Raw genomic sequence first — 56504 nt, 5'->3', positions numbered from 1 at the left:
GGGAACGCCCTGTGTGAGTACAGATGTAACTGGAATTCCTGAATTAGTGCGCGATCGCCAGACTGGATTAATTGTCCCACAACATGATGCCGAGAAATTAGCGATCGCACTTCAAAAACTCCTTACCAATCCCGCCTTGCGAGTCAAGTTGTCAACCCAAGCCAGACAATTAATTGAATCTGAGTTTGACATTCATCGCAATAGCGCAGCATTACGAGCAATATTCCATGCGGCTGAACCGAATGCTGCCATGACTTTAAAAGTAGTTCAGGAGGTTTAGAGGGTGCGAATTGCTTATATTTGTGCCGATCCAGGAATTCCTGTATTTGGGCAAAAAGGATGCTCTATTCATGTCCAAGAAGTAATTCGAGCATTGCAACGGCAAAATATCCAAGTTGAATTGTTTGCCACTCGCATTGGTGGAAAGCCACCCGCAGATTTAACTAATGTTTTAGTTCATCAACTTCCAGCCATCCCAAAACTAGAACGCGCTGTGCGGGAGCAAGCCGCCTTATCGATTAATCCCGATTTGCGTTTAGATTTGGAGAGGTTTGGCCCATTTGACCTAATTTATGAGCGTTACTCCCTTTGGAGTTATAGCGCAATGGAATTTGCCCAAGCAATGGGAATTCCCGGATTATTAGAGGTCAATTCACCTCTGATTGCAGAACAGGCAAAACATCGCGGCTTGATTGATTACCACAGCGCTGAACAGGTTGCCAATCGGGTTTTCCAAGCGGCTACAGCACTAATTGCTGTTTCATCTGAAGTGAAAATTTACTTAATGAAGTATGTCAAAAATAGCAAAATTCATGTTATACCAAATGGTGTAAATCCCGATCGCTTCTCTACTTTTAATCGTGTATTTTCAACACAACCAGAAACTTTTACAGTGGGATTTGTCGGCACATTGAAACCGTGGCATGGATTGCCAATTCTCACAGCAGCTTTTGCTCAACTGCATCAAAAAGTTCTTAATGCCAAACTTTTGATTGTTGGCGATGGCCCCGAACGGGAAAATCTCGAAGCCGAATTATTGGCACGAGGATTACACGCTCATGCTCAATTCACCGGAGCGGTGAATCCTGATGAAATTCCGAAATTATTATCAGTAATGGATGTTGCTGTTGCACCATATCCGGCTGAATCCGATTTTTACTTTTCACCGTTGAAAGTTTATGAATATATGGCGGCTGGTTTGCCAGTAGTTGTTAGTGGTATTGGGCAATTGCTTGAGCTAATTGACACAGGGGTGAATGGGATTCTTTGCCCACCAGGTGATGCGATCGCCTTAGCAGAGGCATTAGAAATATTGTGGCGATCGCCTACTTTGCGCCATTCTTTAGGACAAGCGGCGCGGAAAACAGTCATAAAACATCACACTTGGGAAGCGATCGCGCAACAGATTTTGCATATAGCTGGATTAGCTACCCCGCCTCAATTCCAAGTGGAGGTGAGACGATAAATGGGACGTTCAAAGCCACAGAAAAAAGCTATTCCCGGTTTATGGGGAGTATTACGCTATTTCTGGCCTTACATTCACAAACAGTATGGACTACTTTTAATTTCTGCGATCGCTCTGGTTGCGGATGTCGGACTACGGGTGCTGGAACCGTGGCCCCTAAAGTTTGTCTTTGATTACGTTCTAATTCGAGGCGATCGGCCTACCAATATCCCATTAATTGATCGCCTGGAGCCAGTTACATTACTGACAGTTTCAGCAGTTACAGTCCTTGTCATTACCGGATTACGCGCACTTGCGGCCTATTGGAGTACCGTTGGATTAGCAACAGTAGGTAGCCGAGTCATGACTGAGGTGCGTAATCATCTCTATTGTCATCTTCAAGATTTGTCCTTGAGTTACCACACCAAAGCTCGTAGCGGCGATTTAATTATTCGTGTAAGTAGCGATGCTAGCCGTCTGCAAGAAATTATGATCACGGCAGCATTACCACTGGTAGGGAGCATTCTTACACTGTTTGGCATGATTAGCGTGATGCTTTGGATAAATCGCAGCCTCACCCTACTGGCACTGCTCACCTTACCGTTGTTTGCATTAGTCACAAATCGGCTGAGTCAGCGAATTCGAGAGTCTTCATTAAAGCAACGCAAACAAGAAGGGGCTGTGGCGGCGACGGCGGCTGAGTCAATTGCTGCCATAAAATTGGTCAAAGCCCTTTCACTACAAGATGCCTTTGCGCGAGTTTTTTCTCAACAAAATCACCGTAGCCTTAAGGAGAGCGTCAAAACCCAACGCCTTGCAGCTCATCTCGAACGAACCGTTGATGTTGTAATTGCACTTGGAACAGCAATTGTTTTATGGTATGGCTCTTGGCTGGCATTGCGAAATGCACTGACACCGGGTGATGTGCTGGTATTTCTCACCTATCTCAAAAATGCCTTTAAGCCAGTTCAGAACTTTGCTAAGTACACCGGAAGACTCGCTAAAGCTGCTGCCTCTGGTGAGCGAATTTTAGATGTATTATCACAGCAACCTGATGTCCGAGATTTGCCGGATGCAATACCGGCTCCAATTTTCCGAGGTGAGGTTTGTTTTGATCGCGTTCACTTTGCCTATGAACCAGGACAAGTTCTGCTGGAAGATATTAATTTGACGATTCAACCAGGGCAGCAAGTAGCGATCGTTGGTACATCAGGTGGTGGTAAATCTACTTTAGTAAGTCTATTATTACGACTTTATGACCCAACGATGGGTCAAATCAGGATTGATGGACGGGATATCCGCGAGTACACATTAGAATCATTGCGCCCACAAATTAGTGTAGTTTTGCAAGATAGTCTCTTATTTGCCGCTACCATTCGAGAAAATATTGCCTACGGCATTGCCGGCGTGTCAGATGCGGAAATTGAAGCAGCCACTCGTCTAGCTAATGCTGATGATTTCATCCAAGCTTTACCCCAAGGATACAACACACTTGTGGGAGAACGAGGTGCAACCCTTTCAGGTGGACAACGCCAACGAATTGCGATCGCCCGTGCTGCTATTCGTCAAGCTCCAATTTTGATTTTAGATGAACCCACGACTGGGCTAGATCAAGGCAACGAGAAAGCGATCGTTGATGCTCTACAACGCCTCTCACAAAACCGCACCACCTTCTTAATTACTCACGATCTGTATCTTGCAACTCGCGCAGATATAATTCTTTACATAGAAAATGGGCAGGTGCTAGAACAAGGCACTCATCAGGAATTAATGCAACAGAATGGTCGCTATGCGGCATTGTATCAAATGCAGACTGCAATCCGAACTGAGGAAAAGCCAAATCCTTTGGTGACATAATCCTACGATGCTGCATATTTACAAGTTGATTTTCTCACGCAGAAGCGTAGAGACGATAAGAGTTTTTAGATTTACACCCAATAAATATGACTGTTTTCGTCAGCGATCGCTTTAACAGTGTAACCGATCCTAAAATGCCATTTTTGTCAGCAGCGCTTGATCCATTGGAAGTACAACAACGGTTCACTCAGTACTTGCCAATCGTTCAAAATGCTCAACTGCAAAAAATTCAAGTCATCCGTCACAAACCAGGGCGGCGTTGTTTGATTGAATATGAATTGCTCAATAATCACGGGCAAACCATTACCCTAATTAGCAAAATCCGAGCTAAAGGAACAGACTTTAATAGTTATGAATTACAAAAATCCTTGTGGCAAAAAGGATTTGCAGATGATAGTGCTGATGGAATTTCAGTACCGCAACCTGTAGGAATAATCCCCGAATGGCAGATGTGGTTGCAGCGAAAAGTTCAAGGAGCGATCGCTACTCAATTCTTAACTCAAACCAACACCCTTTTCCTTGCAAAACGAATTGCTGAAGTTGCTCATAAACTTCACCAAACTAACATTCCTCCTCGCCGTTCTCATACCATGTCAGACGAACTGCGAATCTTGAATGAAAGGATTCCATTGGTGATGCAACAATATCCAGAATGGAAAAAACGCTTAGAACAAATATTAGAAGCATGTAATCATTTAGGAGAAAATACTCCAGAACTCAAACGCTGTGGCATCCATCGAGATTTTTATCCCGATCAAGTGATTATTAATAGCTCTCGTTTGTATCTCATCGACCTTGATTTATATTGTGAAGGTAATCCGGCGATTGATATCGGTAACTTCATTGGTCATATTAAAGAACACAGCCTTCGCATCCTTGGCAGATCAGAAGCATTAAGCGATTGGGAAACTGCCCTAACTGAAAGATTTATTCAGCTTACAAACGAGGAATTCAAAACTTCAATTGAATCCTACATTACCTTAACATTAGTACGACATATTCATATCAGCACACAATTTTTAGAACGTCGTCCTTTTACAAAAACATTATTAAATCTATGCGAACAGCGCTTACGTATTAGAAGCGTATCATAATTTAGATCCTTATTTATTCTCTACAATAAAAAATACATTTTCTAAATTAGCAATATCAATTGTTTTAATTGATAACTTTCAGGAGAGAGCATTGTTTGGTTCAATGTATTTACGACGATTTCGCTTAATTAGCTTAATTCTCTCATGCAGTTTAATTAGCATAACTCCAGCTAATGCAACACCCATCCCCGACAATTTTAATAATTTAAATGAATATAATGCTGAGAATCATGCATTAAGTAAAATCACATCAGTTTCTGAATTATCGACAGAATTAAAAACCCTTGAAAAACGAGTTACTTTATTAGAAACCAACGTTGCTGCATTAGAAACGCAACAGTTTGCCCCCCATGTTGAACTTGAGGCGGAAGTCATCTTTGCTGTGACTGGATTCGCTGGTGAAAAGAGAGCCAATAGCAGTAAACCAATAAATGAAAATTTAGTATTGAGCGATCGCGTCCGTCTGAGCTTCGTAAGCAGTTTTACTGGAAAAGATAAATTGGAAGTACGCTTACAAGCAAGGAACACACCAGCATTAGAAGATGTGACTGGAACTCAAATGACAAATTTGGGATTTGATGGTGACGATGACAATGAGGTGGAAGTAGATGAGCTAGAGTACAGATTTCCACTAGGCAAACAAACCCGCATGACTTTCTACGGTTTGGGAGGAGGATTAGGCGACTTTGTTCCTAGTGTCAATCCTCTTTTTAGCGGTAGTGGAGACGGATCGATTTCTACATTTGGACGAGAAAATCCCATTCGCCGCCAAGGTAGTGGCGCAGGTATCGGTATTTCTCATAATTTGAATAAAGCTTTGAATTTGTCATTAGGATATATCAGTAGCAATGCAGCTAATTCAGAGAAGGGGATTTTTGCTAGCCCTTACGGAGCGATCGCTCAACTAACCCTCGAACCCACTAAAACAACAGAACTCAGCCTTACCTATATTCACTCTCATAACAATTTGAAGACGGGAACTGGAAGCGAATTAACCAGCGATCCATTTAATGATGAGGCAGATGCGATCGTTGCTAATTCACTTGGTGCAGAAGCTGCTTGGCAACTTAGCCCAGTTATCACTCTCGGTGGTAGAGTTGGTTTTATTCATGCAAAAGCAGAAGATTTACCAACAGATCCCAATGCGTCCATCTTCACATGGGCAGTGCTACTAGCTCTCAGAGATATCGGACGAAAAGGCAGCTTTGCAGGATTTACTGTGGGTCAACCTCCCAAAGTGACTCATAATAGTTTCGGCGATGGCTTCAAAGATAAGGATAGCTCTTTACATCTGGAAGCCTTTTACCACTATCAAGTCACAGATAATCTGGCAATAACTCCAGGACTATTTGTGATTACAAGTCCAGAACATAATGATAGTAATCACAATACTTATGTTGGTACGGTTCGAACAACATTTAGCTTCTAAGTACAGCCCACCATAAAGAGGGTACGAAAATTATGCCCAACAGGAACAGAATCGTAGGGGTTTTGGATTTAGCACTTTGTGCAATCTAACCCCATTGCTGTAGATTAAACTTCTTGTTTTGTAACTCTGGTGGACTGAATTGTTCCACGCTCTGCCATTAATGAGTAACACAATGACTCATACTGATTTAAAGCTTGTTCAAAAGCATAGTTTTCAACGGCATATTTGCGACTTTTATAACCCAGAGTTTTGACTTTTTCGGGGTTTTGGTACAAATCTAAAATTTCCATCGCTAAAGCTTGGGAATCTTCTGGAGGAACGATAACTCCGCCGCCACTTTGCCTGATGGCTCTTGCTGCTGTACCATTCTCTGGTACAGAGGCAACTAAGGCCACTCCACTGGCAAGTAGCACTTGAATTTTTGATGGCATATTGAAGGATACAACATTTTTCTTTTGCACTACTAAACCAACATCGGCAGCTGCCAACATTTGTGGCAAATCTTTGCGGGGTTGAAATGGCAGTAGCAAAACGTTATCTGCGCCGCAGTTTAGACATTCCTGTTGCAATCGCTGTAAACCTTTTGCCTCTCCAACGATCACAAAAACAATATCTGGGATATGGCGCAACACAGAAGCGGCTTTGACAACGCTTTCTAAGCCTTGGGTTAGAGCAATGTTGCCAGAATAAAGTACTACAAATTTGTCATTCAGGTTATGTGCTGCACGGAAAGGGTTATTTTCTTTAGGCAAAGGGCGGATAAAATTTACATCAACCCAGTTGGGAATTTGCACAATTTTGTCAGCTTCTACGCCCTTAGATCGCAAATTGTCCACAAAACCATCGGCAATGACGCTAATTTTACTGGCAGTGTGGTAAGCAAATTTTTCCAATACTGTAAATAACTTTATAAGCCATTTATTTTTCAGTAGACCAACATGAACGGCTGCTTCTGGTAATATATCTTGTAAATTTAAGATCACAGGACAAGCACGTAACCATCCTAAAAGAGCAACTGGCACACAGCTTGGCAAAGATGGCGATGTTGAGAGAATCACGTCTGGCCGCCAACCAAAGAGGGCAGGTACAAAACTAGTGACAACGAAACTAGCATCTAGTAACACCCGATCTAATAAATTGGGTTGTGGACGAATCCAAACGTAACTACGTTGAATTTGAACGCCATTTTTATATTCGTTGAGATACCACTTGCCCCGATATTCCTGATAAATTTGACGCTCAGGGTAGTTGGGCATAGCGGTGATTACACGTACTTGATGCCCACGCTTCACTAGTCCCTCTGCTAATTCAGTCATCAGTGGGGCAATACCAATTGGCTCTGGATAGTAGTTGTAAGAGTAAATTAAAATTCGCATAAAAGTTAATCTGAAGTACCCCGGTTTTTTGTTGAATGACAAATATTTGTCTTCAACATTGTTTAGAGCTTAGAAACTCTTATATTTAATTGTGACTTCAGACTCTTTTTCTGTCAGGGATTTTCCTTAAAGATTAAGTAAACTTAGATATTAAATACTTAGAGGAAGTATGAATTTTTTTACTATTTAAGCAGCCTTCAAATTTTTAACTTTTGATTGGTACGTAAGTATAAACCCTAAGTATTCTGATATTAATTAAGACTGGTTTACAATATTTAGTTATTAAATGAGCGATCGCCCTTGTATTTTCTCCTTTTTTGCTGGTTCGGGATTCCTAGATTTAGGTTTTGAAACTAGCGGTTTTAATATTGTTTACGTCAATGAAATGTTTTCACCATTCATGGCAGCATACCGCTATTCACGCCAGATTCTCAATCTGCCATTGCCAGAATATGGGTATCATCACGGAGAAAGAGGAGATGTAGTCCAACTTCACGAAGGTTTACAAGCACAACACCTTTGCGAGTTAGTAGAAGACTGCCGCAAATCTAATAATATTGTGGGCTTCATTGGTGGCCCTCCCTGTCCTGATTTTTCTATTGGCGGGAAAAATAGAGGAAGATTAGGAGATAATGGCAAGCTTTCCGCTTCTTATGTTGAATTAATTTGCCGCAATCTTCCAGATTTCTTTTTATTTGAGAACGTAAAGGGGTTGTGGAGAACAACAAAGCACCGTTTATTTTTTGAATCGCTCAAGCAAAAACTACTAGAAGCAGGCTATATCTTAACAGAGCGGTTAATTAATGCTATTGAATATGGTGTACCCCAGGATAGAGAAAGAATTATTCTCGTTGGTTTCCGAAATAATTTTATCAAAGAGATAGGAATAAATGTCGGTAGTGAAAAGTTACTTACTGAAAAGTCTTTTCCTTGGAAAAATCATATTTTATATCCTCAAGAAGAGGTTTTTGCTTACCCTTGGCAGAAGTGCGATCCATTCCAAGAAAATTCCATCATGCTTTGTCCTGACGACATCCCTCAAGAATTAACAGTTGAATATTGGTTTAGAAAAAATAATGTTTTGAAGCATCCTAATACTGAAAACTGTTTTAAACCAAGGGCAGGTATCACAAGATTTGCTGCTATTGATGAAGGAGATGATTCTAAAAAGTCTTTCAAGCGTCTTCACAGATGGCGTTACTCTCCGACAGCTTGCTATGGAAATAATGAAGTGCATTTGCATCCCTATAAAATCCGGCGAATATCTGTAGCAGAAGCTTTAGCTATCCAATCTTTACCTGCAAGTTTTGTACTTCCAGAGAATATGTCACTCACTAATATGTTTAAGACTATTGGTAATGGCGTACCCTATTTAGCATCCAATGCGTTAGCTAAAACTATTACTAACTTCTTAGGAATTGGTGTAAAAAATGCTGTTAATATTTCTAACCTTACTAAGCCTAATGTCAACTTAAACACTTACAATAATTCCGCAACATCTACAGAACCAACATCCAAAATAAGTTAGTAGCTTGTTTTCAGGATAAACTCGTAATAAATATGGTTTAATATATATATAAGAAATGTTTTAATTTTTTATAAAGTTTAATAATCAATTACTGGCAGAAGATCACGATGGCAGCAGACTATCCAAATATTGATATTGCGCCATTTATCGACCACGCCCTGTTAACGCCAACGGCTACTCCAGAGCAGGTTCAGCAGTGGTGTGAAGAAGCATATAGATTCAATTTTGCGGCAGTTTGCTTGTACCCCACCTATGTCAAACAAGCTGTCGAACTCCTCCACGGCAAGAATCCCAAGGTGTGTACTGTGATTGGCTTTCCCTCTGGTGCGACAACTTCAGCAGTGAAACTCTATGAGGCTCAAGAAGCGGCGGATAATGGAGCCACTGAGTTGGATGTGGTCATGAACTTGGGCTGGTTGAAAGCTGGTAGAACTGAAGAAGTCCACCGGGAAATTGCCGAAATTTGTGAAGAGACTGGGCAAACTGTCAAGGTAATTTTGGAAACTAACCTGTTGACAGATGCGGAGAAAAAAATAGCTGCTGAAATAGCTATGGAGGCAGGGGCGGCTTTCTTAAAAACTAGTACAGGTTGGAATGGCGGTGCAACAGTAGCAGATGTGCGATTTTTGCAGGAATTGGCAAAAGAAAAAGTGGGAATTAAAGCTGCGGGTGGTATCCGCACTATCAATCAAGCTCTAGACTTAATCGTAGCGGGTGCTACTAGATTAGGCACATCTCGCGGTATCGATTTGATCCGCCAGCGCGATAATCTGGGGAAGGGTGAATAGTCATTTGTTTATCTTCCTAACCTGCGAAAAACTACGGGCACATCTATGCCCTTTGTCCTAACCCAATGACCAATTTTAGATTTTGGATTGAAGGATTGAAGGATTCAAAATTTAAACCTGGTTTCAGAGTAGCTAGTTTCAACTATGGAAAAATCTAAAATCCTTGCATTCCTTTTGTAAGTCCCTACTTTTAGGTATGGCGTTAATCTAAAATCCAAAATCCAAAATTGATTGGCTAATGACTAATGACTAATGAGTAGAACCTACAAAGCAACCGGAATTAATCTTAAAACTCAGGTGCTGGGAGAATCAGATAAAATAGTGACCATTTTGACACCAGAATTCGGTCTGATTCGAGCAGTTGCTCCAGGGGCACGTAAGCACAACTCCAGTTTGGGCGGCAGGAGTGGTATGTTTGTTGTGAATGAATTATTGATCGCCAAAGGGCGATCGCTTGATAAAATTACTCAAGCACAGACGTTAAAAACTTATCCTGGTTTAGCTAAAGATTTAGGAAAATTGGCTGCTAGCCAATATTTAGCAGAAATAGTCCTCTCTCAAGCTTTGAGCGAACAACCCCAAGAAGAACTTTATGAGTTGTTCAATGAACATCTCCATCGTTTAGAAGCATTGTCTAGTACAAATTCTTCTGGTGTTTTGGCTCATCTGGCTCATGGGGTGTTTCACCTTTTAGCCTTAGCAGGAGTAACGCCGCAAGTGCAAGTATGCTGCTTATCTGGGCGCTCCCTCAAGCCAGACTTTACAGACCCCAACTGGCAGATAGGATTTAGCGTCCCTACGGGTGGAACAATTTGCTTGGAAGCTTGGAAACGTTTACGAACAGAGGGAAAGGGGGAGATTAATAACCAATACCCCATTCCCCATATCCCATTGCCCATGCCCCATGCCCAAACAGCCCAAACAGTTGTTGTGCATCGGCAAGAAATACCTTTGATTTCTAGTCGTCTGGGTGCTATGGAACTGGCTTTGCTTCAACATCTGTCACAACCAGAGATAATGCAAATTGATGGTGCTAGAGACCATAACTGGTTATCTGTTGAGCAGATTTTGCGCCAGTATGCTCAGTACCAATTAGGTCGCCCTATTCGCTCTGCTACCTTGATCGATTCTTATTTTGCTGCCAACCATGATGCAACCATCTGATTTGGATAAAAAAATCCTGCCTTTGTCACCAAGCCTCGTTAAAAAACAGAATAGGATATCAGATCCTAACGTTAAGAATCACTTGAGTGCCGTTTCAAAGTGTACACTTAGTCAAATAAATGGACAAGAAATGTCCCCAAAAGACGTTTCTAAAAACAATCAAAATTGCACAGACCAGATCCCAAAAACTGATATTCTAAGTCAATTAGAAAAACAATCTGAGGACAAATTAACTATTGCCCAAGAAAATAAGAACGGGCATTTGCCAGTAGCTGATATCCCAGAAAAAGAACCACCAACATTAAATGGATCTGGTTCTGGTGGAGAAGCTGTTTCAGGAAATATCAAACAGCAGGGATTTTTGCCTGTATTAAAAAACCCTAATTTCCTAGCTCTTTGGGGCGGTCAAGTTTTCTCACAACTAGCAGATAAAGTTTATTTGGTGCTGATGATTGCTTTGATTAATACTCAGTTTCAGGCTAGTAATCAGAGTATTAGTGGTTGGGTGTCAGTATTGATGATGGCTTTTACGATTCCAGCCGTATTATTTGGTTCCGTTGCTGGCGTGTTTGTCGATCGCTGGTCAAAAAAGGCTGTGCTGGTGGCAACGAATATTTGGCGCGGCATCCTGGTTTTGTCAATTCCCTTTCTGCTGTGGTTGACTCATGGCTGGAAACCCATAGGAGTTATGCCCGTAGGTTTTTTGATCATCCTGGGTGTGACTTTTCTAGTTTCCACACTGACACAGTTTTTTGCACCGGCAGAACAGGCAGCAATTCCCTTAGTGGTAGAAGAACAGCATTTACTCTCAGCTAATTCGCTTTATACGACAACGATGATGGCATCGGTGATTGTTGGGTTTGCTGTCGGGGAACCATTATTAGCGATCGCAGATGGAATTTGGTCGCAAATTGGTGGTAGCGGTAGTTTGGGCAAAGAACTTTTAGTTGGTGGTAGTTATGCGATCGCTGGACTAATTTTATTCCTCTTAGCAACTAAGGAAAAACACCACCACCCTGATACAGAATTCCCTCACGTATTCTCTGATTTGCGAGATGGTTTTGCCTATCTCAAAGCAAATCATCGCGTCCGCAATGCTTTGCTTCAGCTAATTATCTTATTTTCTGTCTTTGCAGCATTAACTGTTCTAGCTGTTCGGATGGCAGAAATAATTCCTAATATGAAAGCTTCCCAGTTTGGCTTTTTACTAGCAGCCGGTGGTGTTGGCATTGCTGCGGGAGCAACCATCCTCGGTCAATTTGGTCAACGCTTTTCCTATACCCAACTAAGTCTTTGTGGTTGTATGGGTATGGCAGCATCCCTGATTGGTCTATCAATCTTTACAACCCAACTGTGGCTAGTCCTGTTACTGGTGGCGTTATTAGGTATCTTTGGGGCCCTAGTGGGAATTCCTATGCAAACCGCAATCCAAACAGAAACACCACCAGAAATGCGTGGTAAAGTATTTGGTTTGCAAAACAATGTAATTAATATTGCCCTTTCCTTACCTTTAGCATTAGCTGGTGTCGCAGAAACCTTTTTGGGATTACAGGTAGTTTTTTTGGGATTAGCTGCGATCGTCTTTTTAGGAGGCATCTTAACCTGGTATAACTCACACAAGTAGTTATCAGCTAACAGGAGCTATTATTAATTACTTGTTAAGTAATTAATATTTACTTCAAGATTTTCTGTTCATGGTAAACTATGGTCAGTGAAAATTTATCACATACTTGCGGGATATCAATCTGACATTTAGTCAAAATAAGTTGTTTAAATATCAGAAATTAACAACTTATAAGTAGAATAAATAAAGCCATAAATCCACTGGTTTAATCAGCTTTAAATAAGCTTTTTAAACTAGATCCTTTTGGAAATCTGTAATAACTAAAAAACCAGCAAGTATAGCTAGATAAAATAAAAATCACGAAGGAAACACAAGTAATAGATCAAACCCGCTTTTCTTACAGCTAAATAAAGAATGCGTATAGCCTGGATTGGAAAAAAATCACCCTTTTGCGGCAATGTCACCTACAGTCGAGAAATTACAAATGCCTTGTTAGATAGGGGACATCAAGTTAGCTTTCTTCACTTCGCCCAAGAAGACTCTGAACCTGACAATTGGCCAAACCTTCGAGAGGTTTCCCTCCCTTTTATTTATAAGTCCCAGGTTTATACAATCCCCACTTTTAAAGCGACCAAACTTTTAACGGAGTCGCTGCGAGAAATCAAGCCAGATGTAGTACATGCTTCCTTGACGTTATCTCCTCTAGACTTTTTTCTACCGGAAATCTGTGAGGAACTGAGGTTGCCCCTAGTTGCCACTTTTCACACACCCTTTGCTGGCAAGGGGGCAAAGCTGGTATCGGGAACACAACTTTTGGCTTATCAGCTTTACGCACCTTTTTTAGTTAACTATGATCGCGTGATTGTATTTTCTCAAATTCAGCGAGAATTATTGGCAGGGATGGGTGTAAGGGAAGAAAATATTGCTGTAATTCCCAATGGTGTTGATACCGTTAAGTATTCTCCAGGATTTTCTCAAATCAAAGCAGAATTTAAAGCCGAACGCTTGTTTGTTTACCAAGGTCGAATAGCGCCAGAGAAAAATGTCGAAGCCCTTCTTCGGGCTTGGAAGCAGTCGGCAATGGGGTCTGGTACGAAGTTGCTAATTGTTGGCGATGGCCCTTTAAAGTCTTCCTTAGAGCCGTTTTATGGTTCAGAATACGGCATTATCTGGTTGGGATTTATTGCTGATGAAGACCGACGCATCGAAATTTTGCGGGGCGCAGATGTATTTGTTCTACCTTCATTGGTAGAGGGTTTGTCTCTATCTCTGTTAGAGGGAATGTCATGTGGGTTGGCTTGTTTAGCAACAGATGTGGGTGCAGATGGAGAAGTATTGGAAAAGGGTGCAGGTATAGTTATTAGTACTAAAACCGCGCGATCGCAGTTAAAAACCCTCTTGCCAGTATTGCAAGACCATCCAGAGTTAACAACTTTACTTGGGCAAAAAGCCAGACAGCGTGTATTAGACCGCTATACCCTCAGTAAAAATATTACTCTGCTGGAAGAACTTTATAAAGAAGTTTTAGCGCAGCGACCTCTACCGCTAAGTCGTAGAGCTTAGGGAAAGGGAAGAAGTGCGATCGCACTGTAAATTCTAAGATGCTAATGAGTGCGATCGGGCAACAATGTTAGGCAGTATTGGCTAGTATTCTAGTCATGCAATTATTTGTGATTTATGAATACAGACATCTGACTAAAGAAAGTTAACGAAATGAAGTATGATGCAAGTCAGATAAAGTTGATAAATATCCCTGACTTAGAGCAGCTAGAACATGGAAAGTGCTGCCGAACATACGTCTATTGCTTCACAAATCCATTGCCTGAACCAAACGTTATTGACCAAATTGCAAATAGTTTAGAGAAGAAATTCACCTTTTCAAAGGAAGTATATGAGATTCCTGAAGATGTTGAAATTTGTGCATCTATTTTCATCGAGCGTTTACAAGATAACGAAGCCAGAGTCCGTGTTTTGACAGATCAACCAGAAGAAGATTGCGTTTACATCTTTGGGATATACACTCTGCCACGCAAAATTGAGGAAAGGTTTGGAATTGTACAGTCAATTCAGGGAGAACAGCGAGAGGCTTGGATTACTGACAGACGGTAGGGTATATTACCTATCGATCAATTAATCTTTGAATTATCCACTAAAGACCATCCTAAACTGGTTGGCTGTTCATAAACCCGTTTTAGAGTATTTACATCTCTGGGAGAAATAGGCGGCGGGTTACGAACTTGAGAAAAGTATAGAGCATCAGTTTGTAGCGGACTATGACCCCAAATTCCCAGTGCATGACCGAATTCGTGGCGCGTAGCTGCAATGAGATACTCACCTGTTTGAGTAGGATTTAGCAAGATGGTGAAGCGGTGAGATAAAATTTTGTTGTTGGTGTATAACTCGTAAGTAGTTTGTGCCGATCGCGCACGAGGTTTATTACTACCAGGGGAAATTTGTAGAGGTGGCGCTTTTTGCACAATGGTAATATCAGCACTTTCTGCCTGTTCTACTATTGCCAAAGGCAAATAATTACTCCATTCTTTTACACCCTGCAAGACACCATTAATCCATACTTGAGCTTGTTTTTCGTTAACGTATTCTGGTGGTTCTACGTAAACTCGAATGGGAAATTGTGACCAGATTAAATAACCAACTTGGGTTGTTGTGACTTGTGAAAAGTAGTCACCACTGTTAGTGCTATCTTGCCACTGTGCGAGTGTGGGCGGTAAGGGATGGGGTTTTGGGATGGGTGAGGTGGAGAGAGAGATTACTGAGCCTGAATATACATATTTTGGTATTATTGTAAACCCATAACTCGAATGAAGATTAATACAAACGAGCAACAGCCCTGTGCCAATAAATAAGGCAAGAGCTGTAATTAACCGTTGTGAGATTAAATTTATTAGGATGTGAAGTATTTGGTGTTGGGTTTTTTTCCCCATTGACCTATCCTTATTTAGGCAGCCAACCAGCACTTAAAACCACTGTTAAACCGAGAAAAATTACTGTCAATGCCCAAGTAATTCGATTTAAGGTGTTTTCTGCACTTTTGGTACTGCTAAATAGCTGGGCTTGTCCACCAATGGCTCCAATACCATCACCTTTGGGGCTATGTAGTAAAACTAAGATAATCAAACCAGTGGCGGAAAACGCCCAAATGCCTTGCACGATATTAGTAACTGTCATGGTAGGAATCTCATTTATAACAATTTTTCAAAAAACAGAATTCAGAATTCAGAATTCTGAATTCAAAAGTTAGGAGTTTGCTAAAAACTCCTAACTCAGGACTGAGGACTCTTTTACAGCCCTACTTGCACAGGGGTGCGAGTGCGTTGCAGTTCATAATCTGCTGTTTTCAGCAGCGATCGCCCTGTCATTTCTGGTGGTTGAGGCAGCTGTAAAATCTCTAGAATTGTGGGGGCAATGTCGGATAGCTTGCCATCGCTTCGCAGTTCGACATTTGTACCATATCCAGGGATTTTGACTTTCTCGCCTTCTACCAATATAAAGGGGACTGGGTTAGTGGTGTGGGCTGTCCAGGGATTACCCCCCTCATCTAGCATATACTCAGCGTTGCCGTGATCGGCAGTAATAATTGTTGTACCACCGACTTTGATAACGCTCTCTAACAAGCGTCCCAAACAGCGATCGACTATTTCAATTGCTGTAATGGTAGCGTCGATTTGACCAGTATGCCCTACCATGTCTGGATTGGCATAGTTAATCACAACTAGGGAATATATACCCTTTTGAATCGCAGCGATCGCTACATCTGTAACTGCTGCTGCTGACATCGCTGGGGCATGATCGTAAGTCGCTACCATCGGGCTGCTTACCAGTTCCCGATCTTCTCCAGCAAAAGGCTCCTCCAGACCACCATTAAAGAAATAGGTGACGTGGGCATATTTTTCTGTTTCGGCGGTGCGGAACTGATTCAGACCATGATTGGCTATGACTTCTCCCAGAATATTACTGAGATTCTGCGGCTCAAAGGCTACAGCCACGGGTAAGTCTGAATCATACTGTGTAAACGTGACAAAAGACAGTGGTGTGATTTGCTGTCTTTCAAAACCATTAAAAGTGGGACTGATCAAAGCTTGAGTCAGTTGTCTGGAGCGATCGGGGCGGAAGTTGAAAAATATCACCCCATCACCTGGTTCTATTGCACCGGGTGCAATTCGGATGGGGTTGATAAATTCATCTTTTACCCCTTCGGCGTAAGATTCTTGCAAGATTTCCACAGCCGTGCGATTATCACCTGTACCATCTTGGGTCATCACGTCGTAGGCGCGTTTTACCCGATCCCAGCGATGATCGCGATCCATCGCGTAGTAGCGACCGCTGAGGGTGACTATGCGCCCAATTCCTGTGCGGTCTATATAATTTTGCAGCAGTGTGATTGCTCTTACACCGTCAGTTGGGGCGGTATCACGACCATCGGTAATGGCGTGGATACAAACTTCTGGAATTCGCTGGTCTTTAGCTAAGTCAAGTAGTCCGAATAGATGGGTGATATGCGAATGTACCCCTCCCTCAGAACAAAGCCCGACTAGATGCAGCTTGCTATTCCGAGAGCGAACTTCCTGGCAAATTTTGACGAGTGCTGGGTTTAAGGCAATAGAACCGTCTTCGACCGCATCAGAGATGCGTACCAGTTCTTGCGGTACAACTCGCCCAGCACCAATGTTCAAATGACCTACTTCCGAGTTGCCCATTTGACCTTCTGGCAACCCTACGGCTTTTCCTGATGTGCGGATGAGGGTATGAGGGTAAGCTGCCCATAAACTTTCCACAATGGGAGTTTTAGCAGCAACAATAGCGTTTCCTCGCTTTTCCTCGCAGTAGCCCCATCCGTCTAAAATGACTAGCACCACAGGAGCAACAGGTGCTTTGGTCATAGTAAAATTGCCCTTTACTTTTTGTAATACCCGAATGATACCACTGCTAAACCACGCCGCAAGTGAATTTTTGCTTATTAATTTCTTTTATGAAAGACTTGCAGTTTTTTGAATGATTTTTTAAAATTTAACAATTTTTATGTAACGTCGGTTATTGCTAATAACAAGTAATTACTTAGTAGTAGCATTTTAGCGCTACTACTAAGTCTGTACTAGATCTATTATTTCTTTTTACTAGAAGCTTTTGCAGCTTTTTTAGCAGCTTTTTCAGCAGCGATCGCAGCTAACTTTGCTTGTTCTTTTTCTTCGGCAATTTTCTGGAGATAGTAATGATAGTCTCCTAAATAAACCCGGAATTCACCATCACGAATTTCGACGATTTTGTTAGCTACTTGAGAAATAAAGTAGCGGTCATGGGAAACTACAATTGCCGTACCATCATAATTTTTGAGCGCTTCTTCCAGCATTTCCTTAGCTGGAATATCTAGGTGGTTTGTCGGCTCATCTAAAATTAGTAAGTTCGCGGGACGTAAGAGCATTTTTGCCAAAGCCAAACGAGCTTTTTCTCCTCCACTTAATGCCCCAACTGCCTTAAATACAGTATCACCAGTGAATAAGAAGCGTCCCAAAAGCGTGCGGACTTCTTGGTTATCCCAGTCTGGAACTTCATCATGGATAGTTTCCATGACAGTTTTCTTCAAGTCTAAGGCTTCAGCTTGATTTTGCTCAAAGTAACCAGGAATAACGTTGTGATCCCCTAATTGAACGCTACCTTCAGTGGGTGGTTCCATACCCATAATTACACGCAGAAGAGTAGATTTCCCAGCACCGTTGGGGCCAAGAAAAGCAATGCGATCGCCTCTTTCAATTAGGAGATTTGCTGCCAAAAATAAGATTTTATCACCATAAAGATGAGTTAAATCTTTAATGTCTACAACCTCACGTCCACTGCGGGGTGCAGGCGGAAAACGGAAATGTAGAGTTCTTACCCCAGCAATGGGTGCTTCAATGCGCTCGATTTTGTCGAGTTGCTTTTCCCGGCTTTTTGCCTGGGTACTGCGGGTAGCACTGGCGCGGAATCTATCAACAAAGGTTTGCTGTTTCTCTAATTCTTTCTGTTGACGTTCGTAAGCACTCAGTTGTGCTGATTGGCTTTCGGCTTTTTGTTCCAAATATGCTGAGTAGTTACCAAGGTAGGTACTGGAAACGCCACGTTCAGTTTCCACAATTTGGGTGCAGAGGCGGTCAAGAAACTCTCGGTCATGGGAGACTATTACCATTGGCGTAATTAGCCCTCTGAGGTAATTTTCCAACCACTCAATGGTTTCTAAATCTAGGTGGTTAGTTGGTTCATCCAGCAGCAACAAGTCGGGTTTTTGCAACAGAATTTTACCTAAACTCATCCGCATTTGCCAACCACCACTGAAGGCACTGACGAGGCGATCGCCATCTTCTAGCCCAAACCCCATCTCTGGTAAAATTTTTCCGATGCGTGCGTCTAAGTTGTAACCATCCAAGGCTTCAAATTTGCGCTGCAAGCGATCCAACTTATCAATCAGTCGATCCAGTTCCTCTGGGTTAGCCGTTTCCATCTCTTGTGGTATGTGCGCCAGAGATAACTGGACTTCGTTGGCTTCTTTGAAGACAGTCCAAAATTCTTCTCTAACGGTGCGGGTGGGGTCTACTTCAAACTCTTGATTAAGGTAAGCTATATGTAGGCTGTTGGGACGGATAATTTCGCCGGCGGTGGGTTCAATTTCCCCAGAAATGATCTTTAACTGGGTGGATTTTCCAGCACCATTGACACCGACTAAGCCAATGCGATCGCCTGGTTTAACTTCCCAGTTGATATCTTTGAGAACTTCGCCTGTGGGATAAATTTTACTTATATGTTCTAGTCGCAGCATTAAGTTTCTCTCAGGTAGGGAGTGGGTGGTTGAGGACGAAGTACTAACACCGCCTCTAATATTAACAAAAATTAACTATAAAATCGTCGTGATCAAGTTTGGAAGCCACAAACCAAATTTGGCTTGAGCCACGGATAAAATTTACCACATCTATCTTAAGGCTGACTTTGTGCTACTTGTCTGACTTCTTCGACACTTAAATCTAACGCCTCTGCTACTTGTTCTACAGTCAACCCGGCTGCCAACATTGCTGGTACTGCTTTGAGTTTACCTTGAACCTTACCTTCTTCAACGCCTTGAACCTTACCTTCTTCAACACCTTCCTGAAAGGCTTCTTGATAAAATCTGGTTTGCTTTAACTCGCTTAAACTAAACATTTTCTCCATCTCCTCCCTACTCATTGCAGGAAACTTGTAAAACAAGATAGTCTCTATAAATTGTAATAATTGCTGCTGTTTTGGTGGTGAGCTTATCTCTGACTTGGTTCTGTCTATCAACTCCCTTGCTTGGACAATTGCCATATCGTCGGTTGCAATTACTAATTTAGCAGTTGCAATCCCAATTGGAAGCGATGCAGCCTCACCTAATTCATCTAAATAAATACGCCTGACGCGCCCACTTGTGAAAAACTCACGGTAATGTTTGATATTACCTGTATCTACATTCCTGTTTGGGTATAAAACCACAGCACCCCAATCATTTGATGGTTGATTCTGACGGAGGTATAAACATATTTCAGCAATTAGCCGTGAATAAATTTCCCCATCAGCTTGAAATTGCACTTCAACAAAGTAAATTGGGTTTTCGTTTCCTTGTGTCGGGAGAAACACACCATCTATTCTGAAAGCTGTTTGTTTGATTTCAACTGATGAAAATTGATAAAGGCTAGCTTCTTCGGGAGGATTACCAAGAAGTTCAAAAAAGATATCAGGAAATTCTTGAAACAACCGATAAAAGATGATGTCTGTTTTCACAATTTTATATCATTTGAAAAATTTTATTTGCCGTTCATGTGTTACTTGTTTCTTCAGAACCATCTCGCACTTTCAGCAATTGCTCTTTTGCCATCCCTAATATACGTGAAAGTGGCGCTAATAAACTATCATCAAATGCTTCTCCAGCATAAATATTATTCAGTTCAGTCGGAGATAATTTAAAGGTATCGCAGAATTTAGCAAACTCCTGGTTACTCAAGTCAAGCTCTTTTTGCCGATCGTGAAGTAAAACTGCGATCGCTCTAGTTCCATGCTTGGGACGCTCACTAGTTTTTATATATTTTTCCATTAAATAATTGACTTTTCTGGTATCGCCGCCTATTTTTTTAATTAAATCAGTGCAAGCCATTTTTAGTGCTTTCTTTAAAACTTCTTCTTCATTTAAAGTTTTAATAATTTCATTGGCATATTCTGGTTTAAAAAATCCCACCAAATTACCTTGATGATAAACTGGTATATAAGGATTATTCATTTCAAGTTGCCAATCTAAAGGCTCATTACGTAGTGACATAGCTGCACCCCTAAATATTTTAAGATTGCACCATTTTAAAACCATTTATTCCTTAACTGCCAGTAGTTCTATTTGGTCTAATACCAAATCTATGTGAGGCTACCTTGTGCTGAAACTATCGCGAGCATCTCAAATATGCAATTTTATCTTTATAGGGTATTTGAACTTAGGCGGAGAATGAAATAACGAACCGCAAAGGACGCATTCGCGCAGCGTCTCGTCAGAGAAGAACGCAAAGGAAAGAGGTTTCTAGAGAGTTTCTGTACCAGTCACCAGTCCTATGTCTTTTGGCAAAATTGGGATGCTCCCAAGCTATCTCCCTCAAAGCTGCCTCAAAGCTGTGGTGGTGCGTGGTTTTAAAGAGATTCCCCTAAAAACCACTCGTACCCTTCTTTAAACTGCTTCTTCGCATCATGCTCTACAATGCTGCCATGAGCCACAATAACTCTTCTAAAGTCCCATTGCAGTACCTTTTGAACTGATTTTTTAACCTTCTGCTTTTCTTGAGTAGCCAACTGTTCTAACAATGATGGTCTAAGTTTCTTATACCCTCCCATTATTTTGGATACTAATTTTGTTGTCATTGGGAAACTTTCATCAAAGTAAAAAGCTGTGTCTGTCAAAACTAAAGTTTGACTTTCAGGATGAAAAAAAATGTACTCATTTAAAGGTAATGCTCCACTTGGAAGAAAGGTTTTGAAGCCTTCAAATAATAAACATTCAAGTTCGCCTAAAAGATTTTCGCCATTATCCTCTAATGCTTGATCAATAGATACCTCAGGTCTTTTAGCCTTCAATGCCGATACAGCATAGACCTTTGCTTGAGGATAGAGAGCCTTAAAGTTAGATAAGAACAGATAGTGAAAAAGATTTGGGGCAATAATATACTTAACATTTCCAAGCTCATTGAGTTGCTCAGTAGTTTCATCATCAACTTGGATCGGAGAGATAACAGCTAATTCACCATTATTGAAACGAATTACCGTCATTTTTGTACCGACACTCAATCCAAAATACCTTAACGGTTGCTCGGCGATCCAAATATTCTTATCAATTTTTCTGAGCATAACTAATTCCAACAGTGGCTTTGAGCGGTTATGTGTGGCGAACTGACAAGGCTCAATAGTCGATTCTGTATTAAACTAAAAACTTATAATGCAGAAAATGAGAGCGTTGTTCGGGTTGATACTCCCACTTCAAGAAATGACCAAGTAATACACTCAGACGACTCACGAGTTCCCGATATTCCTGTCTCCCCAAAGCTTGAATTTCCTTTTGCAGGTGCTGCCAGTCTAATTCCATAACTAGCCTCTGCTCTAACGCTTTAGCCTACTGCTGCGTCCAGCCATAGAAGTCTTGGTTATACAAAAAAGGTTTGTCCATAGAGTTGAATCTTGACAGCAAGAAACCACGAGCTAGTTAAAAAAACTTAATTACGAATTACGAATTACGAATTACGAATTATTTTAATATTCAACTTGCCTTCGCTTCATCCCCAGATGCTTCAGCCACAGCCGCCAATCTATCCGCCGCAGCTTGGACAATTTGAGCCACTTGAGCCAAAGGCATGTGTTGGATTTGTCTCAGAATCAGACTCAAATCTGAAGTTTCTGGAATTGGCTTGCCATCTATGCAGCTGATTAACTCTTCCATTGTGTAGCCTGCTTTCGATGCGATTCGAGCCAAATTTTCTGTATCTGGAACCTTCACACCTTTTTCCCACATCTGAACAGCAGTAGCAGATACCCCCAAAAGCTTACCAAATGCTCGCTGACTCATTGAACCGCGAGCTAGTTTAATGATTTCAATCAGTTTTTGTTTGCTTTCGATCTTCACTGCTTATATAGCTAGCCAACTGTATTTACAAGTTTACTTTCAATAATACAAGTTTACTTTTATATTGACAGCCTTGTGTTTTAGTACTACACTATATCTCTGGTTGTAAATCGGCAACTACAGGCATCAAGCTAGTAGAATAACCCATCTATCTTTAACCAACCCAAAAAACTTAGTTTGCTACGGCGCTTGTGCTAGTAGCGAGACTTTGCTGCGAAGAAATAATATCGAAGGTGCATCATGTTTCGCAAGCCACGCAAAATTAACCAATATCGCCGCAAAGGTAAAAACTTTATAGCCACTAATAAAATTAAACCAGAACAGTGGAACATTTCTGAAGCAGAAACCCAAGAAGCTTTAAAAGTTAAAGGCTACGATGTTAAGCAAATCAAAAAAATCCACCTTCTGAAGCATCAAGTGTGTATTTCCTACTGGGATGCAAAAGGCAATATATGCAGCAGCTTTTTTAGCTACCGGATTTTTGCACGTTGGCAAGAAGAAGTGGAAAAGCTAATTTATACCTGTGAAACTCTGAAGGAATGGGCAAAGTTAAATTACCTTATGAAGTACGAATTTGCCTATTATCATTATCCCAGTGAAATAGAAGATATACTCCACGCGATATTAGAAAACCACCTGTCTGTGTTAAAAGCAACAGTACAACAAGTGGTTTTACAGGATATTTAACAGCAAAAATTAGTTAGCGGCAGAAGTCGCTAACTCCGCCAGCCGTTCCTGTTGGTCTAGAGATATACAAGATTGGATAAGTGTCTCTAAATCACCATCCAAAACAGGGGTAAGGGAATAATTCTGACCTAACCGATGATCGGTAGCGCGGTTATCTTTATAATTATAGGTGCGAATTTTTTCCGATCGCGATCCAGTACCAACTTGCGATCGCCGCATGGAAGTTACAGCTGCTTGTTGTTCGCCTAACTTGATGTCATACAACTTCGCCCGCAGAATTTGCATCGCCCGTTCTTTGTTTTGCAACTGGCTGCGTTCTTCTGTACAGAAAATGCGTATTCCCGTTGGTTTGTGCATCAAGTCAACCGCTGTTTCCACCTTGTTGACGTTTTGTCCACCAGCACCACCAGAACGGGCTGTGGTCATTTCAATATCTTTCGGGTCAATGTGAATTTCCACATCATCGACCTCTGGCATAATCGCCACGGTAGCTGTGGAAGTATGAACCCGTCCCCCAGATTCGGTTGCCGGCACGCGCTGCACACGATGCACTCCAGCTTCAAACTTTAGCTGGCTATAAACATCATTACCTTTAATTTCGAGAATGACCTCTTTCCAGCCACCCATTTCTCCGCGAGATTCGCTCACTAGAGAAACTTTCCAACCTTGAGTCTGGGCATAGCGGGTGTACATCTGCATCAAATCGCCAGCCCAAATGCTTGCTTCATCGCCACCTGTGCCAGCGCGAATTTCCAACATGATATTCTTTTCATCATTGGGGTCGCGTGGTAGCAGTAAGACCTTCAAGCGAGACTCTAAATGTTCTATTTTTTCTTCAAGTTCTTTTACTTCCAGTGATGCCATTTCTTGCAACTCTGGGTCACTTGCAGATTCTTTGTAAACCTGACGCGCTCCGATCAAGTCTTCTTGGGCTGTTTTCCAAATTTCATAGGTATCAACGACCTCTTCCAAAGAAGAACGAGACTTAGCAATTTCTTGATACTCATCAGGATTGCTAGCGGTATCGGGGTCGCCAAGACGACGGGTTAATTCATTAAAGGTTTGTTCAACGGATTTTAGTTTGTCCAGTAAGTATGATTCAGCCATGACGAGTGCGATCGCTCCTTAAAAAAATAACAAATTGGCTCGAGCATATAAATGAAAATCGACCCAGCTGATGCAGGGCCGTCGTTAACAGCAGAGCCAACTCGCTACTTTTTGTTTTGATCGTCGTCAGATGTTTGAGTGCTGCTCATACCGTACTTGCGGAGGAAGCGCTCTACTCGACCCTCAGTGTCAATAATCTTCTGAGTACCGGTGTAAAATGGGTGATTTCCAGACCAAACATCTACATGCAATTCTGGCTTGGTAGAGCCAATGGTCATAACAACTTGACCGTTGCAGTAAACTTTAGCATCTGGATACCACTTGGGGTGAATATCAGCTTTAGCCATTGTTCTTTTTGTGATGAATCTATATAAATTATAACTTTCAGCGTTCAATTGCAGCTAGGGAGTAGGGACTGGGGAGATGCCCCATGCCCACTTGCCCTGAGCGTTCGCGTAGCGTCTCGCAGAGAAGTCGAAGGGGTGCCCCATGCCCAATTCCCTAACGCTTAGAGTACTGAGGTGCTTTCCGAGCTTTATGTAAACCATATTTCTTCCGCTCTTTTGCTCTCGGATCGCGAGTCAAATAACCTTCGGTTTTCAAAGGTGGGCGGTTGTCTGGGTCTAGTTGACATAAAGCACGAGCAACTCCCAAACGAACAGAATCAGCCTGTCCGGTCAAGCCGCCGCCTTCTGCTTTTACCAAAATGTCATATTCGTTTTCTAATCCCAGAGTTTCCAGGGGTGCTTTAATGACTCCCAGATAGTTGGGGTTAAATTGGAAATACAAGTTTCCATCTTTACCGTTCACAGTCAGTTGACCTGTGCCTGGAACCAAGCGTACCCGTGCTACTGCGTTCTTACGACGACCAGTACCCCAGTATACGGCGCGACCGCTATTAGCATCTGCTACTACCATTAATTTTCTTCTCCAGGAATTGTACTAACTTTTAGTTCTTTAGGTTTTTGAGCATCATGGGGATGCGTAGGCCCAGCGTAAACTTTAAGCTTGGTGAACAACTGCTTACCCAGGCTATTTTTAGGTAGCATACCTTTAACAGCTTGTTCTAAAATCCGCTCTGGTATGCGGTCTTGCAGTTTAGCGAAAGTTTCTGTTTTCATCCCACCAGGGCGACCAGAATGGCGACGGTAAAGCTTTTGAGTGCGCTTTTTGCCTGTGACTGCTACTTTTTCGGCATTGATGATGATTACAAAGTCACCTGTATCTAGATGAGGTGTATATTCGGGTTTCTTTTTACCTCTTAAAACCTGGGCGACTTCGCTGGCGAGGCGACCGAGACGTTTATCGGTGGCATCTACTATGTACCACTCACGCTCAAGGGTTGCTTGAGAAGGAAGGTATGTTTTAACTGTTGTCATTTGTCATTTGTCCTTTGTCATTTTTAATTTGTCATTAGTCATTTGTCTTTTGTCATTCGTAGTTATTAAGAACCAATGACTAATGACTCTTGACTAGTGACGAACTTTGGCAAGGTGTCGTACCAAATCTCTTTTGGAAAGGGAAAATCGGGATAGCCAACTCGCAACAAGCACAAGCCTTGAGGCGGTGCGGCATATTTCACTTCTTCCCGGCGTTCTTCTTTCCAGAGTTCGGTGAAGTTAGAAAGTGTTCGTTGTCCAGAACCTACTTCTACCAGCATCCCTACCAACAGCCGTACCATGCCATACAAAAATCCATCTGCCTGTATTTCAATATGGATAAATGGCCCACTGCGACGACACTCTGCTGCTTGCACCTCTACCCAGGAATGCGAGCGCTTTGAGCCTGCACGGTGAAAAGCAGCTAAGTGATGCTTTCCCAAGAGAGGTTTCAAGGCAGCTTGGATTAAAGATTCATCCAGGGGTGCATAATAATAATGCCAACTGAAGGGTCTTACAAACAAGTTAAGCCGATCTTCAGTATATATTGTGTAGCGATACCGTCGATAGGCTGCACTAAAGCGAGCGTGCCAACGGTTATCGACACTAGCTGAAGCCCTGATTAATATATCTGGCGGCAGGTAGCTGTTGAGGATTGTTGCCCACTTGTGAGGCGGAATTAAACCTGTAGCTTCAAAATGGGCTACTTGAGCAGCAGCATGAACTCCAGAATCGGTTCGCCCAGCACCATTTAGTGTTACATGATACCCAAGAATAGTAGCGATCGCAATTTCGATCTCTTCTTGGACTGTCCGTTGTTGTTTTTGCCTTTGCCAGCCATGAAAATGAGTGCCCAGGTATTGGATTACCAAGGCTACTCGATGAGTTTGTGTAGGCTGGTGGCTTTCTAACATACAGATTTTGTCCTTTGTCATTTGTCTTTTGCCATTTGTCCTTTGTTATTCACTAATGACCAATGACTAATGACCAATGACTAAATGACTTAAACCAATTCAATTATTGCCATTTTTGCATTATCGCCCCGACGCGGTACGGTACGCAGGATGCGGGTATAACCACCCTGGCGATCGCCATATCGAGTTGGAGCTTGCTCAAATAGAGCGTGAACCAGTTGTTTGTCGAAGATATAGCCAAGGGCTTCCCGACGTGCTGACAAGGAGCCATTTTTGGCTAGGGTAATCATTTTTTCCACTTCACTTCTTAGAACTTTCGCTCTAATTAAAGTGGTGGTGATCTTACCATGACGGATCAGCTCGGTGGCGAGCGATCGCAGTAAAGCACGGCGTTGATCGGCTGGTTTACTGAGTTTTTTGACGCGACAACGGTGACGCATAATTATGCACTATGAGTTATGAACGGTTTTTATTAAGGGTGTTTAGAGCCTCTTTCCATTGGCAGGGTGATGCCCAAGCGTCGCTGCAAAGCTTCCACGACTTCTTCTGCTGACTTCTGCCCAAAGTTCTTAATTTCTAAGAGGTCTTCTTGGGTATAATCCAACAAATCTGCCACAGAGTTAACTTGTGCCCGTTTGAGACAGTTATATGCCCGCACAGAAAGTTGCAACTCTTCGATGGGTATCTGGGCAGTTGGATCGTCTGGAATATCCGAACCTGTGTCTGTTGGTTCTAGGGAGATGTCTTTCAACGGGTTGAATAAATCTACCAAGATTGCAGCGGCCGAAGATAGCGCTTCTTGAGGGGAAATACTGCCATTTGTCCAAACTTCCAACAGTAGTCGGTCTTTTGGAATCAAGCCTTCCCCACGAGATTCTTCAACACTGTAGTTGACTTTTCGCACCGGCATAAATATCGAGTCGATTTGAAGAAAATCCAACGATGTGGCTTCCTCACGTCCTCGCTCTACTGTGCGATAGCCTTTGCCTTTCTCGATCCGAAATTCCATTTCCAGCTTTCCACCTTCAGCGATGGTGGCTACATACTGAGTCTGATCGATGACTTCTACTTCACTGGGCAAATCAAAATGTGCCGCAGTGATTGTTGCTGGGCCACTAACAAGTAATCTCCCAATCTGGGGCTGCGAAGAATAGTTCTTTAGGATAACTTCCTTCATTCTCATGAGGATTTCCAGCACATCTTCCCGCACGCCCGGAACTGTGGCAAACTCGTGTGAAACGCCTGCAATCCGCACTGCTGTAACTGCTGTACCTTCTAGGTTAGACAGTAAAACCCGCCGCAGTGCGTTGCCAACCGTTGTTCCTTGACCGCGTTCTAGAGGTTCCAGAACAAATTTACTGTAATGGTTCCGACTTTCTTCAGTATTCGACTCTACACATTCAATCTGAAACTGCGCCACGGATGAGCCTCCCTTTTTCTAAGGTGCTGCTAGCAGACAAATCAATTGCCTCCCGAATTGAATTTATGTCCTGTAGATTATAGGTCTATCAAACTACTAGTATGAAATTACGGTATAGTTTGACGCTCCTATTGAGCTTTCAGGCGCTAATAATATTTTGGGTTCCCGAAGTTTAACAGCTTTCCCTACAGGAAAATCTGATTCGCTTTTGGTCGCCCAAGTTTTTACCGAATGACAGTTTGCACGTTATCCGCCCAAGCGGTCATTGTAAGTAACTTTACTTTCTTTGGTTGTAGCTTCTCGTCCTCAATGCCCAAGTCTTGGTATTTAAACTCGACGGCGCTTGGGTGGACGGCAGCCATTGTGAGGAATGGGGGTAATATCCCGAATGAGTGTAATTTCCAGTCCTGCTCCTTGAAGTGCCCGGATAGCGGTTTCTCTACCGGCTCCTGGCCCACTGACCATTACCTCAATCTGGCGCATTCCTTGATCTATAGCTCTACGGGCTGCACTTTCAGCAGCAGTTTGCGCTGCAAAGGGAGTTCCCTTTTTTGCTCCCTTAAAACCACTAGAACCAGCACTAGCCCAGGAGATGACATCTCCATTTTGATCGGTAATGGTGACAATGCTATTGTTGAAAGTAGACTGGATGTAGGCCATCCCACTTGGTACGTTCCGTTTCTGCTTCTTGCTCCCGGATTTTTTAGTTGGTTGTCTCGCCATACTTGTTTAGTTGATTTAAGGTAAAACTTGCTCTGATTAGCAAGCGTTGCAAATTTATTTCCCTGGAGCCTTCTTCTTACCAGCCACTGTCTGCCTTCTGCCTCGACGGGTTCTAGCATTAGTGCGAGTTCTTTGTCCTCTGACTGGTAAGCCCATGCGATGACGACGACCTCTATAAGTACCAATGTCAACTAAGCGCTTGATGTTCAAAGACTCCAAACGCCGCAAGTCGCCTTCAACTTGATAGTTGCTTTCTATTTCGCCTCGCAGGGCTGTCACATCGGCATCACTTAAGTCCTTAACGCGGGTGTCTGGATTCACACCAGTAGCCGCTATAATTTCTTGAGCGCGTGATAAACCAATTCCGTAGATATAAGTTAGACCGATTTCAACGCGCTTATCGCGTGGAAGGTCTACTCCGGCAATCCGTGCCACAATGAACTCTCCCTATTGTTTTCGCAATTACTGTTGGTTGGAAAAACGTGATGAATCGCGTTTTTTCGTTGTTAATAGATGATATGCGTGTTACAACTCACTCTGTTTGTAAGAGCGTTATCCTTGACGTTGTTTGTGCTTGGGGTTCACGCAGATCACCATGACGCGACCACGACGCTTGATCACGCTACACTTTTCACAAATTTTCTTGACTGAGGCTCTAACTTTCATGCCTTTTATTTTTTGACTCCAAATATTAAATTATAGCATTTTTAGGGAAAACAATCCACTAATTTGACTAGCAAACAGTCAAAAGGATGATTTTATGGTAAAATTCTCTACATCTACATATAGTTACTTCTTACGCAAGCGATAGGTAATTCTGCCTTTGGTCAAGTCGTAAGGAGTTAACTCTACCTTGACGCGATCGCCGGGCAAAATCTTGATATAGTTGCGGCGAATCTTGCCGGAAATGTGAGCTAGCACGTTAAATCCATTGTCCAAGTCAACGCGAAACATCGCATTGGGCAAGGACTCTGTAACCGTGCCTTCCATTTCAATCAAATCTTGCTTAGACAATTTGTTTTTTCCTCAACTCAACAATTTCGTGTTCAGTTGCAGCACTTCATCTGCAAGAGAACACATTTCAAGAAATATATCAACAGTTTATTAATATATCTTAGCTAAAATTGATCTGTTTCTTGGGAGGGCATGGGAGATTGGGAATTGGGGGAAGAATTACTGTAGCTCCTCCCCTACTCCCTGATCCTCAAGCGATTACCTTTTGCAGTTCAATAGTGACTTCTTCTTGGGACTGATTGCCATTGACTGTTAAAAGTTTTTGGCGATCGCGATAATAATCAATTAAAGGTGCAGTTTCAGCGCGGTACACTTCTAACCGACGACGAATCACCTCTTCGGTATCATCTTTTCGCCCTCTAGCTAGCAAACGTTCTACCACAACATCATCTGGCGCATCTAGATTAACTACCCTTTCGCCACTTTGATGTATTGTTACCAGCAATTCTTCTAGAAAAGCTGCTTGCGTCACTTTACGGGGAAAACCATCAAGAATCCAACCATTTTCTGCATCTGGTTGGTTGAGGCGCTCCTGTACCAAGTCCTGCACTAGCTGGTCAGGGACTAACTCGCCGCTATTTACATAGTTTTGAGCTTTGATTCCCAAATGAGTTTGCTCTTTCATAGCTTGTCTTAATATTTCCCCAGTAGAAATATGGGGAATATTTAAGTGTTCCGCCAATAATTGAGCTTGTGTTCCCTTACCAGCTCCAGGTGGTCCCAAGAAGATTAGTCGCGTCACTATTGTTTCACCATTCCTTCATAGCGCTGAGAGATTACATAAGTTTGGATTTGTCTCGCCGTATCAATTGCTACGCCCACTAAAATTAACAGAGAGGTAGCACCTAGTCCCTTAAATGTGGGTACTCCTAAAGCACTTTCGACACCGGTTGGAATAATAGCAACCAAGCCCAAAAAGATCGCACCCAAAAAGGTGAGTCGGTTTGAAACGCGCTCGATATACTCACTAGTCGCTTTACCGGGACGAATGCCAGGAATACTAGAACCCATTTTCTTCAAATTCTGTGCTACATCTACCGGGTTGAGAATCAACGAAGAATAGAAGTAGCTGAAGAAAATAATGGAAATCATGTAAACCAAGGCATAGACCCAAGAGCCAGAACCGCTTGGACTCAAATAAGTGTTAATTATATTTGCCAACTCAGCATTCTTGGCGAAATTTGCAATTAGCAATGGCAAACTTAGGATAGCTGCGGCAAAGATAATTGGCATTACGCCACCTTGATTTAGCCGCAAGGGTAAAAAGCTCCGTTGCTCTGCCAAAACTCTACGACCTACTTGGCGACGAGCCGAAATAATCGGGATGCGGCGCATTCCTTCTTGGACAACCACGATACCAACAATAGTTGCTAGGAAAACTAAGATTAGTACGATGACGCGACCCACTGTTTCCCGACCGCCGACTTGCACCAAATCGATAGTATCACCTAAAGCTTTTGGTAATGAGGCGACAATGTTGACAAAAATCAACAATGATGCTCCATTCCCAATTCCTCGCTCTGTAATGAGTTCTGATGCCCACATAACGAACATAGAACCAGCAGTCAGAGCGATCGCAGTTTCAGCTACAAATATTGGCCCTGGATTTAAGGCAAATTGCTGGAGAAAGAATGCTGAAAAAGCTGTACTTTGGAGAATTGCCCAACATACAGTGACATAGCGGGTAATTTGTGATATTTTCCGCCGACCCGCTTCGCCCTCATTTTTCTGTAAATTTTCTAAAGATGGAATCGCTGCGGTGAGCAATTGGATGATAATGGACGCATTAATAAAGGGTAAAATCCCTAGAGCAAAAACGCCCAAAGTCGAAAGTCCTCGCCCGGAGAATATATCCAATAAACCGAATATGGAATTATTGCCCGATATAGCTTCGGCAAATCTAGGTCTGTCAATCCCAGGTACGGGTAAGAAGATACCCAGGCGAACCAGAATTAAAACACCGACAGTGACAAGCAGCCTACCTCTAAGCCCGGCTGCTTGTGCCATCTGCATAAAAGTTTCTTGAGCCGTTGGGGCTTTATCTCGACTGATCATAGAGTGCTACCTTTATAGTGAAACAGGCGCTGACAGCGAGTTGGCTTACATTTAAGTGCGCTGTTCCGGCTCACTCATAAGACTTCACAACTCCCACCAGCTGCCTCAATTTTGCTACGAGCTGTACCTGTGAAAGCTGCCGCTTGTACCTTGAGCGGAGTGCCCAATTCGCCGTTACCCAAAATTTTCAATGGCCCTTTGACAGCAGTCAGAATACCTGCTGCTTTCAAGGAGGCTAAAGTGACTTCCGTATTAGCGGGAAGAGAGGCTAGCTTCTCTACATTAATCGTAGTGTAAATCTTTTGATTAACAATCGGAAAGCCCTTCAGTTTCGGTAAGCGGCGGTACAATGGCTGTTGACCACCTTCAAAACCGGGTCGAGTACCGCTACCAGAACGAGATTTTTGACCCCGCATACCTAGACCAGCACTGGCACCTTGACCAGCAGAAATACCTCTGGCTACACGCTTCTTGCGTTTCTTTGAGCCTTTTTGCGGCTTAACATCATGGAGTCTCATAAGTTACCAAGTTGTCATTTTTCGTTTCTCATTTGTCATTTGCCATTATCTAGGTTGTCATTTGTTCAGAACAAAGGACTACTGACTAAGGACAAATGACTAGTTAGATGTAGAGATTTTGAATAGGAATACCGCGATCTTCGGCGACTTCAGAAAGAGTCCGCAATGTAGATAAGGCATTGACTGCTGCTCTAGCATTATTGAGCGGATTGTTGGAACCAAGTTGCTTGGCTAAGACGTTACGAACTCCTGCCAATTCCAACACAGTCCGCACAGCACCACCAGCAATTACTCCAGTACCAGGTGCGGCTGGACGCATAATCACTTTTGCACCGCCACCTACACCATCAATGGGATGGGGGATGGAGTTAGATTTGGTGATTGGGATATCAATGAGATGTTTTTTGCCGTCGGCTACGCCTTTTTTGACTGCGCCGATTACATCTGAGGCTTTGCCTACTCCGACACCAACTTGACCGCGTTCGTTACCGACGACAACGATCGCTCGGAAACTGAGTTTTTTACCGCCTTTGACGACCTTGCTCACGCGGCGGATTTGGATAACCCGCTCTTGCCAAGTAGTTTCTTCTTTTTTGGCACGCTTTGTTCTACTTTTACGCTCTGTTGCCATAATTTATGCTCTGGTGAACGTCATTTGTCAGTTGTCATTTGTCATTTGTCTTTTGTCATTTGTCCAATGACTAATGACTAATGACCAATGACTTTAGAAATCTAAACCAGCTTCGCGTGCTGCATCAGCTAGGGCTTTGACACGACCATGATATAAGTTACCACCGCGATCAAAGACTACTTTGGTGATGCCTTTTTCTAGCGATCGCACTGCGATCAACTTACCAACTTGCACCGATGCGTCACAGTTTGCACCTGACGCTAAACTAGATTTCAATTCTGGTTCTAAAGTCGATGCTGCCACTATGGTTTGATGCTGACTATCATCAATTACCTGGGCATAAATATGCTCATTAGAACGGAATACCGCTAAACGCGGACGTTCTGGGGAGCCAACAACTTTGCCACGAACGCGTCGATGACGACGGTTTTTTGATTCTCTACGAGTAAGCTTCATTTCTACTTCTTACCACCCTTACCAGTCTTACCAGCCTTACGTCTTACCACTTCACCGGCATAGCGAATGCCTTTACCTTTGTAAGGTTCTGGTGGACGAACGGCGCGAATTTTTGCGGCTGTGTTGCCTACGATTTCTTTGTCGTAGCCGCTGACAATCACATTAGTGGTACCTTCGACTGCAAACTGAATCCCATCTGGTGGTTCAATTTGCACCTGATGGCTGTAACCCATGTTTAAAACTAGGTTACGCCCTTGAAGTTGTGCCCTGTAACCAACACCTTGGATTTCCAAACGGCGTTGAAAACCTTGGGAAACTCCCTCAACCATGTTGGCAACTAAAGTGCGGCTCAAGCCGTGCAGTTGCTTCGATGTGCGAGTTTCATCCCGACGATTTACGTGTAATGTTTCTCCCTCTTGAGAGAGTGAGACATTATCTCTGAGAGTGCGAGAAAGTTCTCCTTTCGGGCCTTTCACCACAATATTCGTACCATTGATCGCCACTTCAACTTTGGCGGGAATAGTAATTGGACGTTTACCAATACGAGACATTACTTTTTGTCCTTTGTTATTTGCCCTTTGCCTTTTGTTATTTGTCCTTTGTCCTTTGTCTTTTGTCCTTTGTCTTTCACTAAAAACAAATGACAAATGACTAATGACCAATGACTAATGACAAATGACTAATGACCAATGACTACCAAACGTAACAAAGCACTTCGCCACCCAAGTTCTGACGACGCGCTTCGCGGTCAGTCATAATTCCACTGGATGTAGAAATAATGGCAATGCCAATGCCGCCTAGTACTCTTGGTAATTCTTTTCTATTGGAGTAAACACGCAAGCCTGGCTTACTCACTCGCTTTAAGGCGGTGATTAGAGGCTGACGATTCTTACCCTTATATTTCAGGGAAATCACTAGGTTGTGTTTTACCCCTTCTTCTGCTTCTTCGATTTCAGCAATAAAGCCTTCCTCCCGTAGCACTTTGGCAATGCTGCGGGTCATTTTTGTAGCTGGCACTTGTGTAGTTTGATGCCGCGCCAGGTTGGCATTGCGGATGCGCGTCAGCATATCTGCAATTGTGTCGTTAGCCGCCATCGTTCCCTCTATAGATGAACTTACTGATCGCGAAAGGGCATTCCTAATTCTTTAAGTAAGGCGCGACCCTCTTCGTCGTTTTTTGCTGTGGTGATGATGGAAATATCCATCCCACGCACTTGATCAACGCTGTCGTATTCGACTTCTGGAAAAATTAGCTGTTCTCTCACACCCAGAGTATAGTTACCCCGTCCGTCAAAGCTTTTAGGGCTAACGCCGCGAAAATCTCGAATTCTGGGCAGTGATAGGCTAACCAGCCGATCGAAAAAGGCATACATCCGTTCGGCTCTGAGTGTCACCATGATCCCCACAGGCATCCCTTGACGAATCTTAAAGCCAGCGATCGCCTTTTTCGCCCGCGTCACTACTGGTTTTTGACCAGTGACAAGGGCAATTTCGTTGATGGATGCTTCCAGCGACTTGGCATTTTGAGCTGCTTCACCCAAACCTCGGTTAATAGTAACTTTTACCAACTTCGGTACTTGATGAACGTTGGTATATTGAAACTGATTAATCAGTTTGGGGACGATTGTCTCTTGATATAAGCTTTTGAGTCTTGTTGCTGCCATAGTTTTTTGTCCTGATATCCCTGGGCTTGGTCAGGGAACTTTTATTGTCCTTTGCTATTTGTCCTTTGTCTTTTGTTATTTGTCTTTATAACTAATGACCAATGACTAATGACTAATGACTATTTATCCAGAATCTCGCCAGTTTTTTTAAGTTTTCTGACTTTTTTGCCTTCTGAGGTAAAGGTATAACAAACACGACTGGCAACGTTTTGCTTAGTTGAATAAAGCATCACGTTAGAGCTATGAATTGGGAATTCTTGGGTGACAATCCGCCCTGATTCCCCTTCTTGCTGGGGTTTGACGTGCTTGGTCTTGATGTTGACACCTTTGACGATAACTTTACTCAGTTGGGGAAGTGCCTGGACAATTTCACCAATTTTTCCTTTGTCTTTACCAGCAATCACTTGTACGGTGTCGCCAGTTTTGACGTGCATTTTGTGGAATACTTTGGGCGTACCTTGTTTGGTTGCCATTAAAGCACCTCCGGAGCCAGAGAAACAATTTTGGTAAAGTTTTTATCGCGCAGTTCCCGTGCAACTGGGCCAAAAACCCGTGTGCCTCTAGGATTACCGTCTTTGTTGATAATCACAGCAGCGTTATCATCAAAGCGAATACTCATGCCACTGTCACGAGAGACAGCTTTACGAGTACGGACAATTACTGCTTCCACAACATCAGACTTTTTTACAGCCATGTTGGGTGTAGCATCTTTGACAACAGCGATAATTTTATCGCCGATAAAACCATAACGACGGTTGCCTCCGCCTAAGACGCGGATGCACATTAGTTTACGGGCACCGCTATTATCTGCAACATTTAGATAAGTCTGGGGTTGAATCACAATTATTCTCCCTTGTAATGTTGTTAGAAACTAACAACGATGAGGTTTAAGCAGGCTTGACGTTCAGGACTTCTGTGATTTTCCAGCGCTTAGTTTTGCTCAGGGGTCTAGTTTCCTGAATGCGAACGCGATCGCCTACTTTACACTTATTTTCTTCGTCGTGAACTTTATATCGTTGGGTGTTAACCACAATCTTGCCGTACTTGGGGTGAGGAGCGCGGTTTTCTATGGCAACTACCACAGTTTTTTGCATTTTATCGCTCACTACCAAGCCAACTCGTTCTTTAACTGCCATAATCTCCTACTTTTCTTCTTTAGCCGATTGACTTGCTGCCCGTTTACGTTCTGTTTCTAATGTCAGCAATTGGGCTAGGCGATGTCGAGCCTGTCTGAACTGGTGAGGCTTTTCTAATTGTCTTGTCGCTTTTTGCAAGCGCAACTGAAATAGTTGTCTTTTGATCGCAACAATTTCATCAGAGAGCTTTTCGTCACTTAATTCTCTAGCTTCTGAAATCTTGGGAAGAGGCATAAGCTACTCCTGCTCCTGTGGTTGAAAGCGCACAATAAACTTGGTTTTTATAGGCAGTTTAAATGAAGCTAAACGCATAGCTTCCCGGGCGATTTCTTCAGTCACTCCACCGATTTCAAACAAAATCCGTCCTGGCTTGACTACCGCTACCCAAAACTCTGGATTACCTTTACCAGAACCCATCCGGGTTTCAGCAGGACGCATGGTTACAGGTTTATCAGGGAAAATCCGAATCCAGATTTGTCCACCCCGACGAATATAACGGGTCATTGCCCGACGAGAAGCCTCGATTTGCCGGGAGGTGATCCAAGCAGGTTCTTGTGCTTGGAGTGCAAAATCACCGAAGTTGAGGGTGCTACCACGGGTGGCTAGTCCCTCCATCCGTCCGCGCTGTTGTTTGCGGAATTTAGTTCTTCTAGGGCTTAACATGGTTTGTTACTTGTCATTTGTCATTTGTCCTTTGTCATTTGTCATCTGCCATTTCCTAATGACTAATGACTAATGACTAATGACGATTTATCCTTCATTTGAGCGGTCTTCAAATTGCTGGCGACGACGTTGTTGTTGACGACGACGGGGTTCACGATCGCGATCGCGGGGGTCACGTTCGCGATCACGGCTTGCTGGTGGTAGCGGATCTGGTTCCTGTCCAGGAATAATTTCTCCCTTAAAGACCCAAACTTTGATGCCCAAAATGCCGTAAACAGTTTTTGCTGTGCAATAAGAGTAGTCAATGTCAGCCCGTAAGGTATGTAAAGGTACTCTACCTTCACGAGTCCACTCTGTCCGGGCAATTTCTGCACCGTTGAGCCGTCCGCTGACTTGGATTTTAATACCTTGAACACCAGCGCGTTGGGCACGCTGAATTGATTGCCGGACTACTCGCCGAAAGGAAACCCGGCGTTCCAATTGTTGAGCAATGTATTCGGCAATTAGATAGGCATCAGCATCAACTCGTTGAACTTCAACTACGTTAATGCGAATTTGGCGATTGCTACCCAACAGTCCTTGGAGTCCGGTACGCAAGGATTCTATACCTTGCCCACCACGCCCTACTACTACACCGGGTCTAGCTGTGCGTACTTCTAAGTCGATTTGGTCGGCTTTGCGCTCAATCCGCACTTCGGAAATTCCGGCGTTGTTTTGAGCAAGTCTACCCAGCTTTTGTTCTATGTATTGACGGAGTTTGTAGTCTTCTTGTAAAAGTTCTGGATAGCGGTCAGGAACAGCAAACCAACGGGATTGATGTTCATGTGTAATACCCAGGCGAAAACCAACTGGATGAATTTTCTGTCCCACGAATGCTTCCTCTAAGATTTCTTACTTTACGTAATTTATTCGTGTAAGCGTGCTTATTTTTCTGGTGCGGCTCCAACAGCCACAGTAATATGACACGTCGGTTTGCGAATTTGGTAAGCTCGACCTTGCGCTCTTGGCTGGAACCGCTTCAACGGTGGCCCTTGATCGGCGTAAGCCTGAGTAATCACTAGTTGAGTCCGATCTAACCCAGCGTTGTGTTCAGCATTGGCAGCGGCGCTTCTGAGAACCTTCAATATGGGTTCAGTGGCGCGATAGGGCATGAATTCCAGGATGATTAACGCTTCTCGGTAAGATCGCCCCCGGATTTGATCGAGTACCCGACGCACTTTGTAAGCCGAGATGCGGATAAAACGAGCGATCGCTTTTACTTCAGTAGTATTAGTAGCCATAATTTTCTCCAATTTTGTCATTTGCCATTTGTCACTTGTCACTTGTCTTTAGCTAATGACTAATGACTAATAACTAATGACTACCTACCCGCTTTTTTGTCGCTTTTTCCATGACCTCTGTAGGTGCGTGTCGGGGCAAATTCACCCAACTTGTGTCCTACCATCTGTTCATTTACAAAAACTGGAACGTGTTGTCGTCCGTTGTGAACAGCGATGGTATGACCTACCATTAGGGGCAAAATTGTTGAAGCTCTTGACCAAGTTTTAATAACTTCTTTTCTGTTGTTGTCGTTGAGCTTTTCAATTTTCTTTAAGAGATGATCCGCAACGAAAGGACCTTTTTTTAGAGAACGACCCATAGTTCAATTTTGGATTTAGGATTTAGGAATTAGGATTTAGAATTTCGGATTTTGGATAATTAGGTGTCCAAGCAGGTTTCACAAATTTTCAATGTTCACAAGTAGACCCCAATCTAAAATCCAAAATCTAAAATCTAAAATTCTATGATTCACGACCACCGCGACCGCGTTTAGAAGACTTACGGCGACGACGCACAATGAATTTGCTGCTAAGTTTCTTGCGATTCCGTGTCTTCGCGCCCAATGTAGGTTTACCCCAAGGTGTAACAGGTCCCGATCTACCGATAGGAGCCCTACCTTCACCACCACCATGTGGGTGATCCACTGGGTTCATGACGCTACCTCTAACCTTCGGACGGCGACCTTTCCAGCGATTGCGTCCTGCTTTACCTGCACTCAGGTTTCTCGCATCGGTGTTGCCCACTTGCCCAATGGTGGCGTAGCAATCACGTCGGATTAAGCGGACTTCTCCCGAAGGCAACTTGAGAGTTACATAATCACCTTCTTTTGCCACAACTTGAGCGCTAGCACCAGCAGCACGCACGATTTGACCACCTTTACCAGGAGTCATTTCTACGTTGTGAACACTAGTACCCAAGGGAATCCGCGATAGAGGTAAAGCATTACCATCTTCAAAGGGAGATTCGGGCCCAGAAATAATTATTGTTCCAACTTTCAATCCATTGGGATGAAGGATGTACCGCTTTTCGCCATCTTGGTAATACAAAAGGGCAATTCGGGCATTGCGGTTAGGATCGTATTCAATTGCTGCGACTTTGGCAGGAATATTATGTTTATCCCTTTTAAAATCGATGATCCGGTAAAGTTGTTTGTGTCCGCCACCCCGACGACGACTGGTAATTCGCCCTGTATTATTCCGACCTTTGGCACGATGCTTTGAGGTCGTTAGGGATTTTTCTGGCTCGGTTTTTGTGATTTCCGCAAAGTCAGAAACTGTAACTTGGCGAGTGCTGGGGGTATAAGGGCGATAAGAACGAGTACCCATAATCTATTTTGGATTTTGGATTTTTGATTTACTTAATTTCGGATTTTGAATTTTGGATTTAATGAGTGTTTAACTAATTGCGACCATCTTTGGTATTTATTCAGTAAACTCCTCAATCTAAAATCTAAAATCTAAAATTCCTAGACTTCTGGGAATAGAACTTGTCTAATCTTGTCTTCATCCCCAGGTGCGACTGTAACAATGGCTCGCTTATATTGGGGCTTATAACCGATAAATTTACCAACGCGCCGCTTTTTACGTGGTGGTAAGTTGGTGTTGACTTTTACAACCTTGACCTGAAATAAGTCTTCGATCGCAGCCTTGATTTCTGGCTTAGATGCCTTTGGAATTACTTCAAAGGTGTACTTATTTTGCTCCATCAAGATAGTCGCCTTCTCGGTGACTATTGGGCGACGTACTAAGTCGGCAAGGTCGCGGGGGTCAAAGCTAGGCACTGTAGACCTCCTGAATTTTTTCTAGGGCTGATGCCGTAACTACAATTTTGTCAGCGTGCAGTAAATCAAAAACATTTAACTGGTTGGCTGCAATTAGTTTTAAATTTTCAATGTTGCGGGCTGACAAATAAACATTATCTGTATCCGCAATTTCAGACAAAATTAACAGTGCCTTGCTTTCTGGCACTACTCCCCAACGAGCAAGGGCTGCCACTAAGTCTTTTGTCTTCGGGCGAGATAGCTCGGTGCTAAATTCTTCTACTACGATCAAGTCGTCAATACGACCGACAAATGCTGTCCGCAGTGCCAAACGTCGCTCTTTGCGGTTCAACTTCAGGTCGAAGTCTCTAGGCTTTGGCCCAAAGATCACACCACCACCACGCCACAATGGTGAACGAATAGACCCTGCACGAGCGCGACCAGTACCTTTTTGTCGCCAAGGTTTACGGCCACCGCCTCTGACTTCAGCACGAGTTTTTGTACTGGCATTTCCTTGACGAGCATTAGTCAATTGCCGTACTAAGGCGCGGTGTACGATATGAGACGCTGTTTCTTCTTTGGCAACGCGCAACTCGAAGGTCGTCTCACCGACCTGTTCTCCTTGCCAATTTTTAACTACGCTTTCAACCATCTTTGTTATTTGTCCTTTGTCTCTTGTCATTTGTCATTGGTCTTTTGCCATTTGTCTTTAGCCAATGACTTTTGACTAATGACTTTTGACTAATGACTTTTGACTATCCCACTACTTTTGCAGGTACAACACTTACTAGAGCACCTGGTTTACCAGGAATTGCTCCCTTGATTAGCAATAAATTGCGTTCTGCATCAACTCGCACTATGGTCAACTTACGGATTGTGATGCGTTTACCACCTAAACGCCCTGCCATCCGCTTACCTGGATAGACACGACCTGGTGTTGTACCAGCACCAATAGAACCTGGCGCTCTGTGGTTTTTGGAACCGTGTGACATGGGACCACGACCAAAGTTGTTGCGCTTCTGGTTTCCTGCAAAACCGCGACCGATGCTTGTACCGACTACATCGACAATTTGACCCGCACTAAAAATATCTGCTTTAATCTGTTGACCTAAAGCATAATCACTAGAACTATCAGTGTGATATTCATTTAGGTGACGCAATGCTGGGGCAGATGATTTCGCCAAATGACCCAGTAGTGGTCTGTTTAGTGCCTTTGGTTTAACTTCGCCAAAACCAACTTGAATGGCAAAGTAACCGTCGGTTTGTTTCGTTTTAACTTGTGTAACAGTGCATGGCCCTGCTTGAATGACTGTCACAGGAATAGCTACTCCTGCTTCGTCAAATATTTGGGTCATGCCCAGCTTGGTGCCGAGAATACCTACAGACACAGTAACTGGTTCTCCTTTCTACTTGCTGACCTTGGAATTGGACTCTAGAGGACACGCTTTGTACGCATCAGTTTAGGCTGAGTTAGCCTGCGAAATTTGGAATGGTTTCAGTAAACCAGTCCAAATACTTTGGGACACAACAAACCGTGTCCGTACTGCTTGGTGAATCTGTTTAGCTTCACTCAATAGATCACCAGAACAGCTACAATTCTCTTCCATTTGGGAAGGAGTAACTTCTGGAATCAATGCAAGGCGCTACAGCTTTAAGCTGTGTGCAGCAATGCTTTCGTCCAAGCAATTGCTCTGGCACTTTCTGGAGGCAGCGCTGTCGGCGGGTTTTCCGATTTGTGTACGCCCTAATGACGGTTTCCCGGAGGTTGGCTACTGCCGTGTTGCAGTTGGACTTAAGCGGTTTTTACCACCCAGTATCCGTTAACTGAGACTGACGTAATGCCATGAAACCAACATTGCTGCTCAGTTTTACTTCCTTAAATACCTTAAACTATTGTTTAAGATTTCGCCTGCTTTTTCAGAGGCACGGGAGCAAATTCACTCTGGAGCTTAGGATTGGCTTTGATTGTTCATCCATAAGCTCCAATGTTGACCTGAAAGCTTTCTTAGTTTACCAGTCTATGATCAATCTGAGTTATATTATCCAACTTGGATTAAATTATCAGCTTTTAATGCTAACACTACCTCAGAATGACAGTAAAAAGTTTATCTAATTTGCGTGTTTGGTCACAATCTAATAATATAAATTATTTATTTATGTTTGTCCAGTAATTTATAGAGTTATTTTTAGGGAGTAGGGAAGAACAGGGAAGCATGGGGCAAAGGGAGAATAAAAAATTATCTCTTTCCCCTCTGCTCCCTGCTCCATGCCCCTCTGCCTCTTCTCAATACCCAAAGAAAATGCTTTTAATCTATCAGTTCAGGGTAAATAATAGAGATATCTAAGTGGGATACGACGAAAATCTATGGCACTAATTACCACTGGCAACGGTTTAATCCGCGATCTGGAAAAATTTGGCGCTCTTGGAGTGTATGTACCTCTGGAAGGGGGTTATGAAGGTAGATATCAGCGCCGACTACGCGCTGCTGGATATACCACCCTCCACATTACTGCCAAGGGACTGGGCGACGTAGCTGCCTATCTCACAAGAATTCATGGAGTCAGACCTCCTCATCTTGGAAAAAAAAGCACTGGTAGCGGTGCGGCAGTAGGTCAGGTGTACTATTTGCCACCAATTCTCAATTCTCATCTAGAACAGCTACCACCAAAGTCAAAGGGGCTGGTTTTGTGGATTATTGAAGGGCATATTCTTTCTAATGAGGAACTTGAGTATTTAACGAATTTGCCTCAGCTAGAACCACGAGTGAAAGTAGTAATTGAGAGAGGTGGCGATCGCTCTTTCCGTTGGACTTCTCTAGAAAAAACTCTGTTAGCTAGTTAGTCCTTTGTCATTAGTCATTAGTCATTGGCTTATAACTAATGACTGATGACTCAATCCAATTAATATTTCAAATAATGCTGAGTCGAAAAGCACAAGATGCAAATAATCGGCGGGAAGTTTGGTAAATAAATGCTGTATCTAGACGAATTTGCTTAACGCCCATCTGATGAAGGGTACGTCAGGTTTTGTCGTGGGGTGAATCAACTTTCTGGAAATTGTTGCAGAAACGGTAGAAGTGGTCATCTGAAATGGTTCTAATATTTAGAGACTACGGCAAAAGGCTTTCTGATTTTGAGGAAGAAATTTTAGTTCGCTGCCCCAATGCAATCACACTGCCAAAATCTTGACTGTAAACTCTGAACAATCGAGTCCCAGTTCAATCAAAAGAATTATCTGTCAGCACTGTGGCTATACAAAACAACAGCCAAAGGATGGGCGGCGAAAAGCCGCATTGCTGTTGTGGCAAAACAATTACAAGGCTAAAAGAAATTCTAGCTATGGAATATTAGACCATTTTTTTGGCTTGCCTCTGTGGTTACAAACCTCCTGTTGCGGTCAGGTGCTATGGGCGTATAATGAAGCACATTTGAACTTCTTGGAAAATTATGTTCAATCAAGGTTGCGAGAACATTTGCCTGATGACACATTAGGCTGGCACAATGGCAGTCTTGCCAGTCGCCTACCCCGATGGATAAAGTTGACGCAGCATCGAGAAAAAGTTTTACAGAAAATTCAACAATTAAAACAGAGGTTGTAATTAAGGTTTTAATCCTGCTGGTGAGCGAATTTATAACCACCTTACAGAGAAAGTGCGATCGCAATCACTAGCAAAATTGGTATCGTGTACCAAGGAAACTGGGATAAGCATAAATTATCCCGATCGACGAGAGCGCCACTATCCCCAGTAATATGAATTCTAAATAGTTATTATAGTTACCACTAATCCCTGAGCCGGGTTTGATAGAACTACCCAGACCTAAGCCAAAAGCTAAAATGTATATCAGTGGAGATATTAAGCCTGATGCAGTCAAGACTAGGCATATTGAAAAGAGAGATAAAACTTTAGACCACTCCCTGCAAAATGGACGTGAAGGTGATTAAGCAACAATGAGACGTAAACCCACTGGTAGATCGACTACTACTTCTAAACCCTCTATTTTCCAATCCCCTATGTTTAACCTCTTCACCATCGCAATTATGGGAGGGGTGTTGATTTTAGGAATTGGGATTGGCATTGCTTTTAGTTCTACAACTACGTTAGCCCCTTCAAATGTGGCTTCGCGTGAATTCATTGACACCAAAGCACCAAACCCGGAAATTTGTGTGCAGTACGGAGCTAGCGCGATGGTGATGGACGCTAGACTGTTCGTTACTCTAAACCCTTTTAATGTTTATGTTGCCCAACCGAGTATGCGTCCTGGATGTGTGATCCGACAAAATAACTGGGCGCTTTTAGAGAATCGGAAGCTGGTGACATCCGATCAGGTAAGAGATTGCAAAAATCGCCTGAATACTTTTGGTTTCACAGGTAACTTGGACAGTGGCCAACCTGATATTAGGTGTATATATCAGAATGAAGCTGCTCAAAACTTCTTTACGGCTCAACCAGGAGCAGTTGGAACACCTCAAGAAACGGATAGATTTTGATTTGGGTATTGGGGTTAGGGAAGAGGTGACAGCTGACAGGTAACAGGGAGTAATCTGTACCCTCTAACCTGTACCCTATTCTCTTCCACAGTCCCCAGCGATCGCATCTTCAAAATCAGATCACTCGTACTCATCACGTATAATGGTCAAACCTAAAGCTTTGTAGGCACTCAGCATATTATTAGATACTGTTGGTGCTGTTACTAAGTAAGTCAGGGCATGAATTGACTCCACGAGATAAGGAGCAGCCGTGTCTAATTTTTCTGCTGTCACTAATCCTACTACCTCGGCCGAGCCAGCAATCATGGCTCGTTTGACGTGGGCTTCGTCTAAGTTAGGTACACTAATCCCAACTTCTGGATGTAAACTGCAAACTCCCAACATACACAAATCTGCACGAATCATCCGTAAAGTCTCAATCGTGACAGTACCCACATTCACCAAGGCTTTTTTGTAAAGTTGTCCACCTAACATCACAACCTCTATATGGGGATGCTCTGCTAAAGCAACTGCTATTGGCGGACTATTTGTGATCACTGTTGCGTGCAAATCTATGGGCAAATGACGGGTTACTTGGAGAGTTGTTGTACCTCCATCTAAAATCACCACCTGGCCTGTACAAACTAATTTTGCTGCTGTCCGAGCGATCGCTTCCTTTTCTTTTGGCGCTTGCTTTTGGCGATCGGCATAACTGGCGGTGGCTGGAGATTTGAGGAGCGCTCCCCCATGAACGCGCTGCAATAGTCCCGTTTCTGCCAGTTCTCGCAAGTCCCGGCGAATCGTATCCTCAGAAACTTTGAGAACAGCACTAAGTTCTGTCGAAAGTACCTTTTTATCACGACGCAGAATTTCTAAGATGAATTGTCGTCGTTCCGCAGTTAGCATAATTAATTTTCCTGAAATTGCGTTTTTGACCTTGAAATTGCGTGTTTGTGAGTTTATACTTATTGATATGCAAGTTTTTGTACGGTAATCCGTAACTTCAATTGAATTCAAGCACATTCATGCACAATCGAATGTATTGATTTTGGCATTTGATGAAATCACTCGGAACCATTGTGGTTCCAAGTGGTTGACTTGAGCTTGGATAATTATTGCCCAATCTGGGTTTTAACAATTTTTTTGTAGTGCGATCGCGCATCCCGTCTGTTCAAATTGTTTTTTATTCAATCAATAAACCATGACTATTATTAATACCCAATTTCCGATTGATCTCGGTGCTTACCAATTTTTAGCGCTCAATCCAGCAAATTCCAGCCTCACCGCCCAACAGCGAGAGACTCTCAAAGCGAATATTCAACTTTGCCGAGATGCGATCGTCTTTTTTACAGCAACTGGCGCTGCTAGCGGAGTGGGTGGCCATACTGGTGGGCCTTATGATACAGTGCCAGAGGTGATGATCCTTGATGCTTTTTTCCGGGGGGCATCAGAGCAATTTGTACCGATTTTCTTTGATGAAGCAGGACATCGAGTCGCCACCCAATATCTAATGGCAACGTTGCATGGTGACTTACCTGCCGAGCAACTTTTACACTATCGCCAAGCACATTCCCATTTACCAGGACACCCCGAATTAGGGCTAACTCCTGGTGTGAAATTTAGTTCTGGCCGCCTGGGCCATGTTTGGCCTTACATTAATGGTGTGGCAATGGCGAATCCAGGCAAGGCTATTTTCTGTCTCGGTTCTGATGGATCGCAGCAAGAAGGTAACGATGCTGAAGCTGCTCGCTTGGCTGTTGCGCAACATCTCAACGTCAAGCTGATTATTGATGACAATGATGTAACGATCGCTGGGCATCCTTCTAAATATTTACCTGGTTTCAGTGTCGCCAAAACTTTAGAAGGGCACGGGTTAAAAGTACTTCAGGGAGACGGGGAAGACTTAGACGATTTATACCGTCGTCTTTGTGAAGCCGTGAATACTCCCGGAGCGATCGCTATTATCAATAAACGTCCGATGTGTCCTGGGATTGAAGGTTTAGAAGGCTCCACTCATGGTCATGATGTAATTTCTGTAGATTTAGCAGTTAAGTATCTAGAATCTCGTGGACAAACTACGGCTGTCGAATACCTGAAGAGTATTGAGAAACCCAAGCAAACATATACATTTCTCGGTTCCAGTGACAAATGGGGCGCTAACCGCAATGTATTTGGTGAAGCCGTGGTGGGTGTCCTCAGTCGCATGAGTGAGGCGGAGCGTAAAGAAAAAATTAAGGTCATTGATAGTGACTTGGAAGGCTCCTGCGGTTTGAAGAAAATTCATGATACATACCCGGAGATATTTATTCCCTCTGGCATCATGGAGCGGAGCAACTTTTCTGCTGCGGCTGGATTCGGGATGGAGAAGGGCAAGCAAGGTATTTTTGCGACTTTCAGCGCCTTCTTAGAAATGTGTATCTCAGAAATCACGATGGCGCGACTGAACTATTCCAATGTTCTGTGTCACTTTTCTCACGCGGGTATAGATGACATGGCAGATAACACCTGCCACTTCGGTTTAAATAACATGTTTGCCGACAATGGCTTGGATGATGGCTACGAAACACAGTTGTACTTCCCGGCAGATGTTAATCAAATGACAGCTTGTGTAGAAGCTATATTCTTTGAGCCTGGACTGCGGTTTATTTTTTCCACCCGTTCCAAAGTGCCCAATATTCAGGACAGCAACGGCAATGACTTATTTGGAAGTGGCTACAAATTTGTTCCCGGTAAAGACGAGGTTGTAAGAGAGGGAACACAAGGCTACATCGTTAGTTTTGGTGATGCTCTCTACCGTGCTGTTGATGCTGTAGAGCGTCTTAAGCAAGAAGGGTTAGACGTTGGTTTAATTAATAAACCAACTTTAAACGTTATTGATGAAGAAATGATTACCAAAATTGGTAATGCTCCTTTTGTGCTTGTAGTAGAAGCCTTCAACCGGCGAACAGGCTTAGGCAGCCGTTTCGGTTCCTGGCTGCTAGAGCGGGGGTTGACTCCCAAATATGCTCATCTTGGAACTCATAAAGAAGGTTGCGGTGGTTTGTGGGAACAGTACCCATATCAAGGTATCGATCCAGTGAGCATTATCAACAAGGTGAAGGAGTTAGTTGGAGGATAGTAATAGCTAGAAGCACAACATTATTAGGGCATGGCGCATAGTAGATGGGGCATTGGTTCGATTTTGCATGCCCAATGCCCAATTTTTATTTAGTTTTGGGTAAAGGTTGGCCAAACTCGATTACCTGGGGATTGGAAACATTGGGGATTGTTGGAACTGGAAATTCTGACGTAACAGAAGGAGGAACGCTATTTAAGTTACCGGGTTGATTTGGGAAAGAAGGAGGGGGAAGAATCAAAGCAGGTTGTTGAGAGGATGTATTAGAAGTTAGGGGAGGTACGGTGACAAAAGGTTGCCCTGAGTTATTAGTAATTGTTGAGGGTAGGTTATTTGATATAGGCGGAACTGTGAGTAAGGGTGCTTGTAGATTAGTTGTGGTTACAGGTAGGTTAGTAGGCGGCTTTTGAGGTGTTTGAGGTTGTTTCTTGGGTGAAGGTGCAGATTTTCCTGGTTTTGCGGCAGTAGTTTTACCAGAACTAATTGGACGTAATACCCAGCGAGTGGAGTTTTTTCGGGAAACTGGTTGCAGTTGTACCTGTTTAGGATTAAAAGTAGTCCCTGGAGCTAAATCTAAGACAATGCGTGTGTCATTTGCATTCAGTTGAGAAACGCGAATGCTTTTGATTGCTCCAGAATAATTTTGTTGTGTGGTAACTTTGCCCAACTTGGTATTCGGTAAATCTACAACAAGCCGAGAGGGTTGGGCTAAGTAAAAATAACGGGGGTTTGTGCCTGCTGAAAGGTTGATTTCGAGTTGCTGTGTTTTTGGGGAAAAACGCCAATTATCTAGCTTTGCTACTGGTGTAGCAGCAGTAGTACAAGTTTCAAGGGCGATCGCTGCACAAAAGCCTAATAGACTGATGTTAAATATCTGCTTACGCCATTGGCAAAATTGCCTAGTCTTTAGTCCCTGATCCATTCTTTTTATCTGCTCCATAAAACCCATACAATGCGCTCACATTGCTGTTTACTTCGCGCTTTAAATCCCTAGACGCGATTCATCGCGTCTCTACCTCACCCCCAATTCAATTAGCTTTTTCGGGCACAGCAGTAAATTTTAGGGTTTGTGGAATGCCATTTACGCTTAATTGACCTGTCATATTACCTTTATCCACAAGTTGCATTTGAATTGTGACTAAATTCAGAGGATCGTTTTGAGGGCGAGGAATATTACAAAGGATTGATCTACCAACTTTTCCAGATAAATTTAACTGTTGATTTCTGAATATGCCTGCCAGAGAGTGCTTTTCGTCAGTATCGGCGTTAGCGTTTGCCGGTAATACAGAGGCATTTAAGTAAATACCCGACTGCTGAATGTTTAACGTTAGAGTATCCGATTTTTCACAGTTCGGCAAATTCTCTGACAGGGTTAGACGATATCTACCGTTCACGGGCGGAGGAGCCTTAAGATTGTTTTCCCCGTAAACGGTTACAGTTTTAAACAACAGTAGTACTGAAGTTATTGCTACTCCGTAAAAAGCCAAAGATTTGAACTTGAAATGATTCATAATTTCAATTCCTCAATGTTGGCTCTTGACTACTAACTTCAGGCAGCATAGAGGCAAGGTGAGCGGTAACTTGACTGTAGCGGCGGGTAATCAGCAGGGAAGAACGACATTGGATAGCTAGTTGATCTGTATATCTTCCCAAGGTTTGGCGTTCGATACCCCAAGTGCGGCTGGTGCCAGCAATAGTTAAGTCAACACCTTCTGAGGCTTGAATTACAGCTTGGATTGGTTCTGGGGCTTCGACAATTTTAATTTCAATGCGATCGCTTACACTGGTGGGCAACTGCTCCATCATCGTGTGCAGTTCGTAACTCAATTCTTCTCTAGTGTGATTTGCTGCTATTTGTAATATTTGCAACATACAAGTCTCACTATTGATTAGCAGTCTTAGAGCTAGTATTAGTGCTAAATCATCATGGATATTTGCAGAATAAGGTACAAGTAGACTCTCTAATCGCTCTTTGCCTTTGTCTACAAATACTGCTACATCTACTGGGGCGGTGGTAAGTATTTGTCCGACTCGTCCACCTAAACGATTACTACTAAAAGCTGGTCGATGCCAGCCTACGAGAATTAAATCAACTTGTTCTAATGTGGCAATCTGTGCCGTTTCGCGGGCAACGTTGCTGGAGATGCGAACGATAGGATGCACACAAGAACGAGTTTCTGACGGTTCGAGAGTATTAATTAATTCTTCTAGTTGACGGCGGCGCTGGGCGATTAATCTGTCTGCTTCAACTGGGGTACTTTCAAAGGCATAGTCTTCTTGAAATTCAATCAGGCTAAGGGGGTTAACAACGGCAGGATATCGGTAATTGAGAGCAACACCAACTGCGGGCTGTGCCAAGGCTACTGCCAACTGTACTAAACCTTTTTGCGTACTTGGATTAGCCACTGGTACCAAAATTCGGAAAGGATGAGGGTAAGTTTCACCTCCAGCAGAGGTATCTATACCTGTTTCTGCTTCCGACTCCGGTTCCACCATATCTAACCTGATCAGCTTCTTCGGATATGTCCATTCCAGCAGTGGCGAGGTCATGAATGTAGTTACCAATGCCATAATTACCAGCATGGTAAATATTAAAGGGGAAATTACCCCTAACTCTAGACCAATATTTAGCACTATCAGTTCGGTCAAGCCGCGAGTATTCATTAACCAACCGAGTGCCGAGGCTTCCCGTTTACTAATGCCACTAACACGGGCTGCGACATAAGTGCCAACATATTTGCCTGCGATCGCTACTCCTAAAACCAACGCACACAAAAGCCACAATTCTGGACGGTTGAGCAAACCAATCTGTGTCTTTAAGCCACTGTAGGCAAAAAATATAGGTAGTAAGAATATCAAAACAAAATCTTCGGTTTTTACTGCCAATTCCCGCACTAAATCTTCATTTTTGGGCATTGCGGCTCCCAGTAAAAATGCCCCAAAAATTAAGTGAATCCCAATTAATTCGGTAATTAATGCCGACGCAACCACACCCATATAAATTCCAGCTAGCAGCAATTGGCTGAGTCTTCCCGCCAGCAGGTAGTGTTTGGCAAGGCGTTGCAGGAACCAACGTCCCGCCGTCAACATCAAGCCGATGTAAACTATGCTGGCGATAATTGTGGGTATGGCACCAGCAAAGTCACCAGTTCGAGCAACTGCGATCGCAACTGCCAAGAGACACCAAGCTGTTACATCGTCTACGGCTGCACAAGTTAGCGCCAAGGTTCCTAAACGTGTTCCTTGTAAATTGTTTTCAGTAATGATTCGCGCCAACACTGGAAAGGCAGTAATCGACATTGCCGCCCCCAAAAACAAGGCAAAGGCAGTGAAGGATACACTTGCATTAGAAACTAGGGGATAAAGAATCGCAGCTAGCAATGTTCCCAAGGAAAATGGCACTAAAATACTGACATGAGAAGTTAAAACAGCTACTTCTAATTGCCCACTAAGATATTTTGGATTTAGTTCTAGCCCAATCAGAAACATGAAAAATATTAGTCCCACCTGAGACAAAACATTTAAAAAAGGAATAGTTTCTGGTGGAAACAAGGTAACTGCTAAATGGGGGGCAACTAAACCAAATAAAGATGGGCCGAGCATAATTCCGGCAACAATCTCACCAATTACCAAAGGTTGTTTAATGGAACGGAATGCTAGCCCTACTAACCGTGAAAGTCCAATAATAATCAGTACTTCAACCAGAACGAGAATAACTATGTGCATGGTTTCCTCACAATTAACTATCTGGTTTCTCTAAGATGAATCTTTAAATGGTCTGAAAATGTCAAGTTCATTAGATACAACCAAGATTAATTTGTACTTAGTTGTAATGTCAATTACTGAGAGGATGCACTTGAAGAGTTGAAAAATGAATTTTGATGATTTTAGGAGATAAATTTAGAATAACTGCCGAATTGCCGATACAAAAAAATAGATAATTGGGATTGGTTTCGTAGTATTCGTTAAAAGCGGGCACAAACAAATTAGCCGTCATAGCTTAGAGTCTAAGCGGATAATTTTACCCAACTCCTATGTAACTAATATCAGTTAATTGGTACTTAATTTTATATTTATCTTTGCTTAAGCAGAAGGCTTATCATAGCTTGTACCATGCAATAAAAAGGCAATCAGTGGTGATGCCATGAGTGTCGTAATGACTGCCATAATAACCATTATAGTGAATAAAGTTGGGGTAATTATACCTTGTTCAAGGCCAATATTAAGGATGATTAACTCCATCAAACCACGAGCATTCATGAGAGCGCCGATAGTTGCAGATTCACGCCAATTTTCCCCGGCTAACCTTGCAGCCAACATACAAGCAACACCTTTACCAAGAATTGCGATCGCAATAATTAACAGCGTAATTCCCCACAAAGTAGGCGTGTTTACCAATCCAATTTGAGTGTTCAGTCCAGAGAAGACAAAAAATATCGGTAGCAAAAAAGAAGTAGTTAAAAACTCAGTATATTGGCGAATTTGTTGGGCGAATTCTCCGCGTGGTGTTACTGCTCCCAGCACGAAAGCACCGAATATTGCATAGATGCCTGTAATATCGGTAAACCATGCACAAAACATCAAAATTATCAACATCAAAGTCAGAGTTTGTCTGTTCACACCTGCATCGCGTTTTGTCATCCGTGTGAACACTCTCAGTAGAGGTTGACCAAGAAAAATTGCAAATAGTACGTAACAAATACCACCACCAATTGCTAATATGGCAATGCTCAGAGAATTTTTCACGCTAGCAAGGACGATTGCTAGCAAACACCAAGCAACTGCATCATCTACCGATGCTGCACCTAAAGCTAAAGTCCCAAAGCGGGTTTGTGCAAGACCGCGTTCGTAAAGAATGCGAGCTAACATGGGAAATGCTGTAATTGTCATCGACGCACCCAGATACAAAGCGGCTGACCAAGGCATTACCTTTGGTTGAAAGAAATCGCCATTGTGATAAAACCAAAAAGATGCGATCGCTCCTAAAATAAAAGGAGTGATAATTCCGGCAGCAGATAGCAGACTTGCACTTTTGATATGATGTTTTAAGAGTTTAGTGTTGAACTCTAAACCAATTAAAAACATATAAATTACTAACCCAATCTGGCTGATAGCATATAGAATCGACATGGATGGATTGGGTATCTTGAGTCCTACAGCAGTGATGATGGGAAGTTTAGGAAAAAGCCATTGCTGAAAATCCGGTGCAATCAATCCCAAAAGTGATGGCCCTAGCATTACACCTGCAATCATTTCGCAAACAACATCGGTTTGACCAAGATAGCGCCGTCCTAAAATGGTGACGATGCGACAAGTAACTAAAATAACTGTGAGTTGTAAAAATAGCTGAATAACCAGATCAAAATTTGACATTGCACTTCCTTAATATGCGTCTCTGCATTGAAAAATCTTTTCAGACTCCAAAGCTTGTCCTGTTTTTCTCATAGATGACTACATCAGCACAAGTGCTAATTTTAGAAATATTAAGATAGTTGCTTTTAATTTGATAGCAACTGCCCTATTCTTCGTAAAAACAGATACAACTTTGTGTCAATACAACATATTGCATCCAAACTGAAACCGCCACATACAGCAGCAACTTTATAAGGTACAGATGATTTTAAGGGCACAGTCAACTGAACGCGAAATGGGCAGTTATAAACCGCATCTACACAAACAAAACCTTGATTTTACCTTAGTCTACGCAGGCGGACTTTGCCTGTATAGCTGCGTAAAGCCTTCTCTAAGAGAGGCTGCGCCAACGGCATAGCTTCACTTAACGCGTCAGCGTGCCGGAGGCTCTATTCCATTTGCCAAGGCTTAAGTTGATACTTCATTTACCTGAAAAACGCTGTATTAGTTAATTTTTACAAACCGATGTATTTGCATAACAATAACATTTACGCAATAACTCTCTAAAACTCTTATTCCTTCTCTACAAGACCCTATGCAATTTACAACCACTCCCCACCCCGGAAACGCCAACGAAGGAAAATAATTCGCATCAGGCTTTGGGAACTAATAAAAACTGCTAGCCACACGATGCTATAGTGCAATAAAAAAACTGCTAACGGTAATTCTTCTTTCGGTAAAGGTATTGGTAAAAAGCCAAATAGTTTTACTCCACAGAACACAAATACAAATTCCCATATCCCAGCTAATAATTGATAAGCTGCGGGCCAATCCCTATCCCATCGGGATTTTTGGAGATAGTTATAAAGCACATCCCAACCTAAGCCAAATATGGCGACATAACCAAGTATCCAAAAATAAACCGAGTTAGCACCAGGGCCAATCCAACCCATTGCAAAAGGCAAAGACACAAGTACGCCGACAGTTACAAGTAATAATAATCGAGTTTGCCAACGACCAAATAAAGTTGGTGTCATAGGAGTGCTGAGTGCTGAGTTAGGAGTAATGAGTTAGGAGTAATGAATAATATAGATAAATTAGAGTTTTTATAGATAGATTTTGACTCGCTTCATTAAAAAATTAGGAAGATTGTGGTGCTTTTTGCGAAGATGGCAAATATGACAATCTTGGCTAATTTTAAAGCACCAACACATCTATTATTAATTAGGATTGTTTAAGATGATAATTAAATTGAGAATGGTAAGCTGCATTGGCAAAGCTTACTGAATGTATCGCATCCCAATTTATCACATCTTCTAACAAAGCTTGATAACCGAGTGTATTGGGATGAAGACCATCTTCACTCAAGCGTTTGAGCCGCCAATTTTCACCGCGTTCCATCCATTGCTCAAAAATATCTAAATAGGGAATCTGCCGTTTGGTACAAGCAAGTCGAGTTGCTTCTTTGTAGCGGTACTGATCGACATGATTATAGTAAAAACAATCTAAAAATGGCATCTTGGCTTCATCTACTGGCACCATGCCCACAAATAACACAGGACAGAGTTGCTGTGCTAAATCTAGCAGAGAAACAATTTCTTTTTCAAACAATGTAAAATCTGTATAACTGCGACCATCGGGACGCGCTAACCGCGCTGAGTCATTCACACCTACAGATAAAATAATCAAGTCGGGGACACGATTTCGCAGTTCACCCCGGTGCCGAAATTCTACTTCTAACCTTTGCGCTACTTGTTGCGTGCGATCGCCTCTTACCCCTAAATTATAAAGAACATGACCTGCACTATCCGGCAACATCCACCATCGCCGTAGTTGCTCGATCCAGCCTCCTTTTTCCGGGTCGCCGAATCCATAAATTAAGCTGTCCCCCAGTGCGACAATTTTCATTGACTGAAAGTGATTTGGTGGTACAGACAGCTGCATTGAGGAAGAAGCTAGAAATGTGTGCATTTAACAACTATATTTTATATCTTTACAAGATTCTATACATTTCTATACCATAGATGGCTATCTTTAGTGTGCAAGCATCTATTTGTTGATATGGTTGCAAGGTTAATATTGCCGTAGTTGAGGGTCTGAAAGTCAAGTGTCAAGTTTAGAACTTGAAATGGCCGAGGCATCGCACAAATCATTGATACTGATGAATATGAAGTTGAGGAAATGCTAGAAAATTGGCTAGAGTTTTTACAGCAAAACCGAATCGCCTTAGAAATCCATTACAGTCTCTATCATTCCAACTTTCGAGACTGGCTAGCTAGACAGCAAATAAAACTCATAAAAAATTTCCCTAACCCTCTCAATTAACTAAGAAGAATAGGGACTTATGAATGGAGCTAAGCGGATTCGAACCGCTGACCCCCTCAATGCCATTGAGGTGCGCTACCAACTGCGCTATAACCCCTTAAAATCCATTATACATAATTACTTAATTTTAGTACATTGTCAAGCTTTTTATGAAAACTAAATTTTAAATATCTCCTCTACCACTAGACACTTACAACGACACTTGCAACAAGTAGGTCATACAGTGCCCCATCAAAAAGTAAACTACTAACATGGCAGCAGCAGCCAGAGCAACCAATGTACCAGCCAACATGAGAGAAAATTCTTTACTCTCGTAGGCTTTTTCCATTAAGTGCAGCGACCACGCTACCAAAGCTACATCAAAAAGTAAAATAGGAAGCAACATATTTTTTAATATTTGTTAATACTTGTAAAATAATATTAACACCCTTTTTAAGAAGTGTGTCTAACCTCAGATAGATGTCATTAAGGGGTGATATGTGGGTCAAGATAATGTTCTTACTGGCACATTGCGATCGCGTAAATAATTTTTGATTTCTGCTACGCTTAATTGTCCGTAATGTAATAGCGATGCTAGTAGTGCTGCTTCCGCTTTGCCTTCAGTTAGAGCTGTGTAAATATGTTCACAATTACCTGCACCACCAGAAGCAATGACTGGAATTTCTACAGCGTTTGCAATAGCCCGTGTAATCTCGATGTCATATCCGGCTTGGGTTCCATCAGCATCCATACTTGTTATTAGAAGTTCTCCAGCACCGCGTTTCTCAACTTCTTGTGCCCACAATAGGGCATCTAAGCCTGTATTTTCCCTGCCACCCCGCACATACACATCCCAACCTGGATTTTCCGGGTTATTTCTGCGTCTAGCATCAATTGCAACAACTATGCACTGATTACCAAAGCGATCGCTGGCCCGATTGATCAAGTCTGGATCACGCACCGCCGCAGAATTAATACTAACCTTATCTGCGCCTGCTCGTAACAAAGCTTTAACATTTTCTAAGGATTGAATGCCACCACCCACAGTCAATGGAATAAAGACCTGTTCAGCAGTTCGGTATACCACATCTAAAATAGTAGCTCGATCTTCATGAGTAGCTGTAATATCCAGAAATACTAACTCATCAGCACCGGCTTCGTTGTAAACCTTGGCCAACTCTACCGGATCGCCTGCATCTTGGAGATTGACAAAGTTAACTCCTTTTACAACCCGTCCCGCCTTCACATCTAAGCACGGTAAGATTCTTTTAGATAACATAATAACTTTTGTACTTCTGGGTAATTGACCGGAATTTAAATTTTAAATTGGCGCGGGTATTTCCAAACGAAAATTTTCACGGGAATGGGGCATTAGGCGTTGGGGCATTGGGCATTGCTTCTTATTTCTCCCCCTGCCTCCCCTGCTCC

The 56504-nt window shown here is 42.8% G+C and carries 66 protein-coding genes, 1 tRNA gene and 2 pseudogenes (1 of these 69 running past the window's edge); 17 read left to right on the top strand and 52 right to left on the bottom strand.

The window, feature by feature from the left end; translation table 11 throughout:
- From GNF10_RS05610 to GNF10_RS05590, 5 genes are all read left to right on the top strand, one after another.
- On the top strand, positions 1 to 280 hold the final stretch of the coding sequence (locus tag GNF10_RS05610) for a glycosyltransferase (RefSeq protein ID WP_185584995.1). The gene continues 992 nt to the left of window position 1, outside the view; only the last 280 of its 1272 coding nucleotides appear in the window; its start codon lies beyond the left edge, outside the window; the stop codon is at positions 278 to 280.
- A 3-nt stretch (positions 281 to 283) separates the two neighbouring features.
- Positions 284 to 1465 carry a glycosyltransferase family 4 protein gene (locus GNF10_RS05605; RefSeq protein WP_185584994.1) on the top strand — a complete coding sequence of 394 codons (1182 nt, stop codon included), beginning with the start codon at positions 284 to 286 and terminating at the stop codon, positions 1463 to 1465.
- Positions 1466 to 3301 carry an ABC transporter ATP-binding protein gene (locus GNF10_RS05600; RefSeq protein WP_185584993.1) on the top strand — a complete coding sequence of 612 codons (1836 nt, stop codon included), beginning with the start codon at positions 1466 to 1468 and terminating at the stop codon, positions 3299 to 3301. It abuts the gene before it with no gap.
- An 86-nt stretch (positions 3302 to 3387) separates the two neighbouring features.
- Positions 3388 to 4395, top strand: a complete 1008-nt coding sequence (locus GNF10_RS05595) for a phosphotransferase family protein (protein WP_185584992.1) — start codon at positions 3388 to 3390, stop codon at positions 4393 to 4395.
- Positions 4396 to 4486: 91 nt separating this feature from the next.
- Positions 4487 to 5824, top strand: coding sequence for an iron uptake porin (locus GNF10_RS05590; RefSeq protein ID WP_260446279.1), 1338 nt, complete (start codon positions 4487 to 4489; stop codon positions 5822 to 5824).
- 104 nt (positions 5825 to 5928) lie between these two features.
- On the opposite strand, the gene GNF10_RS05585 is transcribed toward GNF10_RS05590, so the two are convergent.
- Entirely contained in the window at positions 5929 to 7200 is a 1272-nt protein-coding gene (locus GNF10_RS05585; protein WP_185586206.1) for a glycosyltransferase family 4 protein, read from the bottom strand.
- Positions 7201 to 7486: 286 nt separating this feature from the next.
- Between GNF10_RS05585 and GNF10_RS05580 the strand changes: the two genes are divergently transcribed.
- The 6 genes from GNF10_RS05580 (at position 7487) to GNF10_RS05555 (ending at position 14353) form a co-directional block, all read left to right on the top strand.
- A complete protein-coding gene (locus GNF10_RS05580; RefSeq protein ID WP_185582064.1) occupies positions 7487 to 8728 on the top strand; it encodes a DNA cytosine methyltransferase in 1242 nt (413 codons plus the stop codon).
- A 107-nt stretch (positions 8729 to 8835) separates the two neighbouring features.
- Positions 8836 to 9516 carry a deoxyribose-phosphate aldolase gene (gene deoC / locus GNF10_RS05575; protein WP_185581217.1) on the top strand — a complete coding sequence of 227 codons (681 nt, stop codon included), beginning with the start codon at positions 8836 to 8838 and terminating at the stop codon, positions 9514 to 9516.
- A 252-nt stretch (positions 9517 to 9768) separates the two neighbouring features.
- Positions 9769 to 10680 (top strand): DNA repair protein RecO, encoded by a 912-nt coding sequence (gene recO, locus GNF10_RS05570; RefSeq protein WP_185581216.1) that lies wholly within the window; start codon positions 9769 to 9771, stop codon positions 10678 to 10680.
- Positions 10667 to 12304, top strand: coding sequence for an MFS transporter (locus GNF10_RS05565; protein ID WP_185581218.1), 1638 nt, complete (start codon positions 10667 to 10669; stop codon positions 12302 to 12304). Before recO ends, GNF10_RS05565 begins: the two co-directional genes overlap by 14 nt.
- Before the next feature lie 354 nt (positions 12305 to 12658).
- Positions 12659 to 13807, top strand: a complete 1149-nt coding sequence (locus tag GNF10_RS05560) for a glycosyltransferase family 4 protein (RefSeq protein ID WP_185581215.1) — start codon at positions 12659 to 12661, stop codon at positions 13805 to 13807.
- Between the two features lie 150 nt (positions 13808 to 13957).
- Positions 13958 to 14353 (top strand): hypothetical protein, encoded by a 396-nt coding sequence (locus GNF10_RS05555; RefSeq protein ID WP_185581214.1) that lies wholly within the window; start codon positions 13958 to 13960, stop codon positions 14351 to 14353.
- Positions 14354 to 14370: 17 nt separating this feature from the next.
- On the opposite strand, the gene GNF10_RS05550 is transcribed toward GNF10_RS05555, so the two are convergent.
- From GNF10_RS05550 to GNF10_RS05510, 9 genes and pseudogenes are all read right to left on the bottom strand, one after another.
- Positions 14371 to 15186, bottom strand: coding sequence for a peptidase (locus GNF10_RS05550; protein ID WP_185581213.1), 816 nt, complete (start codon positions 15184 to 15186; stop codon positions 14371 to 14373).
- Positions 15187 to 15196: 10 nt separating this feature from the next.
- Positions 15197 to 15430, bottom strand: coding sequence for a preprotein translocase subunit SecG (secG, locus tag GNF10_RS05545; RefSeq protein WP_094328436.1), 234 nt, complete (start codon positions 15428 to 15430; stop codon positions 15197 to 15199).
- Between the two features lie 113 nt (positions 15431 to 15543).
- Positions 15544 to 17142, bottom strand: coding sequence for a 2,3-bisphosphoglycerate-independent phosphoglycerate mutase (gene gpmI, locus GNF10_RS05540; protein WP_185581212.1), 1599 nt, complete (start codon positions 17140 to 17142; stop codon positions 15544 to 15546).
- A gap of 221 nt (positions 17143 to 17363) precedes the next feature.
- Positions 17364 to 19049, bottom strand: coding sequence for an ABC-F family ATP-binding cassette domain-containing protein (locus tag GNF10_RS05535; RefSeq protein WP_185583552.1), 1686 nt, complete (start codon positions 19047 to 19049; stop codon positions 17364 to 17366).
- A gap of 155 nt (positions 19050 to 19204) precedes the next feature.
- Complete coding sequence (locus GNF10_RS05530) at positions 19205 to 20023, bottom strand: Rpn family recombination-promoting nuclease/putative transposase (RefSeq protein WP_185583549.1); 819 nt, start codon at positions 20021 to 20023, stop codon at positions 19205 to 19207.
- Positions 20024 to 20057: 34 nt separating this feature from the next.
- Entirely contained in the window at positions 20058 to 20555 is a 498-nt protein-coding gene (locus tag GNF10_RS05525) for a hypothetical protein (RefSeq protein WP_185583547.1), read from the bottom strand.
- Between the two features lie 356 nt (positions 20556 to 20911).
- Complete coding sequence (locus GNF10_RS05520) at positions 20912 to 21622, bottom strand: DUF4336 domain-containing protein (protein ID WP_185583545.1); 711 nt, start codon at positions 21620 to 21622, stop codon at positions 20912 to 20914.
- A gap of 70 nt (positions 21623 to 21692) precedes the next feature.
- Positions 21693 to 21872: pseudogene (locus tag GNF10_RS05515) on the bottom strand (DUF29 family protein); the annotation flags it as partial.
- Positions 21873 to 22028: 156 nt separating this feature from the next.
- Complete coding sequence (locus GNF10_RS05510; RefSeq protein WP_012410694.1) at positions 22029 to 22391, bottom strand: helix-turn-helix domain-containing protein; 363 nt, start codon at positions 22389 to 22391, stop codon at positions 22029 to 22031.
- Positions 22392 to 22631: 240 nt separating this feature from the next.
- Between GNF10_RS05510 and GNF10_RS05505 the strand changes: the two genes are divergently transcribed.
- A complete protein-coding gene (locus GNF10_RS05505) occupies positions 22632 to 23078 on the top strand; it encodes a hypothetical protein (RefSeq protein ID WP_185583543.1) in 447 nt (148 codons plus the stop codon).
- Positions 23079 to 23087: 9 nt separating this feature from the next.
- Here GNF10_RS05505 and prfA read toward each other — a convergent pair whose 3' ends face one another.
- The 31 genes from prfA to rplC form a co-directional block, all read right to left on the bottom strand.
- Positions 23088 to 24185, bottom strand: coding sequence for a peptide chain release factor 1 (prfA, locus tag GNF10_RS05500; protein ID WP_185583541.1), 1098 nt, complete (start codon positions 24183 to 24185; stop codon positions 23088 to 23090).
- Positions 24186 to 24289: 104 nt separating this feature from the next.
- Entirely contained in the window at positions 24290 to 24532 is a 243-nt protein-coding gene (gene rpmE, locus GNF10_RS05495) for a 50S ribosomal protein L31 (protein WP_094349107.1), read from the bottom strand.
- A 154-nt stretch (positions 24533 to 24686) separates the two neighbouring features.
- Positions 24687 to 25103, bottom strand: a complete 417-nt coding sequence (gene rpsI / locus GNF10_RS05490) for a 30S ribosomal protein S9 (RefSeq protein WP_012410698.1) — start codon at positions 25101 to 25103, stop codon at positions 24687 to 24689.
- Positions 25103 to 25564, bottom strand: coding sequence for a 50S ribosomal protein L13 (rplM, locus tag GNF10_RS05485; protein WP_185583539.1), 462 nt, complete (start codon positions 25562 to 25564; stop codon positions 25103 to 25105). Before rplM ends, rpsI begins: the two co-directional genes overlap by 1 nt.
- A 65-nt stretch (positions 25565 to 25629) precedes the next feature.
- A complete protein-coding gene (gene truA, locus GNF10_RS05480; protein WP_185583554.1) occupies positions 25630 to 26478 on the bottom strand; it encodes a tRNA pseudouridine(38-40) synthase TruA in 849 nt (282 codons plus the stop codon).
- 89 nt (positions 26479 to 26567) lie between these two features.
- Entirely contained in the window at positions 26568 to 26918 is a 351-nt protein-coding gene (rplQ, locus tag GNF10_RS05475) for a 50S ribosomal protein L17 (protein ID WP_094349105.1), read from the bottom strand.
- A 32-nt stretch (positions 26919 to 26950) separates the two neighbouring features.
- Positions 26951 to 27898 (bottom strand): DNA-directed RNA polymerase subunit alpha, encoded by a 948-nt coding sequence (locus GNF10_RS05470; protein ID WP_094349104.1) that lies wholly within the window; start codon positions 27896 to 27898, stop codon positions 26951 to 26953.
- Between the two features lie 327 nt (positions 27899 to 28225).
- Positions 28226 to 28621 (bottom strand): 30S ribosomal protein S11, encoded by a 396-nt coding sequence (rpsK, locus tag GNF10_RS05465; RefSeq protein ID WP_012410703.1) that lies wholly within the window; start codon positions 28619 to 28621, stop codon positions 28226 to 28228.
- A 54-nt stretch (positions 28622 to 28675) separates the two neighbouring features.
- A complete protein-coding gene (rpsM, locus tag GNF10_RS05460; protein WP_012410704.1) occupies positions 28676 to 29056 on the bottom strand; it encodes a 30S ribosomal protein S13 in 381 nt (126 codons plus the stop codon).
- 117 nt (positions 29057 to 29173) lie between these two features.
- Positions 29174 to 29287, bottom strand: a complete 114-nt coding sequence (gene rpmJ / locus GNF10_RS05455) for a 50S ribosomal protein L36 (protein WP_012410705.1) — start codon at positions 29285 to 29287, stop codon at positions 29174 to 29176.
- A 123-nt stretch (positions 29288 to 29410) separates the two neighbouring features.
- Positions 29411 to 29635 (bottom strand): translation initiation factor IF-1, encoded by a 225-nt coding sequence (gene infA, locus GNF10_RS05450; protein ID WP_006276978.1) that lies wholly within the window; start codon positions 29633 to 29635, stop codon positions 29411 to 29413.
- 190 nt (positions 29636 to 29825) lie between these two features.
- Positions 29826 to 30377, bottom strand: coding sequence for an adenylate kinase (locus tag GNF10_RS05445; protein WP_185583537.1), 552 nt, complete (start codon positions 30375 to 30377; stop codon positions 29826 to 29828).
- Complete coding sequence (gene secY / locus GNF10_RS05440; protein WP_185583535.1) at positions 30377 to 31690, bottom strand: preprotein translocase subunit SecY; 1314 nt, start codon at positions 31688 to 31690, stop codon at positions 30377 to 30379. Before secY ends, GNF10_RS05445 begins: the two co-directional genes overlap by 1 nt.
- Positions 31691 to 31764: 74 nt before the next feature.
- Positions 31765 to 32208: a 50S ribosomal protein L15 gene (gene rplO / locus GNF10_RS05435; RefSeq protein ID WP_185583534.1), complete on the bottom strand. Its 444-nt coding sequence runs from the start codon at positions 32206 to 32208 to the stop codon at positions 31765 to 31767.
- A gap of 103 nt (positions 32209 to 32311) precedes the next feature.
- The gene (gene rpsE / locus GNF10_RS05430) at positions 32312 to 32839 is read right to left on the bottom strand and encodes a 30S ribosomal protein S5 (RefSeq protein ID WP_012410709.1); all 528 of its coding nucleotides are present in this window, start codon (positions 32837 to 32839) and stop codon (positions 32312 to 32314) included.
- Between the two features lie 93 nt (positions 32840 to 32932).
- A complete protein-coding gene (gene rplR, locus GNF10_RS05425; protein ID WP_185583532.1) occupies positions 32933 to 33295 on the bottom strand; it encodes a 50S ribosomal protein L18 in 363 nt (120 codons plus the stop codon).
- A gap of 2 nt (positions 33296 to 33297) precedes the next feature.
- Positions 33298 to 33846: a 50S ribosomal protein L6 gene (gene rplF, locus GNF10_RS05420; protein ID WP_185583530.1), complete on the bottom strand. Its 549-nt coding sequence runs from the start codon at positions 33844 to 33846 to the stop codon at positions 33298 to 33300.
- 142 nt (positions 33847 to 33988) lie between these two features.
- Positions 33989 to 34390: a 30S ribosomal protein S8 gene (rpsH, locus tag GNF10_RS05415; protein ID WP_012410712.1), complete on the bottom strand. Its 402-nt coding sequence runs from the start codon at positions 34388 to 34390 to the stop codon at positions 33989 to 33991.
- A gap of 20 nt (positions 34391 to 34410) precedes the next feature.
- Positions 34411 to 34959 (bottom strand): 50S ribosomal protein L5, encoded by a 549-nt coding sequence (gene rplE, locus GNF10_RS05410; RefSeq protein ID WP_094328456.1) that lies wholly within the window; start codon positions 34957 to 34959, stop codon positions 34411 to 34413.
- A 119-nt stretch (positions 34960 to 35078) separates the two neighbouring features.
- Positions 35079 to 35432 carry a 50S ribosomal protein L24 gene (rplX, locus tag GNF10_RS05405; protein WP_012410714.1) on the bottom strand — a complete coding sequence of 118 codons (354 nt, stop codon included), beginning with the start codon at positions 35430 to 35432 and terminating at the stop codon, positions 35079 to 35081.
- Complete coding sequence (gene rplN, locus GNF10_RS05400; protein WP_012410715.1) at positions 35432 to 35800, bottom strand: 50S ribosomal protein L14; 369 nt, start codon at positions 35798 to 35800, stop codon at positions 35432 to 35434. The genes rplX and rplN overlap by 1 nt, the downstream gene beginning before the upstream one ends.
- Positions 35801 to 35846: 46 nt before the next feature.
- Positions 35847 to 36095 carry a 30S ribosomal protein S17 gene (gene rpsQ / locus GNF10_RS05395; protein ID WP_094328457.1) on the bottom strand — a complete coding sequence of 83 codons (249 nt, stop codon included), beginning with the start codon at positions 36093 to 36095 and terminating at the stop codon, positions 35847 to 35849.
- Positions 36096 to 36101: 6 nt separating this feature from the next.
- A complete protein-coding gene (gene rpmC, locus GNF10_RS05390) occupies positions 36102 to 36329 on the bottom strand; it encodes a 50S ribosomal protein L29 (protein WP_012410717.1) in 228 nt (75 codons plus the stop codon).
- Positions 36330 to 36332: 3 nt separating this feature from the next.
- Positions 36333 to 36758, bottom strand: a complete 426-nt coding sequence (gene rplP / locus GNF10_RS05385) for a 50S ribosomal protein L16 (RefSeq protein ID WP_185583528.1) — start codon at positions 36756 to 36758, stop codon at positions 36333 to 36335.
- 87 nt (positions 36759 to 36845) lie between these two features.
- Positions 36846 to 37628 carry a 30S ribosomal protein S3 gene (gene rpsC, locus GNF10_RS05380; protein ID WP_012410719.1) on the bottom strand — a complete coding sequence of 261 codons (783 nt, stop codon included), beginning with the start codon at positions 37626 to 37628 and terminating at the stop codon, positions 36846 to 36848.
- 53 nt (positions 37629 to 37681) lie between these two features.
- Positions 37682 to 38038: a 50S ribosomal protein L22 gene (gene rplV, locus GNF10_RS05375; protein ID WP_012410720.1), complete on the bottom strand. Its 357-nt coding sequence runs from the start codon at positions 38036 to 38038 to the stop codon at positions 37682 to 37684.
- A gap of 80 nt (positions 38039 to 38118) precedes the next feature.
- Complete coding sequence (gene rpsS / locus GNF10_RS05370) at positions 38119 to 38397, bottom strand: 30S ribosomal protein S19 (protein WP_012410721.1); 279 nt, start codon at positions 38395 to 38397, stop codon at positions 38119 to 38121.
- Positions 38398 to 38539: 142 nt separating this feature from the next.
- A complete protein-coding gene (gene rplB, locus GNF10_RS05365; protein WP_012410722.1) occupies positions 38540 to 39403 on the bottom strand; it encodes a 50S ribosomal protein L2 in 864 nt (287 codons plus the stop codon).
- Between the two features lie 140 nt (positions 39404 to 39543).
- Positions 39544 to 39858, bottom strand: coding sequence for a 50S ribosomal protein L23 (locus GNF10_RS05360; protein ID WP_012410723.1), 315 nt, complete (start codon positions 39856 to 39858; stop codon positions 39544 to 39546).
- Positions 39851 to 40489, bottom strand: coding sequence for a 50S ribosomal protein L4 (rplD, locus tag GNF10_RS05355; RefSeq protein ID WP_012410724.1), 639 nt, complete (start codon positions 40487 to 40489; stop codon positions 39851 to 39853). The genes GNF10_RS05360 and rplD overlap by 8 nt, the downstream gene beginning before the upstream one ends.
- Positions 40490 to 40592: 103 nt before the next feature.
- Positions 40593 to 41225, bottom strand: coding sequence for a 50S ribosomal protein L3 (gene rplC / locus GNF10_RS05350; protein WP_094342450.1), 633 nt, complete (start codon positions 41223 to 41225; stop codon positions 40593 to 40595).
- A 280-nt stretch (positions 41226 to 41505) separates the two neighbouring features.
- On the opposite strand from rplC, the gene GNF10_RS05345 reads away from it, so the two are divergent.
- From GNF10_RS05345 to GNF10_RS05335, 3 genes are all read left to right on the top strand, one after another.
- Positions 41506 to 41661: a hypothetical protein gene (locus tag GNF10_RS05345; protein ID WP_185583526.1), complete on the top strand. Its 156-nt coding sequence runs from the start codon at positions 41506 to 41508 to the stop codon at positions 41659 to 41661.
- Between the two features lie 541 nt (positions 41662 to 42202).
- Positions 42203 to 42679, top strand: a complete 477-nt coding sequence (locus GNF10_RS05340) for an NAD(P)H-quinone oxidoreductase subunit N (RefSeq protein WP_185583524.1) — start codon at positions 42203 to 42205, stop codon at positions 42677 to 42679.
- A gap of 343 nt (positions 42680 to 43022) precedes the next feature.
- Entirely contained in the window at positions 43023 to 43436 is a 414-nt protein-coding gene (locus tag GNF10_RS05335) for a hypothetical protein (protein WP_185583523.1), read from the top strand.
- Positions 43437 to 43551: 115 nt separating this feature from the next.
- Here the strand turns inward: GNF10_RS05335 and GNF10_RS38375 are convergent.
- Positions 43552 to 43704, bottom strand: a pseudogene (locus GNF10_RS38375) (ABC transporter permease); the annotation flags it as partial.
- A gap of 82 nt (positions 43705 to 43786) precedes the next feature.
- Here GNF10_RS38375 and GNF10_RS05330 point away from each other — a divergent pair.
- On the top strand, positions 43787 to 44326 hold the full coding sequence (locus GNF10_RS05330; protein WP_185583520.1) for a DUF3172 domain-containing protein: 540 nt from the start codon (positions 43787 to 43789) through the stop codon (positions 44324 to 44326).
- 120 nt (positions 44327 to 44446) lie between these two features.
- Here the strand turns inward: GNF10_RS05330 and GNF10_RS05325 are convergent, their stop codons facing one another.
- Positions 44447 to 45211 (bottom strand): DeoR/GlpR family DNA-binding transcription regulator, encoded by a 765-nt coding sequence (locus GNF10_RS05325; RefSeq protein ID WP_185583518.1) that lies wholly within the window; start codon positions 45209 to 45211, stop codon positions 44447 to 44449.
- 295 nt (positions 45212 to 45506) lie between these two features.
- Between GNF10_RS05325 and GNF10_RS05320 the strand changes: the two genes are divergently transcribed.
- Positions 45507 to 47423 carry a transketolase C-terminal domain-containing protein gene (locus GNF10_RS05320; RefSeq protein WP_185583516.1) on the top strand — a complete coding sequence of 639 codons (1917 nt, stop codon included), beginning with the start codon at positions 45507 to 45509 and terminating at the stop codon, positions 47421 to 47423.
- An 85-nt stretch (positions 47424 to 47508) separates the two neighbouring features.
- On the opposite strand, the gene GNF10_RS05315 is transcribed toward GNF10_RS05320, so the two are convergent.
- The 9 genes from GNF10_RS05315 to hisF form a co-directional block, all read right to left on the bottom strand.
- The gene (locus tag GNF10_RS05315) at positions 47509 to 48342 is read right to left on the bottom strand and encodes an AMIN domain-containing protein (protein ID WP_185583514.1); all 834 of its coding nucleotides are present in this window, start codon (positions 48340 to 48342) and stop codon (positions 47509 to 47511) included.
- 106 nt (positions 48343 to 48448) lie between these two features.
- Entirely contained in the window at positions 48449 to 48931 is a 483-nt protein-coding gene (locus GNF10_RS05310) for a hypothetical protein (protein ID WP_185583512.1), read from the bottom strand.
- A 4-nt stretch (positions 48932 to 48935) separates the two neighbouring features.
- Complete coding sequence (locus GNF10_RS05305) at positions 48936 to 51146, bottom strand: cation:proton antiporter (RefSeq protein ID WP_185583510.1); 2211 nt, start codon at positions 51144 to 51146, stop codon at positions 48936 to 48938.
- A gap of 357 nt (positions 51147 to 51503) precedes the next feature.
- Positions 51504 to 52793 carry a cation:proton antiporter gene (locus tag GNF10_RS05300; protein ID WP_185583508.1) on the bottom strand — a complete coding sequence of 430 codons (1290 nt, stop codon included), beginning with the start codon at positions 52791 to 52793 and terminating at the stop codon, positions 51504 to 51506.
- Positions 52794 to 53374: 581 nt separating this feature from the next.
- Entirely contained in the window at positions 53375 to 53809 is a 435-nt protein-coding gene (locus tag GNF10_RS05295) for a hypothetical protein (protein WP_185583506.1), read from the bottom strand.
- 187 nt (positions 53810 to 53996) lie between these two features.
- Entirely contained in the window at positions 53997 to 54743 is a 747-nt protein-coding gene (locus tag GNF10_RS05290; protein WP_185583504.1) for a GDSL-type esterase/lipase family protein, read from the bottom strand.
- A gap of 378 nt (positions 54744 to 55121) precedes the next feature.
- A tRNA-Ala gene (locus tag GNF10_RS05285) sits at positions 55122 to 55194 on the bottom strand.
- A 93-nt stretch (positions 55195 to 55287) separates the two neighbouring features.
- Entirely contained in the window at positions 55288 to 55482 is a 195-nt protein-coding gene (locus tag GNF10_RS05280; protein ID WP_012410736.1) for a hypothetical protein, read from the bottom strand.
- A 99-nt stretch (positions 55483 to 55581) separates the two neighbouring features.
- Positions 55582 to 56355 carry an imidazole glycerol phosphate synthase subunit HisF gene (gene hisF / locus GNF10_RS05275; protein ID WP_012410737.1) on the bottom strand — a complete coding sequence of 258 codons (774 nt, stop codon included), beginning with the start codon at positions 56353 to 56355 and terminating at the stop codon, positions 55582 to 55584.
- Between the last annotated feature and the right edge of the window lie 149 nt (positions 56356 to 56504).

The sequence above is a fragment of the Nostoc sp. UCD121 genome, from assembly GCF_014222285.1.
Classification (GTDB): Bacteria; Cyanobacteriota; Cyanobacteriia; order Cyanobacteriales; family Nostocaceae; genus Nostoc.
Note: the sequence above shows the minus strand (reverse complement) of the source record. Positions and strands in the feature narration are given on the sequence as shown.

Excerpts from the sequence above, each read along its gene's own strand:
- rplX (WP_012410714.1), bottom strand. The coding sequence starts at position 35,432 with ATGGCAACCAAACAAGGTACGCCCAAAGTATTCCACAAAATGCACGTC.
- recO (WP_185581216.1), top strand. The coding sequence starts at position 9,769 with ATGAGTAGAACCTACAAAGCAACCGGAATTAATCTTAAAACTCAGGTG.
- GNF10_RS05320 (WP_185583516.1), top strand. The coding sequence starts at position 45,507 with ATGACTATTATTAATACCCAATTTCCGATTGATCTCGGTGCTTACCAA.
- GNF10_RS05560 (WP_185581215.1), top strand. The coding sequence starts at position 12,659 with ATGCGTATAGCCTGGATTGGAAAAAAATCACCCTTTTGCGGCAATGTC.
- rpsS (WP_012410721.1), bottom strand. The coding sequence starts at position 38,397 with ATGGGTCGTTCTCTAAAAAAAGGTCCTTTCGTTGCGGATCATCTCTTA.
- rplM (WP_185583539.1), bottom strand. The coding sequence starts at position 25,564 with ATGACAACAGTTAAAACATACCTTCCTTCTCAAGCAACCCTTGAGCGT.
- GNF10_RS05565 (WP_185581218.1), top strand. The coding sequence starts at position 10,667 with ATGCAACCATCTGATTTGGATAAAAAAATCCTGCCTTTGTCACCAAGC.
- GNF10_RS05295 (WP_185583506.1), bottom strand. The coding sequence starts at position 53,809 with ATGACACCAACTTTATTTGGTCGTTGGCAAACTCGATTATTATTACTT.
- deoC (WP_185581217.1), top strand. The coding sequence starts at position 8,836 with ATGGCAGCAGACTATCCAAATATTGATATTGCGCCATTTATCGACCAC.
- rplQ (WP_094349105.1), bottom strand. The coding sequence starts at position 26,918 with ATGCGTCACCGTTGTCGCGTCAAAAAACTCAGTAAACCAGCCGATCAA.
- GNF10_RS05345 (WP_185583526.1), top strand. The coding sequence starts at position 41,506 with ATGCTTTCGTCCAAGCAATTGCTCTGGCACTTTCTGGAGGCAGCGCTG.
- rplD (WP_012410724.1), bottom strand. The coding sequence starts at position 40,489 with ATGGTTGAAAGCGTAGTTAAAAATTGGCAAGGAGAACAGGTCGGTGAG.
- rplO (WP_185583534.1), bottom strand. The coding sequence starts at position 32,208 with ATGAGACTCCATGATGTTAAGCCGCAAAAAGGCTCAAAGAAACGCAAG.
- secY (WP_185583535.1), bottom strand. The coding sequence starts at position 31,690 with ATGATCAGTCGAGATAAAGCCCCAACGGCTCAAGAAACTTTTATGCAG.
- GNF10_RS05330 (WP_185583520.1), top strand. The coding sequence starts at position 43,787 with ATGAGACGTAAACCCACTGGTAGATCGACTACTACTTCTAAACCCTCT.
- GNF10_RS05585 (WP_185586206.1), bottom strand. The coding sequence starts at position 7,200 with ATGCGAATTTTAATTTACTCTTACAACTACTATCCAGAGCCAATTGGT.
- GNF10_RS05520 (WP_185583545.1), bottom strand. The coding sequence starts at position 21,622 with ATGCTCAGAAAAATTGATAAGAATATTTGGATCGCCGAGCAACCGTTA.
- rplF (WP_185583530.1), bottom strand. The coding sequence starts at position 33,846 with ATGTCTCGTATTGGTAAACGTCCAATTACTATTCCCGCCAAAGTTGAA.
- prfA (WP_185583541.1), bottom strand. The coding sequence starts at position 24,185 with ATGGCTGAATCATACTTACTGGACAAACTAAAATCCGTTGAACAAACC.
- rplB (WP_012410722.1), bottom strand. The coding sequence starts at position 39,403 with ATGGGTACTCGTTCTTATCGCCCTTATACCCCCAGCACTCGCCAAGTT.
- rpsK (WP_012410703.1), bottom strand. The coding sequence starts at position 28,621 with ATGGCGAGACAACCAACTAAAAAATCCGGGAGCAAGAAGCAGAAACGG.
- gpmI (WP_185581212.1), bottom strand. The coding sequence starts at position 17,142 with ATGACCAAAGCACCTGTTGCTCCTGTGGTGCTAGTCATTTTAGACGGA.
- rpmE (WP_094349107.1), bottom strand. The coding sequence starts at position 24,532 with ATGGCTAAAGCTGATATTCACCCCAAGTGGTATCCAGATGCTAAAGTT.
- rplP (WP_185583528.1), bottom strand. The coding sequence starts at position 36,758 with ATGTTAAGCCCTAGAAGAACTAAATTCCGCAAACAACAGCGCGGACGG.
- hisF (WP_012410737.1), bottom strand. The coding sequence starts at position 56,355 with ATGTTATCTAAAAGAATCTTACCGTGCTTAGATGTGAAGGCGGGACGG.
- GNF10_RS05525 (WP_185583547.1), bottom strand. The coding sequence starts at position 20,555 with ATGTCACTACGTAATGAGCCTTTAGATTGGCAACTTGAAATGAATAAT.
- GNF10_RS05315 (WP_185583514.1), bottom strand. The coding sequence starts at position 48,342 with ATGGATCAGGGACTAAAGACTAGGCAATTTTGCCAATGGCGTAAGCAG.
- GNF10_RS05595 (WP_185584992.1), top strand. The coding sequence starts at position 3,388 with ATGACTGTTTTCGTCAGCGATCGCTTTAACAGTGTAACCGATCCTAAA.
- GNF10_RS05310 (WP_185583512.1), bottom strand. The coding sequence starts at position 48,931 with ATGAATCATTTCAAGTTCAAATCTTTGGCTTTTTACGGAGTAGCAATA.
- GNF10_RS05300 (WP_185583508.1), bottom strand. The coding sequence starts at position 52,793 with ATGTCAAATTTTGATCTGGTTATTCAGCTATTTTTACAACTCACAGTT.
- GNF10_RS05535 (WP_185583552.1), bottom strand. The coding sequence starts at position 19,049 with ATGCTGCGACTAGAACATATAAGTAAAATTTATCCCACAGGCGAAGTT.
- GNF10_RS05550 (WP_185581213.1), bottom strand. The coding sequence starts at position 15,186 with ATGGGGAAAAAAACCCAACACCAAATACTTCACATCCTAATAAATTTA.
- rpmJ (WP_012410705.1), bottom strand. The coding sequence starts at position 29,287 with ATGAAAGTTAGAGCCTCAGTCAAGAAAATTTGTGAAAAGTGTAGCGTG.
- secG (WP_094328436.1), bottom strand. The coding sequence starts at position 15,430 with ATGACAGTTACTAATATCGTGCAAGGCATTTGGGCGTTTTCCGCCACT.
- rplR (WP_185583532.1), bottom strand. The coding sequence starts at position 33,295 with ATGAAGCTTACTCGTAGAGAATCAAAAAACCGTCGTCATCGACGCGTT.
- truA (WP_185583554.1), bottom strand. The coding sequence starts at position 26,478 with ATGTTAGAAAGCCACCAGCCTACACAAACTCATCGAGTAGCCTTGGTA.
- GNF10_RS05580 (WP_185582064.1), top strand. The coding sequence starts at position 7,487 with ATGAGCGATCGCCCTTGTATTTTCTCCTTTTTTGCTGGTTCGGGATTC.
- GNF10_RS05280 (WP_012410736.1), bottom strand. The coding sequence starts at position 55,482 with ATGTTGCTTCCTATTTTACTTTTTGATGTAGCTTTGGTAGCGTGGTCG.
- GNF10_RS05600 (WP_185584993.1), top strand. The coding sequence starts at position 1,466 with ATGGGACGTTCAAAGCCACAGAAAAAAGCTATTCCCGGTTTATGGGGA.
- GNF10_RS05555 (WP_185581214.1), top strand. The coding sequence starts at position 13,958 with ATGAAGTATGATGCAAGTCAGATAAAGTTGATAAATATCCCTGACTTA.
- rpsH (WP_012410712.1), bottom strand. The coding sequence starts at position 34,390 with ATGGCGGCTAACGACACAATTGCAGATATGCTGACGCGCATCCGCAAT.
- rpsQ (WP_094328457.1), bottom strand. The coding sequence starts at position 36,095 with ATGGCAGTTAAAGAACGAGTTGGCTTGGTAGTGAGCGATAAAATGCAA.
- rpsI (WP_012410698.1), bottom strand. The coding sequence starts at position 25,103 with ATGGTAGTAGCAGATGCTAATAGCGGTCGCGCCGTATACTGGGGTACT.
- rpsE (WP_012410709.1), bottom strand. The coding sequence starts at position 32,839 with ATGGCAACAGAGCGTAAAAGTAGAACAAAGCGTGCCAAAAAAGAAGAA.
- GNF10_RS05290 (WP_185583504.1), bottom strand. The coding sequence starts at position 54,743 with ATGCACACATTTCTAGCTTCTTCCTCAATGCAGCTGTCTGTACCACCA.
- GNF10_RS05305 (WP_185583510.1), bottom strand. The coding sequence starts at position 51,146 with ATGCACATAGTTATTCTCGTTCTGGTTGAAGTACTGATTATTATTGGA.
- rpmC (WP_012410717.1), bottom strand. The coding sequence starts at position 36,329 with ATGCCTCTTCCCAAGATTTCAGAAGCTAGAGAATTAAGTGACGAAAAG.
- GNF10_RS05340 (WP_185583524.1), top strand. The coding sequence starts at position 42,203 with ATGGCACTAATTACCACTGGCAACGGTTTAATCCGCGATCTGGAAAAA.
- rplV (WP_012410720.1), bottom strand. The coding sequence starts at position 38,038 with ATGGCTACTAATACTACTGAAGTAAAAGCGATCGCTCGTTTTATCCGC.
- GNF10_RS05505 (WP_185583543.1), top strand. The coding sequence starts at position 22,632 with ATGTTTCGCAAGCCACGCAAAATTAACCAATATCGCCGCAAAGGTAAA.
- rplE (WP_094328456.1), bottom strand. The coding sequence starts at position 34,959 with ATGGCAGCAACAAGACTCAAAAGCTTATATCAAGAGACAATCGTCCCC.
- GNF10_RS05325 (WP_185583518.1), bottom strand. The coding sequence starts at position 45,211 with ATGCTAACTGCGGAACGACGACAATTCATCTTAGAAATTCTGCGTCGT.